Here is a 42,922-nt window from a genome sequence, read left to right as displayed (position 1 = left end):
AACTAACATTATCACCAAAATGAACACCATCCAAACTAGAAGTATTAGTAATATTCAAAATAAAATGATTAAAAGTATCAACACCCAAAATCATACCAGTAATATCATTAACACCCCACCAATTACGATCAAAAATACTATTATCATTATGACCAGTAACATTAACACCAAAAGAAGCAATAATACGATTATACTCAACAGTAACATTAACCAATGAACCAGCACTTAAACCAGTAAAATTCAAACCAGCATTAGTAGCAAAAATAGTATTACCACTAACAACAAAATCAGTCACATTAGTAACACCACCACTAGTATAGAAATAAAAACCATCACCACTAGTAGCATTAATAGTATTATTCAAGAAATTAACACCCTTAACATTACCATTAGACAAATAAACATAAACACCATAACTAACACCAGTAATATTGTTGTTAGCGAAGGTTATATTGGTGTTGTTGCTGCTGTATGCAGACAGAGCAACACCAGGGCCGGATGTTCCTGTGATGTTGTTGTTGGCGAAGGTTATATTGGTGTTGTTGCTGCTGTATGCAGACAGATAAACACCATATGTTCCTGTGATGTTGTTGTTGGCGAAGGTTATATTGGTGTTGTTGCTGCTGTATGCATCCAGATAAACACCATTTGATGTTCCTGTGATGTTGTTGTTTTCAAAAACCAAATTAGCAGACGAAACAGGACTATTATAACTACCATCACCTAAATATACACCAGAATAAACACCAGTTATATTATTACCACTAAATAAAACATCAAAAACAGTCTTATCAGCAGATTTACCGAATAAAGAAACAGCACCACGATAACTAGCAGATATACTGGATTTAATAATATTATCCTTAATAACAACACCTGTTATAGGATTAGCACTACCACTACTACTTAAATTAATACTAACACCAGAAGTAGTAATATTATTATCACTAACAGTCAAATCACTACAATTAGATTTTATAGCTGTAGCATAACCACTAATAGTTAAATTAATAATCTTTACATTAGTAGCATTAATATTAAACAAAGTATCAACACTAGATGTTGTGAATTTAGCACCACCACGGTTTTTACCAACAATAGTAGCATTACGACTAATATTAAGCTGACCCCAATCAACATAATCACCATTAGCAAAACTAATCACCAAATCATTATCATTATCATTATTAATAACACTTTGAAACTGTTCAGTAGTATTAGCTGTAGTAAAATTATGATTAGCTGCACTAGCACTAGATAAAGCTAAAAAGATAAATAAAACACACATAACAAAAATAATTGGCTTAAAAAGTCTATTTATTGTAAACATTTTCGTTTTTTCACCTCCTGATCCAATCAATCAGTGTATATAAAAAATACATAGCACAATGAGAACACTCACTACGCTACAATAATATAATATAAAAAAACTACTATAAAAAACTTCCTACCCAAAAAAAATAAAAAACAATAGCTGCCCCCTGCCTTTAAATTAAAATTAAATGATTATTAGAAGTAATTAAAAAAATAGAAAAAATAGAATAATAATGAAAAAAGATAAAAACACAAAAACCCTTTCAAATAAAACGATTAATAAAAAAAGAAGCAAAAAATAATATAAGAAGTGAGATTCAATAGAAAATAAATTCCTATTGAATCTCTAGCTCATAAACATTACAAAATATTGTAATTAATTGTATATAAATTTTTCTATTTTTAATACTAATTATAAAAAAAGTAATATTTAAATATTTATTATTACATATTAGTATTATGGTATTACTAACCCTAAAGCTGTTGAAAAACATATAAAGAAGAAGCCTATACACAAAATCAGCTTCTTCTTACAAAAAAAAAGTAAGGAGGTGATACTATGAAAGATAATTTAAAAATATCAATACTAAACACAATAACAATTATCTTAATTAGTATTACAAAACTCCTTATTCTGATCTATAAATAAAGATTAAAAACGGGTTAGTATACCATACTATTCTCATATATCAACTCTTAAGATATAGAAAAAATCAATTAAAGCCAAATAAAAACTGATAAAAACTGGTAAAAAACTGATAAAAATATTGTTTTGCTTAAAAAAGAATATATTGCAAAAATCAGATATTAATTAAAAGCAAAAAGAATTATAATATAAGAAGTGAAATTCAATAGAAAATAAATTCCTATTGAATCTCTAGCTCATGTACAATATAATATATAATAATTAATTTTATATAAATTTTTCTATTTTTAATACTAGTTATAAAAAAAGTAATATTTAAATATTTATTATTACATATTAGTATTATGGTATTACTAACCCTAAAGCTGTTGAAAAACATATAATGAAGAAGCTCATGTACAATATCAGCTTCTTCTTACAAAAAAAAGGTAAGGAGGTGATATTATGAAAGATAATTTAAAAATATCAATACTAAAAACAATGACAATTATCTTAATTAGTATTACAAAACTCCTTATTCTGATCTATAAGTAAGGAGTAAAAACGGGTTAGTATACCATATTCTCCTACAAGCATGAAACTATAATATATAAAAAACCAATACCACTAAAAAACACTAATAAATTAAAACTTAACAAAAAAAAGAATATATTACAAAAAAAAGTATAATATAAGAAGCGAGATTCAATGGAAAGTAAATTCCTATTGAATCTCTAGCCTATACACAATATATTATATAATAATTAATTTTATATAAATTTTTCTATTTTTAATACTAATTATAAAAAAAGTAATATTTAAATATTTATTATTATATAACGAAAAATATCGTAAGATAAACTATAAACGTAAGAAAACACTAATAGTAAGAAAAATATAATATTATAATAAAAAAACATGAGGTAGTTTAATTATGATAAAAGCTGAAACAAATATTTATGACAAATTTCAAACCGTAATACCTAAAAAAATAAGAGAAAAATTAGGATTAACAAAAGATCATGTTATTGAATGGATTGCCGATGAAAATGGAAAAGTAGAGCTAAAATTTAGAAAAAAATTAACTGATGATGATGTAAAAGGCATGATATCTTTAAAAGAAAAAACAAATGCAGTTAAATTAGTAGACGATATCTATAAAAAAGGAGATAAAAAAATATGATATTCATAGATACTAATTTTTTTATTGGTTTTTTTATTAAAACTGATTTCTGGTTTGAAAGAGCAAGCGAAATAATAAAAGAGATACCCACTAAAGAAAGAATAATCTGTCAAGCTGTTTTAAACGAAATAATAACATTAATAGGTATGAAATCAGATGTAAAAAATTGCAAAAAAGTATACAACTATTTAAAAGATACCTGTACAATCTTTAATGAAAATTCTATCCCCAATATCAATGATAAAATAATTGAAACTTACATAAATTTTAATGGTGATTTATCATTTACAGATAGTACAATCATTGAATCCATGAAAGAATTAGGAATAACAAAAATAATAAGTTTTGATAAAGACTTTGACAAAGTGAATGGAATTCAAAGGATTTATTAATCTTTAAAAAAATTAAAATATATAAGAATCAAATTTCTCGTTTTCTTTCTACTCTGTATTCATTAATAACATTTAAAAGATCGTTTTGAGCTTTTTTAATAGTCTTCTGTTTTGAACTTTCTTTCCACTTATCAATCACACTATTTAAAGCATTGGTATCAGCAACTGCATAATCATCAAAGAATTTAATATCTAAATCAGTTTCATTAATAATAGGAACTTCATTTTTTTCAAACACTTCTTTTGCCTGTGGAGACATTGTTTCATTATCTTTACTAGTGATAATGGCTTTTACACCAATATCTACAATATATTTAGCTGTTTGTGAACCTCCTCCCTTTGAAGATGAAAAATACAAAACATCCCCTCTTTTGAATTTAAACAAATTATTAGCTTGTTTCAAGCCATTTTTTGTAAAGGAATCAATTATTTTAATAGGTGTAAACATAGATAACTCATTAAAATCATCAAATTTAAGTCTTTTGTTTAGCTTTTCTTCAAGAGATTCTCTAAGTTTTTTTTCCTCATTATACTTTAATTGAATTGTTTTTAGAAGTTTAATCTTCGAAGCTACTTCTTTATCCTTTAAAACAGCTTTAGACTCTTTTAATTTAAGTATCTTTAAATCTTTCTCAATTTTAGATATCCTATCATTTTTCTCAATTAATTCATTAGCTAATGAATTATTTTTACTCTTAAGATTTTTAATAATATTATCCTGATTCTTAATTTGTTTTTCTTGAGATTTATTAATATTTTTAAGATTATAGAATTTTTCTTCTAAATCCTTAATACTAATAACATTATCTTCAAGATCAGCCAATTCTTCTTCATTAGAATCTATATCTTCTTCATTATCAATAAGATCATATATTTCAAATGCCTTAGAAATAGACTCGATTATAGGTTTATCATTTATTAAAAAAGATTTCGCCTGATTTAGTATTTCATAGTAATTTTCATTAACAACATCTTCTTTATCGATTGAGTTTAGATTAATTTTAGCTTCTAAAAACTTCCTTTCAAGCTGGTTTAACTTATTTTCATAATTTTTATATGCTAAAATAGCTGCAGAAAGTGAATCTCTCTTATGAGCATCCATAGACACATTACTAATATTTTCAGTATTTTCTGATAAAAAATCACCATTACTCTTTAAAAAGTTATTTACAAGTTCATTTTTATATGATACAGGAATATCATTTTTTGGAGCAAATATTTTTGAATTTAAAGTAGTAGCTAATTTTTTAACAGCTTTTGGAGAATTTTCAACATCAGTAGCTATTAATATAGCTCTTCCAAACTTCATTATTATATTTATAATCTCAGACTTAGTTATTTCCTTAAAACTACCTAAAAAAAGTAAATTACCATTAAGATCTAATATAGCTAAGCCAACTGTTAATCCAGGATCAAATCCCACAATTATTGGTGTTTTAAAACTATTTGAAGTTTTATCTTTTTTATCCTGTTTAATTTGAATGTTATTCAGACTATCCCTCATTAATTGTAACAAATCTTTATTATAATTTTATTATAATACTCATTTTTACACTATTTTTTATAATATTTTTTTATAATTATAAAAATTTTTTATTTTTATAAAATTAAGAAATCTTTGATTTTTTAATAATTATAATATTTCAAATATTATTCAATTATAAAATATTTAATATATAATATATCAATTGTTTTATAATAATATATTTCTTCTTTTTATAATATTTTTAGTATAATTAAAAAATAAAAAATAAAAATAGAATAATAAAAATAAAAAATAAAAATAAAAAATAAGATAATAATATTAAATTAAAAAATTAAATAAATTAAAAATTAGTATTAAAAATAGAAAAATCTAAATTTTAAAGAATTATGAAAATAAATAGAGCATTTTTAAAAATTATTTCTTCTAATAAGTATTACTTCTTTTTTCTTTATATTTTATTAAAATTTAATCAAAAGAAATAAAATAGTGCATTTACCTTATTCCTCTATATACTCATAAAGAGTGTAGACACACTAAAGGCATCAAGAGAAATAAGGACTTACTAAATACACATATAATCATAGATCATTTTCCATATATATTTTACTATTAATTACACACTAAAAAATTATAAAGAAATTAACTACAAAGTTATATGAGTGATAATATTGAACATATAATTAATATATATATATATATACGTTTAATATTAAAAAAATATGTTCTATCCTATTTTAAACTTTCTAAGCTGTTTAAAAGGCTGTTTTCTAATGATATTTTCATTTTATAATCAAAAAGATTTCTTACTAATACTCTTTTAAATCCTTCTAAAGCATAATCATCGTATTGGAATTTTATGTTATTATAATCTATATCCATTAATATAAGATTTTCAGGGTTAAGAGGTTTTATATTATATTCTTTAGTTGGATCAAGCATATCTTTTACTTCTTCTACTTCCATTTCTTCTTTACCAACAAATAAAAAGATTCTCATCATTTTCCTAATCATGTTCCAAAGAAAGCTTTCTCCATAAATATCAATAAAAACTGGTTCATAGCTAGACTTGTTAAAATTAACATTCTGAAAATTCTCATTAAATCTCCCAATAGCTTTTAATTCACCTATATAATGAGATTCAATAAAATCTCCAGATTCTTTTAAGTCAGAAATATATTTTGGAGAATTTTTCAAATAATTAGGGTTTTCTAATTTTTGAGAATATTCTTTATCAAAATTATAAGTATCTAATGATTCTGTATCAATGTCAAGATTATTAATATTATTATTAGTAGTATTAGTAGTATTAGTAGTATTATTATAATTACTATTAATATTATTATTAATATCAGCATTATTAGTATTAATATTAGTATTATTATTCATAATCTCAATTTTGTTTATAGTTCTTACAGTAGTTTTTTGACTATTATTTCTCTTAGAAAAATTAGTAAAATCATGCTTTCCTTCAAATAGACTAGCTAATTCATTCATACGGGAGATGTTAAGGTTTTCTTCAAAAAATACATACCTATAATGCTTAGACTCAGCATACCTCGGCTTAAATCCATATCTAACTGGAGCTTTAGCTATTATTTGAATATCTTCTGGAAGTTTATGATTAATCTGGTTAACTATCACTTCTCTATCACTCATGAAACTAATAACATTTCCAAGACTATGAACTCCCCTATCAGTACGACCAGCTATTCCAAATTTAGAAGAACTCAAATCATCAATATAACCTAATTTTTTTAAGGTGTAAATGAGTTCCCCTTCAACAGTTCTATGGTTTGGTTGGCGTTGAAATCCATGGAAATTAGTTCCAATATAAGCAATTTTTAAAGCAACCTTCTTCATAAAAATCAAATCAATAAATCATTCATTAAGCCTAATTTAAACATTAATGAACTTAAAAATAATTCAATAGTATCTTAAAATAACTTCTTAAAACAATTTTTATAATAATTCTTTATAATAAATTCTTTTTCTTTATAATAATAATTATTTATAATAATTTTTATTAATTTTTATTAGTTTTATTAATTTTACTAATTCTATTATTTTTTTATTTTTATCTTTTATCTTTATTAATAATATTTTTATATCCATAACTTGAATTATTAAATTTATAAAATAAATTATAAAATAATATAAAATAGATTATAAAATAAATTAATATATATTATATAAATTTTATTATGCTATATAAATTGACTTATATATTACATATTATATAATTAATTATATATAATACGAAAAAATAAACGATTAATTGAATATTATATAAAAAATAAACGATTATTTAAATACTAATTAAAATATTAGGTGCTTATATGTCCTTTAAAGAGGAAAAAATGTTAATAATGCCTGCAGTTGATATAAAAAATGGAAAATGTGTTCAATTAGTTCAAGGAAAACCTGGAACTGAGCAAGTTATAATAGATAATCCTGAAAAGGTAGCTAAAAAATGGGAAGATGAAGGTGCCGAGATAATTCATGTGATTGATCTTGATGGGGCCTTAGAAACTAAAGATAACCTCAATACAATAAAAAAAATTCTAAAAGAAGTTAATATTCCAATTCAATTAGGAGGAGGAATTAGGAGCATTGAATATGCTGAAAAACTTTTGAATTTAGATATAGAAAGACTTATTATTGGGACAATGGCTATTGAAAAACCTAATACAATAAAAAAACTATCTGAAGACTTTGGATCTGAAAGGATAATGGTATCTCTTGATAGTAAAGATTCTAAAGTAGTGATTAAAGGTTGGAAAGAGAAAATTGATAAAAAAGCTACAGATATTAGTAGAGAGTTTCAAGAAGCTGGAGCAGGAAGTATTTTATTTACTAATGTAGATGTAGAAGGATTATTAAGTGGTTTTGATATTCAGCCAGCGATTGATTTAGTAAATTCTGTTGATATTCCAATTGTTTATTCTGGAGGAATAACAACTTTAGAAGATTTAAAAAAAATTACTACTACTGGAGTTAAAGGAGTAGTTATTGGATCAGCATTGTATAAAAATAAAATAAACTTAATCGATGCATTAAAATTACAGTCCAAATAAAAAACATGCAAATAAAATACTAAATAAAAAATATTGAATAAAAAACTAACAACTAGTAATTATACTAATAATAGGAACAATACTAGAAATAATAATACATATTATTACTAATAATAGTATTAATAAAAATAATAAGAATAAATAGCAATAATAATGATATGAATAATAAAGATACGAATAATAAGAATACGAATAATAAAGATACGAATAATAAAGATACGAATAATAAGGATACGAATAATATATATGAATAATAAGAATATTATTAATAATAATACTAATAAGAACAATGAAACTATTATTAAATAAGAAGGTAGTAAATAAGAAGGTGGAAAAATGAAAACTGTTATGGCAACTGGAACATTCGATCTTTTACATCCTGGACATGGATTATACCTCCAAAAAGCTAAAGAATTAGGAGGCAAAGATGCTAAATTAGTTGTTGTTGTAGCTAGAGATTCAACAGTCCGTAGAAAGAAGAGAATTCCGATAATAGGAGAATTTCAAAGATTAGAAATGATACGGATGTTGAAACCTGTGGATGAAGCTTATTTAGGCCACCCTACAGATATGTTCAAGATAGTCAGAGATATTCGCCCAGATATTATCGCAATAGGTTCAGATCAAAGCTACAAAATAGAGGACTTGAAAAAAGACCTTGAAAACCAAAAAATAGATTGTGAAGTTGAAAGAGTAAGTAATTATAGAAAAGCTGAATTAGACAGCACTTGCAAAATAATAAAAAAAATAAAGAATTCTGACTTTACAGAAAAAAGTTTAAAAGATTGTTAATCCTGAAAAATTAATAAAATTTCCTAAAAAATCAATAAAATTCATTTTCTAAGTTTAATGATTAACAAACATTTAAATAAATTAAAATTATCCAGATATATTATTTCTATCAAATATATTATGTACTAAAAATTATGTACTAAAAAATATATTAAAAAATATTAAAAAATATATTTATACTAAAAAAATCATATCTATTTATGTATAAAATATTTAACAAAAATATCAAATTTTAATAAAAATTATTATATTTAATAAAAATATTATATTTGATAAAAAGTATGTAATTATTAAAATTTTATTTGTAATATAAGTCTTATTTATAATATACTAAGATATAATCTAATAAAATAAACAATCAAGGTGTTTAAATGACAGAAGTGACTATTGTTGGTGGAAGTGGATATACTGGTGGAGAATTAATTAGATTATTACAAAAACACCCAAATGTTGAAATAAAAAATATTACATCTAGACAATATGATAAAACACCTGTAAACAAAATACACCCTCATATACAAGGATCAGAACTAGTTTTTAAAGATATTAATACAGATAAAATTGATAGTGACATTATATTTACAGCAACACCTCATGGAGCATCAATGAATATTGTTCCAGAGCTATTAGAAACTGGTGGTAAAGTTATAGATTTAAGTGGAGATTACAGATTTAGAGATATATCCACTTATGAAAAATGGTATGGAATAGAGCATGTTTCACCTATGGATGCTGTTTATGGTCTTCCTGAAATTTATAGGGAAGAAATTAAAAAAGCAGATCTAGTAGCTAATCCTGGTTGCTTTCCAACTGGAGCAATACTTGCAAATCTTCCATTATCCCAAAATAACTTAGTTGATAATATAATAATAGACTCTAAAACAGGTGTGAGTGGAGGGGGAGTAAATACTAATCAAGTATTCCATTACCCCAATTGTGCAGATAATGTAATTGCTTATAAAATTATAAGTCATAGACATGGTCCTGAAATTCAACAAGAATTAGGAGAATATTCAAATGTTAAAGTATCATTCACCCCCCATTTAGTTCCAGTTATTAGGGGAATATTTACTACTAGTCATAGTTTCTTAAATAATTTAGTAGATGAAAATATTGATTATACTAAAGATATCGATGCTACTAAAAACATTGATTATAGTAAAAATATTGATGATGCTAAAAATGATATAATTAACCTTTATAAAAAACAATACAAAAATGAGCAATTTGTTAAAATACTCGATGATGGAGAAACTCCTAATTTAAATTCTGTGAGAGGTTCAAATTTTGCCCATATTGGAGGATTTGAAATAGATGAAAATGGTAGGTTAGTTGTTATATCCGTTATAGATAACCTAGTTAAAGGTGCCTCTGGACAAGCTATCCAAAATATGAATATAATGTGTGGTTTCAAAGAAAAAACAGCCATAGATAGTTATGGAATAAGACCCTAAAAATTAATATTATATAAAAATAATATTTATATCAAAAATAAACTAATTGTATATTAAATAATAAAACCAAAAATAAAACTAATTTTATAATAAAAATAATTAATACTAATAAAAATAATTAATAATACTCTAATCAAAAAAAGATTATAAATAATAAAAACTTCGTTTTTAAACTTATAAAATCAGAGATTTTATAAATAATAAAAATATATAATACTAAATTAAAAATTATATTAAAATTTTAATAAAATTTTATTTAAGTTTTTATATAAATTTTTATGTTAAAATAATTAATTAGTTAAATTACTTAGTTAAATAATTACTTATAATTAATAATAATTAATTACTAATAATATTACTTATAATTACTAATAATTATTTAATAATTAAAAATAATATTAAAGATAATAATTAGAAAGGAGTTAATAAATAATATCTTTTAAATAGGGGATAAAATGAAAACAATGATAATTTACTTTTCAGAAAGTGGAAACACAAGAATTGTTTCTAAAACACTTTCTGAAAATTTAAATACTGATTTAATAGAAATAAAAGATTTAAAAAAAAGAAGTGGATTCTTTGGTAAAGTATTTTCTTCAGTAGACGCTTTTAGAGAAAATAAGACTGAAATTAGTCCTTCAAACATAGACTTGAGTGAGTATGGATTAATTTATTTTGGTACTCCAACTTGGGCAGGTAATGCTTCTCCTGCAATAATAACCTTAATTGATAAATGTGATTTGCGTGGAAAAGATATTGTACTATTTGCAACCATGAATGGTTCTGGAGGACGTTCTGCTATTGAAAGAATGAGTGAAAAAGTCCAAGCTCGTGGAGCAAGAGTAGTTGAATCTTTTACTATTAAAACTAAAAATAAAAGTATTGAAAAAATCGAAGAAGATAGTCTAAATATAGCAAAATTATTAGATTTAAGTTTATATAATTATTAAAAATATGGTGCTTTAATGTTAAAAAAATTAATGGATTCTTATAAGCTATTAATTATTATACCTGTGATAATAACAATTATATCTTTAGGATTAATAGCTTTTAATGGAATAGATGAAGGGATAGATTTAAAAGGAGGTTCAGTGGCAGTTTTAGATATGAATCAACCTACAAGTTCTTCTTCTTTAGAAAGTCAGTTGAAAGACTCTTTAAATAATCAAGGGTTAGGTGTTGAAGAAGTAGATGTTTTAAGTAATATAGGTACAGATATAACTGTTCAAATAGGGAGTGAAGTGAATTCAACGGCATTTAACCAGGCATTGAATGGAACCGGAACCGTTGTAAGTTATAATGCAATAGGTCCTATTTTGAGTGAAGAAGCTATGACTCAAGTTTATTGGGCAATGGCATTTGCATTCTTATTTATGTCTATAACAGTCTTTATAATATTTAGAGAACCAGTTCCATCAATAGCTGTTATATTAGCTGCAGCTTCAGATATTATTATTTCGATGGGAGGAATGTCTTTATTCAATATTCCTTTGTCAATAGCTTCTGTTGGAGCTCTTCTTATGTTAATTGGTTATAGTGTTGATACAGATATCCTTCTTACAACCAGATTATTGAAGAGAAAAGAAGGAACTCTTGTTGAAAGAGCAAGAGAAGCTATGAAAACTGGTATGACTATGTCAATTACAGCTATTGCTTCAATGGTAGTTCTTTATTTAGTTACAATTTTCTTAATCCCTGAAGCAACAACCTTAACCAATATTGCAGCAGTTTTAATGATTGGATTAATTGCAGATATACTAACAACATGGTTTATGAACCTTGGAATTCTTAGATGGTATGTAGAGGTGAAAAAATGAAGAAAAGACATTTAAAAGAATTTTTCAAGGATAAAAGAGTTATATTATTAATAATATTAATCCTAGCAAGCGCAATTAGTATTTCAACTCTTGGAATTCAGCAAGGTCTTGATCTAAAAGGAGGATCATTGATACAACTTCAACTTGAAAAACCTGTTGATAAAGAAACAATGGATGTTGTAACTACTGTCTTAGATAAGCGTCTTAATTTATTTGGAGTTCAAGATGTAAAAGTCAGATCAAGTGGTGATCAACTAGTTATAATTGAGATGGCTGGTGTTTCGCCAGAAGAAGTTGAAAAACTGATAGGATCTCCAGGTAAATTTGAAGCCAAAATAGGTAATGAAAGTGCTCCAGTAGCACTTACTGGTGCAGACATTACATCGGTTGATATGTATGAGATAACCGACACGCAATGGATGGTTCCATTTAAAGTATCCACAAGCGGAGCTCAAAAATTTGCAGATTTAGCTGAAGGAAAAGGTGGAGAAAAAGTTTACATGTATTTGGATGGTAAATTAATTGATGAAAACCCTCCAGAACTTGCTCCAGAGTTAGCTAATGGAAAAGCAGCTACAGAATTAAGTGTTACAGGTGGAGCTTCCACTCCTGAAGAAGCAAGAACACAAGCTCAAAATGTTTACACTGTTTTAAAAACAGGTTCACTTCCGGTTCAAATTAAAGTTGTTGGTGCAAGCACAGTATCAGCCGAACTAGGAGAACAATTCTTAAATGGAGCAATAATTGCAGGATTGTTAGCTATACTGGTTATCTCAAGTATTATATTCATTAGATATAGAAATCCTCTTTTAGTTATACCTATAATAATAACAAGTATATCTGAGGTACTTATCGTTATGGGAATAGCTTCGATTATTCATTGGAATATAGACTTATCAGCGATTGCAGGGCTAATCGCAGCAGTTGGAACTGGTGTTGATGATCAGATTATTATTACCGATGAAGTTCTAGGTAGACAGTCTAAAAGTGAAACAAATAAAAAACGAAGAAGAACTAGAACTAGAATGAGTGTTAAAAATGCATTATTCATTGTATTTGCATCAGCAGGAACTTTAATTGCAGCTATGTTACCTCTTGCATATGTTGGATTTGCAAGGGGAAGTAGTGGAATAGGAACATTAGCTGGTTTTGCATTTACAACCATTTTAGGAGTTTTAGTAGGAGTATTTATTACTAGACCAGTTTATGCAAAATTCGTTGAAATATTTTTAAAGTAAAAAGTTTTTAATTTTAAAGTTTTTTTTAAAATTATACTTTAAATTAAATTTTTTAAGTATTTCTACTTTAAAATTAATTCTCTTTTAAAGTATTTTTACTTTAATTATTTTTTAATTAATCATTAATATTTTATTTTTTAATTGTTCTTAATTCTTTTTTATAAATATATCATTATAAAACACTAATCAGTTTCATATCCTTTATTTTTAAAAGTTTCTCCAAGTAATTCAATAGCTTTTTTTTCTTCACTACTTCCCACTTTATTAACAACTCTTTTTGATTCATTAAATCTATCTAAAAAATAATCTTTTTTCTCACTATCAACTATATCAAACCTAGTAAAATTCACTAAAGATTCAATTAAACAATAAAAACCTCTATTAGCAGCTTTTGCGCATTTATTATTTAAGATTATATCTTCAACATTTGCAATTATAACCTTTGCTTCTGATTTTTTTATAGGGTCACTTTTTTTAAAGGCATTTTTTATATCAATTACTTTACATATTAAATAAGCATCAACATCATTTAAAACAGGCAAATTTTTATAAGTACTTTTTTTATCCCTATATTTATCCCTATATTCTTTATTATTATTTTTATCCCTATTTTCAATATTAGAATCTATAAAAAAATCTTCAGGAATATTTCCAATTGTTGCAAGTGTAAATAAAATAGGGTTTAAAGTTATATTAACAATAAATTCATTGTTTAAGATAATATTATCAAGTGTTTTACTACCTTTAAATATTCGACACATAACTTTATATTTATCTTTACAAATAACACCAATTGGAGCTCCATTTTTTTTACCTTCACTATCCATAGTTGTTATTATAGTTTCATATTGTTGTCCTTTTTTCATTCCAACAGAACTTAAATCAATACTCATGAACTTATTTTATATCTATCAACTATTTAATTTTAATTATTAAATAGAAAATTAAAAATAGAAATAAAAAATAAAAAATTTCCACAATTATTAATAAAATTACTTTAATAAAATGAATTTATAAATTTAAAATAATTTATAATACTTTTATAATTGACTTATAAATATTAATAAATGCGATAATTATCTTAAAGTTTAAATAGGATAATCAATAAAACTATTTAAGATAAAAAACTTAAAAACATCAAATCAGTTGGAGATACAAATGAAATACAAAATGTATAGTGAACTATTCGAACAACCTGATTCAATTAGAAAAACATTCGAAACAGAATTAAAAAATATGGAAAAAATAGCTAATAAGTTATCTAAAGTTGATCGTATTTATTTAGTTGGTTGTGGAAGTTCTTTATCAACAGCTTATACAGCAAAAGATGCTCTTGAAATGGTAACTAACTTAAATATCGATGTTTTTACAGGATATGAATTTTATTATAATAAAAAAATAGATGGGGAAAATTCAGCAGCTATATTTACATCTCAGTCTGGTGAAACAGCAGATACACTAGCCGCTCTTAGAAGAGCTAATGAATTAGGACTCCATACAATAGCCATATCTAATGAAAAAGATAGTTCAATGATAAAAGAAGCAAAATATTCAGTAGTTACACAGTGTGGAAGAGAAGAAGCTATTTTAGGGACCAAAACTTATGTTACTCAATTATCTACATTATATTACATATTATTTTCAGCTTCAGACTATGAAAAAACTGATGAACTTCTAAAAGAACTTAAATCAATCCCAGATCTAATGGAAAAGATTATTGAAGATACTGAAGAAGAAAATAAAAAATTAGCATATAAACTTAAAGATGAAGAAATATTCTATGCACTAGGTAGTGGTCCGAATTTTGGATTAGCTTATAAATTAGCTATGACAATGTTAATGGAAGGTGCTTTAAAACATTCTTGCCCATTATATTCATCAGAATTTAGACATGGATTAATAGAAAGGGCTGAAAAAGATGTTCCAATTATTATATTAGATTCACAATATCCATCAGATGAAATAACTCAAAAAGCAATTGATTTTTGTGAAAAAATAGGAGTTAAAACTTTAGTTTATAGAATGCAAGATTATTCTAATATAAATAATCTATTATCCCCATTTATACTCGTAATACCTCTTGAATGGTTTGTCTTTTACTTAGCACATTATAATGGTGAGGATCCTGGAAGTACTAGACATATAGGTAAAGTAAGATATGAATAATAAATATTAAAATAATTATAAAAAATAAAAATAAGAAATTAAAAAGAATATAACTATTTAATATCCATTTTTAACTTTTTAACTTCAACTTTTGGAAGTTCTAAGAAAAGAACGCCATTGCTAAATTCTGCTTTTGAATCATCCATTTTTACCTTATTTGGTAAAGAAATAGTTCTTCTGGCTGGACCATAAGTTCTTCCTTTAATTAAAAATTGACAATCTCCATCACAAGCTTCTTCAGATTTGTCTCCGAAGAAAGCAGTTATAGTTAAATCTTTATCAACAATTTCTACATCAATCTCGTCTTTTTCTACTCCAGGAAGATTTACTTTCACATAAAAAGTATCTGCAGAATCTATTAAATCAAGGTCTATTTTGCTTGGAACAGTTTCTTTATATTCACTTATTTTACTATCAAAGTCTTTTTGAAAGGATTTGAGATTTACAAGAATATCATCCATTGTTTTTCCAAAATCATTAGCCATTCTTCCAGCAACATTTTTTCCTTTCTCTACATGTTTGTCTACTTTTCCTGCAATTTCATCATACTTCTCTTTATCAAGTTTAGGTTTTTCAGACATATTTAATCTCCTAATAAGCTTAAATTATAAATTTTTCATAATATATAAATCAATAGCTTATTTCTATTATTGTAGTATGTTTAGTCTAAGTCATTATTATAACTTTTGGTTAGAAAAAAATTTAAAAAATAATATTTAATATAAAATAGAAAAGAGTTTAAAAATAATATTAATATAAAAAATAGATCAATAGAATTCCATATCTTCATTTTTATTTCTTTCTATTTTTCTTACACTAGACAATTTAGAAATTATATCTTCAATACCTTTACCTTCATAAGCAGAGATAAACAAATAATCATCAGTTTCCTCTAAATAACTACTTAAATAGCTAATATCTGACTCAGATTCATCTGACTCAAATTTGGATTTATCATTAGTATCTTTATTCACATCAGCAATATCTATCTTATTAAAAAGATAAACCATTGGAACATCAAAAATCCTTTTAATTTCATAAGAAAGATTAAATTGACTTTCTATAGAGAAACCACAAGTTTCTGAAACATCAATAATAAAGAAAATAGCATCAGCTAAATGTTCAAGAGCCACCATAGCATTTAGTTCAATTTCATTCATATCTAAAATTGGTCTATCAAGAAGCCCTGGAGTATCAATAATCTGAATTTTTTTCCAATTTCTTTCAAGATGTCCTATTTGGATCCCTTTAGTTGTGAAAGGGTAGTTAGCTACCTCTGGAGTAGCATCAGTAATTTGACGAAGTAAAGTAGATTTTCCTACATTCGGAAACCCAGCTATTACAATTGTAGTAGCTTCAAAGTCTATGGTAGGCATGTTTCTAAGATTAGCTTTGGCAAAATCTAAAAAATCAAGATCTTTTTTAATTTTATTAACAACAGAAGCAATTCTTCCATATGCTTGTTTTTGAAGTGTTGAAGCTTTTTCAGGAGAAGATCTACGAATTCTACTGGAATAATCTTTTTCAAGTTGAGTTATAATACCATAAGACCAATTTAAAGCACCAAGTGCCTTTTTCATATCATCCACACCAACAGTAATATCAATATAATCTTGATAAAATTCAGGAAGTGTTTCAATATTAGGAACCCTATCTAAAATCATCTTAATTCTATCTTTAATTACTTGACAAGCTGTAATAACTCTTGTTTCCTCAATTCTTTTAGATTTCAAATGTCTTGGAATTTTTGAAGTCCTAGCTAAATCTGCTGCTTTTTTTCCTCTTCTAAATCCTTTATCTAAAAGTTCATCAGGAGTAGGAATAGTTGGAATCATCATAATATTAACCTAAATATATAAATTGTAAATAATAAAAATTCTTTCATAAAAATTCTTTTTTAATTTTATTAATAAAAATTATTGATAAAAACAGAATAATATTTAATAAAGTATTAATTATCTTTATTTAACTACCTTAATAAAGATTTTCTATAATATTAAAAATATTTTTAATATAATAATAAAATAAATAATAAAATTAATAAAATAATTAATAATAAAATTAATAAGATAATTAATAAAGTCAATAAAATAAATAACAAACTAATATGATGAATAATGAAATTAATAAAATAATTAATAAGATGATTAATAAAATTAATAAATTAAATAATAAATTTAATAAAATAATTTGTAAAATAATTAGTAGAATATTAATAACATACTAAATTATTGATTATTCCTTGAAGATTTGCCCCTGAAAAGTGTAAACTTTTGTTTCCTTTGAATTCCAACAATCTGAAGATAAACCTGCTTTGATACATGTATTAGCTAAAAAAGTCTCACTATCCATATTGTATTCAGTTGCAACTTGTGGTAAAAGTAAACCTTTATTAAAGCCTTTTTCAATTATTAATCCATCTCGACCAATGAGTATCTCATTAGAATAATTAAAAGGATCAGATACCTCTAAAAGCTCTGGTTTTGTTAAAACAGTTACTTCTAATTCTATATATTTCAATTCCTCACTAGTTAATTTAGGAAATCTTGGATCATTTACAGCTGCAGAAATAGCTACATCAATTGTTGCATCTATAAGAGGAGCTATTGGTTCAGGATATCCAATACATCCTCGAAGTTCTTTATTTCTATTTAAAGTTACAAAGACCCCTAATTTTTCTTTTAAATGTTCAGGACAATCTTCCGGAACATTAATTTTCTTTCCATTTTCTAAATAATTTTCAATAGCTAATTTAGCTATTTTTATTAAATATTTTCCATCATCATCACTTAACATATATACAACCCCCTCATAAAAATCTAATAATGAAATTAGAATTAAATTAGGATTAAATAAGATTAAATAGGGTTAAATAAGGTTAAATTAGAATTAAATTAAAGTTATATTAGGATTATATTAGAATTAAATTAGAATATCAGCTACTGCCTCCAACTGTAGCATTTAAAATTTTTGTATGAGGACCACCATCACCAACTGGAGCAACTTGTCCAGATTTTCCACAAAATCCAATTCCTAGTTTAAAATCACTACCAATTGCATCAACATTTTTTAAAGTTTCCAATACATTACCTGAAAGTGAAACATCTCTAAGAGGGTCAGTAATTTCACCATTTTCAATTTTAAAGGATTCAGCAGCATTGAATTGGAAAATTCCTTTTCCAGTATCAACTTGTCCTCCTCTTGAACCTTTAAGATATATTCCATCAGAAATATCTTCAGTTAACTCTTCAAAACTCATATCTCCAGGTTCTAAATAAGTATTGCTCATTCTTACTATAGGTTGTTCACTGATTATTGATCTTGCATTTCCAGATGATTTCATATCTAACTTTGATGCTGATTCTCTTGAACTAAGTAAAGATACTAGTTCACCATTTTTTACAAGCTGATTCTTCTTAGTTTTAATCCCTTCTCCATCATAAGCATAATAACCAAAACCACTCATATCACTTGCATCATCAATAATGTTTACAATATCTGAACCAATTTTCTGATTCAATTTACCTTTTAATATAGAATCATTTTGAAGAATTAAATCAGCTTCAACTGCATGACCTAATGCTTCATGTATAAAAACTCCAGTTAATTCATTATCAGCCACTATAGAAAAATTACCAGAAGGAGGAGTATTAGCCTTTAAAAGCCTATTTGCTTTTTCACCTATGTTTCTACCAAATTTTTCAATATCTTGATCCTTTAAAGCTTCAAATCCTTTTGCACCACCAATACTACCATGGCCAAATTGAATAATATCTCCAGAAGATGCAGCTGCATTCAAAAATAATCCTACACGAGTTTCATCCATTGAAATAGAACTACCTTCACTATTAACAAATACAGACTTTGATTCACTATCAGAATAGCTAACAGTAGTACTTGATACATTGCCTAAAGTTGCAGCTTTACTTGCATCAGTTATTATTTCTTTTTTATCTTCAATAGTGACATCACTAAATGGAATTTTCCTAGGAGTTTTAACATTATCTTCAACAATTTCAGCTTCAGCTAATTCTACATCTCCATTGAGAACATTTGATAATTTGATTGCAGTTTTAGCTATTTCATCTAATTTATTCAAATCATTGGTAAATGCAAAACCCCATGCTCCATTTTTTAAAACTCTGATTCTAGCCCCAATATCAATTCCAGTATTAACTTCCTGAATTTTATTATCTTTCATAATAATGTTAGTATTATTTCCTTTAGAAGCTTTTATATCAACATAATCAGCTTTTAAAGTAATATTATCAATAGTTTTTATAAAATAATCTAAATTTTCTTCCATATTTTCCACCTTGGATAAATAATTCCATTAAATGATTTCTAACTATATAATGATTAGTTAACTTAATACACTTTTTTATTTTAAATTTTAAATTTTAATCATATAATATTTTAAATTTTTAATATTAAATTTGTGATACTTATATTTGTGATATTTAAATTTGTAATACTTAAATTTGTAATATTTCTTATAATATTTTAACATATCTATAAATAAATGATATATTTATAATAATAATTAGGTATATTTTAATAATAAGTAATATCCTTAATATAATCAGATACAATATTATTTCCAATTCAAAACATAAGAAATTTTCTATAAATTCTGTAATTATAAAATAAAAAAACTACAATAAAATAAAAAACTATGATTAAAAAGTTAAATTATATTTTCTTTTATTATTTTTAATATACTATTTTAAAGTTAATTTTATTTTAAAATTAATTCTATTCTGAAATTACGATTTATTCTATATACAATCTATTCTACACCATTTATTCCATAACATTTATTCTACACCTATTCCATAAAATCTATTCTATGCCATTTATTTTATAATTAAATTCTATTCTAAAACTGAATTTTATTTTAAAACTATAAATTATTCTAAAAGTATTTTAAAATTATATTTTACTCGAGAGCAATACTTTATTTTTAAAATTTATTATAATATAATATTTTTGTGAATTTTTAAAATTAAATAATATTGCCCATAACAATAAACAAAACCTAAAGTATAAGTTATAAGTTAAATTAAGGAATTATTAGAGTTTTTAGAGGAACATTTAAATATCATGTTTTATAATTAAAAATAAGTAAACGAAAATATGAGCTTAAATGAATAATTAAAGATAAGTTATAACTTATTATAATATATTAAACAAGGAAAATGTTTTTTTAAAAATTTTTCAAAATTATGATATTATATATCCAAATTAATTAAAATAATAATCAAATTTATTTAAAATAAAGAGATTTGTTGAATAAAATAGAAAAAAACAAAAAAATAGATTAAAATACTTAAAAAATAATATTTATCTATTATTGTCATGATGGAGGCGATATTATGACAAAATTAATAAAAATCGTGGCAGAACCTGGTTTAAAAATCACAGAAGAATTTAAACTAAACCAAAAATAAAAAATCCAGAAAAAATTGAGAAATAAATATTAAAATTATTTTTTAATTTGATTGGTAGATGAATAATAATGTTAAAAATAGCTCCTAATAAATTATATACTTTTTAGAAGTTAAAAACAATTTTTTAAAAAGATATGATAAAAAATAGAATAAAAAATAGAACAAAAAGATATAATCAAGATAATTAGGAATATATCATTTAAAAATGATTTAATTAGAAATAATTAAATTAAAACTAATTTAATCAGATATGATTTAATTAGAAAATAGAACTGATCTAATTAGAAATAGTTTAATTAAAACTAATTTAATTAGATATGATTTAATTAATAAACAATTTTAAAATAAACAATTTAACTCAAGATTCAATTTACAAAATACTAAAAAGGAGTATAAAACTTTGAAGATTACTAATAAAAAATTCTTTATAGGAATTTCCTTAATAATTATAATGTCATTACTTTCCATATCATCCGTGGCAGCAGATACAATTACAGTAACTGCAAAACCAAGTGCAAAAAATAGTTTGCCATACAAAGATTATACAATAACATGGGAAAATCATTGCCCCCTGTGTGGACATGATGGAACACTAGTATTTAATCCTAAAGGAACCTATGAAGGAGAATTAACCTGTTCACATTGTGGAGCAGATTATTGTGCAGTTACAGGAAAAGATAAAAATTGGAATGGACCTAGAGCCTATTTGAAAGTTTTTAAAGAAACAACCAACCAAAATAATTCTGAACTGAATAATTCTGAACTAAATAAAACTGATCTAAATAATTCTGAAAGTTATGATGCAAATGAAAGCTATTATAATTCCTATCCAAATTTGATTTTTAGAAGCTTTATAATGAGTGTTATAAACTTTACATCATATTCACAGAATACAATGTTTAGTGAATATAATTGATTAAGAATTCCACAAAAGTAAAATTCAGAATATGATATTTATCAGACTTAGTAATTATAATTTAATGATTGTTATTTAATGATTGATATTTAATAATTTCAGTATTCAATAAGATTAATATTAAACTGATATCTGAATAAAATATAGTATTATTATTTTAGATAAGTATAATTATTCTAGGTTAACTTTTAGATTAATTCGTGAAAATACAAAAAATATTTATATTAATAATAACTTAAAAAAAGATGTAAGTGTTGATTTTAGTACATTTATAAAATTCTTAAAATCTTATAAAATTAACACAAAATTTAACACAAGAGGTGAAAAAATGCAAATTGAACTCGATTTACAACATTTCTGTTGTGGTCCAAAAGGCTGCGAAATCGAAATCACCTATGGTGAAATGATGGACGCAGAATAAGTTTTTAATTATCCAATATAGTATATTAAATTATGTAATATAGCTAATTAATATTATTTACATTTAATATATTTTATATAAATATAATTATACTTGCATTTACATATCATTTATTTAGTAGATAAAAATCTACTTTTATTTTTATATTATTTAAAAAATATTCTAAAATAAAAATATAATAGAAAATATAATAGAATATTTACTTATAAAGAACTATATAAAATATTTATAACTATACAAAATCATAGTAATACTATTAATTATAAATGTATTAAAAAGAGTATTACTTATAAAAATATTATTTATAAAATTATAGCTATTTTTCAGATATTTTTAGAAATAATTAATATAATTAGTATAATTTAGATAATTATAATTTTAGATAATCAATATAATTTAATATAATTTCATTTTAATTTTAATATAGATTTAAATCTTAATATAGTAAATTTTAATATAAATCTAATTTATTCATGGTTATATTTGATAAATTTAATATAATCTTAAATTAAATTACATTAATATAAGATATCCGCTAAGATAAGGATAAAATAAAATAAGTATAAATTATATATTATTAAAATCATTGAAAAAATAAATACACTTAAAAATATTTACAAAATATATTATAAAATTATTATAAAATCATTATAAAATAAAACAGGGAATTATAAAATGGTTGTTATTATTGGATCTGGAGCAGGTGGTGGAATACTAGCTATGGAACTATCGAAAAATGATATTCCAGTGACGATAATCGAAAAAGGTCCCAGCATAAATTTAAATGATGCTTTTAGATATTATGATCCTTCTGATAACAAAGTTGATATTTTAAAAACAAGCTGTACAGGAGGAACAACAACAGTTTCTGCAGGAAATGGTGTTAGGGTTCTTGAAAAAGAATTAGAAGATATGGGAATTTCAATATATGAAGAATTAAATGAGGTAGAAACATTATTATCAGTTCATGAAATGGATGATGATCATTTTGGAATAGGTAATAGGAAATTTATTGAAACATCAAAAAAACTTAATCTAAACCCTATAAAAATGCCGAAATTTATTAAAGATGAAAAATGCATACCTTGTGGTAAATGTGCATTTGGTTGCCCTAGAGATGCAAAATGGACATCAATAGAATTTATAAATCAGGCAATTGAAAATGGTGCTGTTTTTCTAGATAATACTGAGGTTATAGAAATAATTGTAGAAGATAATAAAGTCAAAGGAGTTATTGTTAAAAATAAAAAAAATGAAGAAGAATTAATCTTCTCAGATATAGTCATATCATCTGCTGGAGCTATAAATACAGCTAAATTACTTCAAAAATTAGGTTTACCTGCTGGGAAAAAATTATTTGTGGATCCTTTTGTAACGATAGGAGGGATAATTAAAGATATTGGATTTAATAAAGAAGTTCAGATGAATAGCCTCATAAAAGGAGAAAATTACATTCTTGCACCACATTATGCAAGTTTTATTGCAAATGAACTTAAAAAGAAAGACGTTGAAGAGTCTGATATTTTTAGTATTATGGTTAAAATCCCTGATGATAGTTTTGGGCAGATAAAGGATGGTAAAGTGATTAAAGAAAACTCTGAAAAAGATGTTAGATTTATAGCTGAAGGTTCAGCTGTTGCAGGGGCTATTTTAATAAATTCAGGAGTTGATCCTAAATCTATCATTTCAACAAATCTTAGAGGAGCTCATCCAGGAGGAACAGCAGCTATTGGAGAAATCGTTGATTTGAATCTTGAAACAAAGATTAAAGGATTATATGTTAGTGATGCCAGTGTTTTACCAAAAGCACCAGGAGCACCACCAATTTTAACTATATTAGCATTATCAAAAAAGCTTTCTAAACATTTAATATCAAAATTAAAGCATTAAAAATAGTAATAATAACAATAATAAAGATAAAAATAATAGTGATAGAAATAATAATGATAGAAATTATAAAGATAAAAATTATGATAAAAAATAATGATAGAAATTATAAAAATTATAATAAAAAATTTTAATAAAGATAATATAATAACAGAAAAAATAATAAAAATAAAAAACAAATAATAATATTTCTAGTAAAAATCACTATAATGGATAACTATAACATAATTATAAAAGATAACTTAAAATAATTATAAAAGATAGCTATAAAAAATAAATATAAAAAATTTAAAAAACACGGGGGAGGAAAAATTATAATAAATAACATGAAAAATATTAAAATTAATAATAATTTTAAAAGGATATTTATAGTATTAATAATATTATCAATTTTTTTAATTGGAATACAGGCAGCATCAGCAGCTACACCTACAGTTACAGTTGAAAAATGGGGTACTGGAGGAGATGTTACAAAAAACAGCTTAATAAAAAAGAATATTCCAAAATCAGAGATTACAACAAAAGTTATTAAAGCTGCAAAAAAAGGAACACCAGTAGTTAAATTTGGAAATGGCAAAGGTAAAAAAACGCTTATTGTTTCAGGAGTTCATGGAAGTGAACTTTCATCACAGGTTGCGTCAATGAAGCTTATAAATTATCTAAGTAAAAAGAAAAATATAAAAGGTACAATATATGTTATACCATTCGTAGCTCCAAAAGCAACTGCCAAAAATCAAAGGTTCTACAATGGTAAAAATTTAAACTCTATAGCTAATAAAAAGGGTAGTATAACTAATAAGATAATGTTATTTGCAAAGAAAAATAAGATAGATGCTGTAGGAGATTTTCATTGTACAATGCCTGGAGGAAACCCTGGTAAAAATATAATAATGGGCACAAAAGTTCCAACATTGAAAAGTGCTAGAATGGCAATTGGAATTTCAAGATTAATAAAACAGCCTTATAGAAACTATCTTATAGCGGGTAAAGAATATCCAGGAGCTCTTGAAGATGTTTTAAATTTAAGAGGTATTCCCGCTGTTACTTGTGAGGTTAAAACTCCACATGGAAAAATAGCTTCAGGAAGTATAACTGCTTCCCTAAGACAGATGCTTGGATTTTTAAGGTATAATAAAATTATAACCTAATTCTATAAAATTATAATCTAATTTTTGTCTAATTATAATTTAAATAATTTAACTATAATTTCTAATTTAATTCTAATTATGTAATTAATCATTATCTCATAAATTAATTATATAAAATTATTAAATTACTTATATAAAATATTATAATTAGTTATATAAAATAATAATTAATTATATAAAGCTATAAGATTAATATCATAGCCAAAAATATTAAAGATACAATTATTAAAACTGTTTATCTATTTCTTCAGCATCGATCAATCGTTCACAATAATGACATCTTAAAAGTATTGGTGAAGTTTTTATCAAATGAAATCTAGATTCAATTGGCTCATTAGCATTTGTAATACAATTAGGATTGTTGCATCGAATGATTGATTTTAATTCTTTCATAAAACGGACTTTATCCTTTTCAACCACTTTGTAATCCCTTATTATATTTATGGTAGCTTCAGGAGCAAGTAAAGCAATTTGATCAAGTTCTGAAGAATCAAGTTCTCTTTTTTCTATTTTTACTATATCTTTTCTTCCAGCTTTACCAGAAGAAACATTCATAGCTACTGTAACATTAATATCCTCATTAGGAAGCCCTAAAATTTTCAAAACATGGAGAGATTTATTAGCTGTAATATGATCAATAACAGTCCCATTTTTAATTGGCTCTACTTTCATTTCAGGTTTTTTCATGAAAATATATTTGAATTAAATTTTATTTATAATTTTTTATTTAAAATTACTTAATAAATATTACTAAAATATTTATTAAAGATATGTATTTATTAAAAAATGTGTATTAAAAATGTGTATTGAAAATGTGTATTGAAAATGTTTGTTGAAAATTATTTATAACAAATTAATTTAGAAATATTAATCTAATATACAAATATAAAAATAAAACCAATAAAATAAAAACCAGTTTAATCTTTTAATTATTAGTCAAATCAACAAAAGAAAATTCATCCACATCAAATAAGCCTTTATCACTTAATCTTAAGCTAGGAATAACCAAAAGAGATACAAAAGATAATGTCATAAAAGGAGATTCTAGTGTACAGCCTAAATTTTTAATTGTTTCATTAATTTCATTAAGCTCTTTTGAAACAGATCCAATGTCTTCATCACTCATAAGACCAGCTATTGGAAGTTTTAATATTTTTTCAACATCATCATAAACAATAGCTAAACCTCCTTTATTTTTAGAAATTAAATTTACAGCCTTTGCCATATATTTAGATTCTGTTCCTAAAACAACAATATTATGAGAATCATGAGCAACGCTTGAAGCTATAGCCCCATTTTTCAGATTAAATCCTTTAATAAATGCATTCGATAGATTATTATTCCCATATCTTTCAACAACAGCTAATTTTAGAATATCTTCTTCAATATTTCCTTTAATAATTCCTTTTTCAACTTTGAGGTCTTTATCAATTTTTTTAGTGATAATTTCACCATCAATAACCTCAATTACTTTTGTGTTAATATAGAAGATAGAATTATTAGAATTAAGCTTTACATTAACATTAAAATCATTAGGATTCTTCTCACTTAATACAAAAGTATTTTTGAAAGATGGGTTTTGAGATTTTATAAAAGAAACTCCCTCTTCAGCTACAATTTCTCCATTAATAATTGTTTTTTTAATATTGAAATCATCAAAATTATTGATTAAACAAAAATTAGCTTTTCTTCCAACTTCAATTGCGCCTGAATTAAGATTATAATGTTTAGCAGGATTAATTGTCACCATTTTAATAGCTTCTATAGGATCAATTCCAAAAGAAATTGCTTTTTTTATAAGAACATTTAAATGTCCTTCTTTTAAGTCATTTGGCTCCTTATCATCAGTAACTAAAAAATCAAAGATTGGGTTTTTCAAAATTTCCCCAAAATCATCAACTGAAACTGCTCCAAAAAAATCTTGATTTGAACAAAGACCAATTCTATCTTTTATATTAAAAAGAGCTTCCATATTTTTAGCAGAGGAACCTTCTCTTACCATAATTTTCATACCAAGTTTCTTTTTCTCAATAGCTTCATCAAAACTTATAGATTCATGATCAGTCTGGGGACCCATAATTAGATTTTTATTATCAAAATCATCATCTAAATAAACATTAACATATTTCTCTAAATCAGCTCCAGACAATAAAGGAGCATGACCATCAACAGGTTTATTATACTTTTTGGCAACCTTCAATTTATCAATAACATTTTTATCATTATTAATAACTCCAACAAAGTTCATAACTTCCCCTAAAGATACAACCCCCTCCATTTTTAAAAGTTCTTCAATAGCTAAACTATCTAAACAAGCCCCATTAGTTTCAAAGCTAGTAGCTGGAACACAAGAAGGAGCTGAAAAATAAAAATCAAAAGGAACTTTAGATGCATCATCAATCATAAATTCAACACCTTCAATTCCAGAAACATTAGCTATTTCATGAGGATCAGCTATAACCGAAGTAGTTCCAAAAGGAACAACTGCTTTTGCAAAATTAGATGGTGTTAAAAGAGAACTTTCAATATGAATATGAGCATCAATGAAACCTGGAACTAAAATTCCATCAAAATCAAGTTTTACATCATCATTTTCAATATTAGAAATAGGATCAACACTAACAATATAGCCATCTTCTATAGATATTTCACTAGTATAAATTTCATTTGTGAAAACATCTAAAATGTTTGCTTTTATTGAATTAAATCTTTTAGGATTCATAATATCAAAGATGAGAAATAATAATTATTCAAAAATAAAAATATTAATAATAATAAATTTAATTAATAATACTTATTTAAAATGATTATAATTGTTCAAAATTATGATGATAATTATTCAAAATTGTCATAATAGTTATAATATGAAAAAATCTTTAAAAATGCTTTAATAATATAAAGAAATATAGATAGAGATCATTATTTTTCTAATTCATTATATAAAGTTGGTAAAAAAGCACCGATATCAGTTACAACACTTAAAACTTGAGCACTTCCCCTATCAGCTAATTTTGTAACGGTTGCAGGGTTAATATCAACACAGACACTTTTTACTCTTGAAGGCAGAATATTTCCAGTGGCAATAGAATGTAACATAGTAGCTATCATAATAACCATATCAACATCCTTTGAATATTCCCTCATCATCTCTTGAGCTTCAAGTACATCTGTTATAACATCTGGAAGTGGACCATCATCACGTATAGATCCTGCTAAAACAAATGGAACATTATTTTTAATACATTCATACATTATTCCATTTTTTAAAGTTCCATCAACAACAGCTTCTTTAATAGATCCAGAACCATTGATAGTATTAATAGCCCTCATATGATGAGTATGACCACGACTAACGACTTCCCCTGTTTTTACACATACTCCCAGAGATGTTCCATAAAGAGCGTTTTCAATATCATGAGTAGCTAATGCGTTTCCTGCAAAAACAACATCAATATATCCTTCTTTAATCATTTTAGCCATTAAATCAGCAGATCCCGTATGAACAATAGCTGGGCCTCCAACTATAGCTATTTTTCCACCTCTTGATTTAATTTCTTTAATCTCTGAAGCTATATTTTCAATAATACTCATCAAAGGCTTTTCTGAAGAAACTTCACTATTCATAAATTCAAAAACACCTTGTTTACCTCTTGGACGTTCGGGAGGAGTTACACGTATCCCTTCTCTTCCTACAACAATTAAATCTCCTTTTTTTATCCTTCCAATTGGTTTACAATAAGCTTTAGTATTATTGTTTTCATCAATGTCAATAACAATCATACAGTCCATTTCAATATTTTCAACAAGTAACCAGTTCCCATTATGTAAAATATGAGTAACATGATTGGTGGTTGAATAAAAATTATCTGGAGCAACTTTATCATTAGGAGAAGCAACTAATTCAACTTCTTCTATTGCTGAAATTGTAGCTCCTATTTCACTAAGTTCATCTAATATTTGATTTAAAAGAGAGGGAGAATCTGCTGAAACTATAATTTTAGCTCTACTTACATCAGACTTTCTTTTTCCAACATTTAAATCGATTATTTTAAAATCTCCTCCTTGATCCATAATAATATCAAGGGTTTTTGGAAGAATTAAAGAATCTATAATATGTCCAAACAGTTCTATTTCTCTTTGATTCATGCATAAATCTCCTTATTGAATTATATAATCGAATAATCATAGTATGATTAATCATTAGTTAATAAACTTAGTTTTAATAAACTAAATCTAGAATATTCATGAATATATCTCATCCATATCCTACACATATCCAGTATATCCTATATTTATATTCTACAAATATTATTTATATTCTACATATACTATTTATATTATATATTTATGTCCTATATCTTAAAATAGCTCCTATTCCACCAAATGCTTTGAATAACTGCATTCCTTCTTCTGTTTCGGTTGAAATTATTTCAACATCAGAGCCTAACTCTTCAGCCATTTCTACAAAATCATCAACAAGATCTTTAACTTCAGAAACCTTCATTTTTTCATTACATTTTTCACATACAAGTTCTTCATCAGTTTTAGGGTCTTTGTAAGTTATCTGAACTTTGTTTCCACAATTTAAACATTCCATAGTTGACCTTGTTTTAATAAGATCTTCAGAAAGGATTAATGTATCAACAGCTCCCATTTGAAGATTTTTTCTCACATCATCTTCACCATAAGAAGCTAAACCACGTTCATCAATCAATTCTTTAAGAAATTTCTGAACAAGCTGTTTTTCTTGCATAACATCCATTTCTTCTAGAATATCCATAGATTTATCAATAACTTCCCTTATCCCAAATTCACCAGTATAAGAAGTATCAATAGTAGCTATAACTTTATTTTTAAGTTCATATTGAAGGTAATCCCCTTTAAGAAACTCTTCTTTTGTATGACCAGGACCTCCTAAAATAATTCCTTTAAGGTCTTCAATACCCAAAAACGCATCATTCATATGATCCCCAATACGTTTTTTAAATTCGTGTGCAGCTAAATCAATCAAACGATCAAATCTTCTTTGAGATTGACCTCCTGCTTTATGTTTCCCCGGAACACCACTAGTTAAATGTTTTAAGATATCAACCCTTTTTCCTTTAAGAGTAGCTATAGTAGCTTCTTTTCTATCAATGACAGCTAAACCATAAACTTCTTTAACATCCATCATATGTTTTAATGGTTCTAAAAAGAATTCTGAGTCACAGTGATAAGTATAAGTTTGAATAGGTTCTGGAGGTTCAAAAATAAAAGTTTCCATCTTCTCGGTACCTGGGCCTCCCTTAGGTATCATTCCAACAAAGAGAACTAAACCTTTTTCAGGAGGTTTAGGGAATAATCTAAGTCTTTGAACAATGACTTCAATAGCAGACTGAACATTTTTCTTTGTTTGTTTACTTTTGATGTTAGCACTTTGACTTAATTCTTCACGCATATGTTTAGTAACATCACTAATTTGACGATCTGGAGGTATATAAACTGATACTAACTCAGTACCTCTCCCTTTTTTTTCTGATAATTCTTTAAGAGTTCTTTTAAATTCATATAATTCTTTTGAAGATACTTCTGACAATATATTCACTCCATAATAAAAAGTACAATAATACTATGATTAAAATGATATTATAATCGTGATTATAACTATTTATGATTATAGCTATTAAAATCATAAAAGGATGTAATGATTAGAAAAAGATTCATTTTTCATAACTTTTTCATAACTTTAAAAAATACATTTAAAAAAATATTTTTATAATTTATTTTTATAATTTATTTTTATAAATCATTTTTATATTTTTATAGATTATTTTTATAAATTATTTTGAATAATATTATAATATTAATAAAATCATTAGTATTATAAGATTTTATTAGTATTATAGATTTAATAATAAATTTATACTTTTATTAGATTTGTAAAAACTCCAATATATAATTTAATATTATAATTTAAAAATTTTTAAAAATATTATTAAAATTTTAAAAATATCATTAGAATCATAGAATATTATATATTATAGAATATTATTATAATAAAATATTATTATATTTTAAAAATTATATATTTTAAAACAAATTATTATATTTTAAAATATTATCAATATTATTTTATTTTCAATAATTAATAAAAAAATTAATAATAAAAAATTAAAAGTTAAAAAAATAAAGACTAAAAACTAAAAAAATAAAAAAATAAAAAAATAAAAAAAAATCAGAGATATAAAATAAATTAATATTATATAAAATTAATCTGTTTTTAAAAAATAAATTGTTTTTAAACAATCAACCTAATCTATTAACTTTTATTAAAGATTCTACAGGAACTCCTTCAATTTCTGAAATTCCAACTTTATCAATTAATACAGTTACAGCTATAGGTTCTGCTCCTTGAGCAATCAATGCATTGATAACTTCTTTTACAGTCCTACCACTAGTTATAACATCATCGACAATTATAACTTTTTTACCTTTAACTTGAGCAAAATTTTGACTAATTGCTCCTTCTTGATCCTTATCTTTATCTTTTCTATGTTTTATAGGGTGAAATACAGATAAAGAAGTTTCAAAACCTTCTTCTATCTCTAAAAAATCAGCCATCATTGTTGCAAAAGGTATTCCACTTATAGCTATACCTACAATAATATCTGCCTGACCATAGTTTAAAGTCATGTCACTTAATGCTGCAGAAACATACCTAAGCCTACGTGAACTTCCACCTAAACTATTCCAATTAATAGCAAAGTCAATAGGAGTATCCTCTGGTTTTTCTTTTTCATTAAGTTTTTGCATGGATAACCATCGAGCTGTGTCCATTGAAACATTTAGCTCATCAGCTATTTCTCCAACCGTAAAACCACGCCTTCTAAGTTCATGAGATTTTTTTACTAAATCTTGTTTCATTTTTACACCAATTGAAAATAGTTCTAAATTAAATAAGTAAACCATAATACTTAAAAATAAAGTTAATTTAAGTAATATAACTAATTTAATTATTTTGTTATTTCGTTTATAATATATTTAATTAATTTAATACATTAAATAATTTAGCATATATTAGCATATATTAGATAATTTAGTATAATAATTAAATTAATTAATATAATTAAATGTAATTAAAATTAATGTTAATTAAAATATTATTATAAATAATTAATATTATAATAATTAAAATATACAAAAATAAAATTAAAAATAATAATTCAATATGATATTAATAATTTAATATAGGAATTAATAATAATGTAATATGGAAATTAATAATAATTTATTGAATTAATAATAATCTAATATTTAATTGATTATCAAGTGGTTAATTTAAGTAGTTAATCTCCTAGGGAGAAAACCTAATTATCAAATAGTTATAGATCAACTAATCATTAAGTTCATCTAATTTAATAGGTAATTGTTCTTTTGAAGACATGTTTGCAGCTAAAACCATTTTAAGAGCATTTAAACCATCTTCACCAGTAATCTCCATATCTTTATTATTCATAATTGAATTTAAGAAAGAGGTTATTTCATATTTTAATGGTTCTTCCCTTTGAATATCTACCTTTTGTGCAAATTTTCCAGCTACATCTACACTTTGATCCATATAATCAATGGATATTATCCCATCAGTTCCTGTAATCTCTAATGCACGTCTTTTATAAGGAGTTAACCAATTAACTTCTAAAATACCAGTAATTCCATTAGCAAATTTTGTCATAATTTCAGCATGATCTTCATATTCACATTTTTCAAGAATACTACCCATAGTTGCATAAACTTGAGTTACATCATCATCAAATAAGTAATACATAACATCTAAATCATGAATAGCAAGATCAATAGCTACACCAACATCTTTAATCCTTGGAGGAAATGGACCAACTCTCTTAGCAGATGCAGAAACCACATCACCAATAATATCCATTTCAATAAGTTCTTTTGCTTTTTGAACTGCAGGGTTGAATCTTTCAACATGCCCAGTACTTAGTTTAACACCTTTTTCTTTAGCAGCTTCTATCATCCCTTCAGCTTCATTTAATGTAAATGCAATAGGTTTTTCTACTAAAACATGCTTTCCATGATCTATTGCAGCCATTACAACATTATAATGGTGAGTAGTAGGGACACAAACACTTACAGCTTCAATTTCGGGATTTTTTAATAAATCTATATAATCATTATAACCTTTAGTATCATATTTTTTACATACTTTAGACAAAGTAGATTCACTTACATCAGAAACCCCAATAAGATTTGCATTTTCCAACCTATAATAAACACGAGCATGGTTATAACCCATTGCTCCAACCCCAATAACTCCGACATTAACACTATTCACAACTAGTCCTCCCTATTGAAAATAATATAATTATTAACCTGAATTTTTTCATGAAAATGATATTTTTCATGCTAAATTATAGTATATAACAATTTTAACAATTTTTACAAAAACTAAAACATTTAAATTAATCCTTTTAAATTAAACATTTTTAGTCAATATTTTACAATATTTGTTTTCTAATTTACCAATATTTCTTTACTGATATTTATTTACCAATATTTTTAGTAGACATTTATAAAATATTAGCAAATATTTGTAAATCATACCACTAATAAACTAATAAACTATAAATATTGAAAATTATTATATATAACTAATAAAAAACCATTATAATAAATAATACATTGATATATACAAATAATAGGATAAATTAAAGTATAACAAACGTATAATTAATAACAGCAATAAAATAACAATATTAAATCCAAAATTAATAAAAAAATAGAAATTAATATAAGAAATATTAATTTATATTAAAATAATATTAATTTCTAGACCATACTGTATTTATAATAATTTAAATATTATAATTATAACTTATACTTGATGACATATAAACTTAATCTTAAATAAATTCTTTCATATCATTAGCAAGCTTTTTACCTAAATCCTCAGCTTCACCAATAGGAGATTTAAGCTTAGCTTTATGAAGTATTTCTCCTTTTTGAGTCAATAATATAGAATAAAGACTTAATTCATTTCCATTTACTCTAGCTATTGATCCTAAAGGCCATTGACATCCAATACCTAATTCTTTAAGAACGGTTTTTTCTGCTAAAACTTCTTGTTCTGATTCATGATGATTCAATTTTCGTATAGTGTTTTTAGCCAGAGAATCTTTCCTAGTTATTATGGCTAAAGCACCTTGACCAGCAGGAGGAGTTAAATAATCAAGAGAAAATCTATTTTTAATACATTTTGTAAGACCTAATCTATTTAAACCAGCTTCTGCCATTATAGTAGCATCAACTTCACCATCTAAAACTTTTTCAACACGAGTTCCAATGTTTCCCCTAATAGGTTTCAATTCAAGCCCTTTTTCATACATATTACAAAAAGCTTCTCTCCTTAAACTACTAGTCCCTAAAGTTGAACCCTTTTTAAGATCCTCCCAAGAATAATTTGAGACTAAAACCTCATTTGGAGACTCTCTTATTGGAACTGCAGCTATTTCAAGATCTTCATTAAGTTCAGTTGGAACATCTTTTAAACTATGAACTGCAAAATCTACTTCTTCCTCTAAAACAGCCCTATCTAACTCTTTTGTAAAAAGTCCTTTAGAATCCATATTATAGAGTTGAGAAGTGGTTATTTTATCACCAGTAGTCTTTATGATTTTAGTTTCAACCTCATTATTTGTCAAATCAAACAAACGATTTCTAATATAATTTGTCTGTGTTAAAGCAAGTTCACTACCTCTAGTTCCAACAATCAATAAATCATCCCCAATTCAAAAAAGAATTGTAATTAAAATAAATAATAATCCGATAAACACAAATAAAAAAAATTTATAAATAATAAAAACTTCATTTTTAAACTTATAAAAATAAAAAATTTTTATAAATAATAAAAACTTCGTCTTTAGCTTTATAAAATCAGATATTTTATAAATAATATATTTTTATGTTGATATAAATTTTTTCATTAAAATAATAATTAACTGAAATAATAATTTTTTAATAAATATCCTCAAATGTCCTTCAATAACATTGCATTAATAGCAACTAAAATTGTACTTAAAGACATTAATACAGCTCCAATAAGTGGATTAAGCATAAAACCAAAAGGAGCTAAAATTCCTGCAGCCAATGGTAATGCAATTACATTGTATCCAGCACCCCAAACAAGATTTTCATTCATCTTTCTTGTTGTTTTACCTCCTAAATCTAAAAATTTAATAATATCCAAAGGATTACTTTTTACCAATATAACATCAGCAGAATCAATAGCTACATCAGTTCCTGAACCTATAGCCACTCCAATATCTGCTGCTACCAAACTTGGTGCATCATTTACACCATCACCAATCATCATTACAGTAAATCCAGATTTCTGATACTTTTTAACTATCTTTTCTTTATCTTCTGGAAGAAGCTTCCCAAAAACATTTTGAATTTCTAATTTTTTAGCAACTAAATTTGCAGTTTCTTCATTATCCCCTGTAAGCATAACAGGTATAATATTACGTTTTTTAAGAGAATCAATCATTATTTTAGATTCTGATTTAATTTCATCACCTTGAGAAATAAAACCCAAAAGATCATTATTCTTATTTAAAAGATAGCTAATAGAATTACCACTTTCTGCAAGCTTTTTAAATTTTGATTTATCATAAGATATACTTTTTTTATCTAAATAGGTTACAGATACTATTTTAAATTCTTCACCACTAATCTCACCAGTTAAGCCAATTCCAGTTTTTTGATAAGTATTATGTGCTCTTTCATAATTTAATTCTTTTTCTTTTGCTTTAGATAATATGCCTATAGCTAATGGATGATTAGATCCATCTTCTAATCCAGCAGCTATTTCCAAAATAGTTTCATCAGCAATATCATCTTTTAAACTTCCATAATTAGTTACTTTAAAGTTCCCTTCAGTCAATGTACCTGTTTTATCCATCAAAGCATATTTTAACTTTTTAACTTGTTCAAACGAAGTCCTATTTCTAAATAAAAGTCCATTGTTAGCTCCAATAGAAGTACTCCTAGCTACTACAAGAGGTATAGCTAATCCTAATGCATGTGGACAAGCGATAACAAGAACAGTGACAGCTACAGAAAATGCAACACTAATGTTTTCTACAAAATACCAAGAAGTAAAAGAAATTATCCCTAAGATAATAGCTACATAAAATAATGTTCTTGCAATAATATCTGCCATTGTTTCTCTTTTTGATTGTTCTTTTTGAGCTTCAGAAACCAATTTTTGTACTTGAGCTAGATAACTTGTTTCCCCAGTACCGGTTATTTTAATTTGTACATTTCCTTCTCCATTAACCGAACCTCCAATAACTTTACTATTAACATCTTTCGTTATTTGTTTAGACTCACCAGTTACCATAGACTCATTAATACTTGTATTACCCCTAATAACAATTCCATCTGCAGGAATCTTCTCTCCAGCCCTCGCTTCAACTACATCATTTTCTTTTAATTTATCGACATCAACATCGATAATTTTCCCATTTTCAAGTTTATGAGCCTTTTTAGGAAGCAATTTAGCTAATTTATTAAGTGCAGAACCTGCACTCATTATTGAATTCATCTCTATTATATGTCCAAGTAACATTATATCTATTAAAGTAGCTAATTCCCAGAAAAAATCATGAACCATAGGATGCACATGAAATATATTATTTGCGAAAACAGAATAAAGACTATAAAAATAAGCTACTGTAATTCCCATAAATATTAAAGTCATCATTGCAGGTTTTTTATTTCTTAGTTCTTCCTTTGAACCAGTGAAAAAAGGTTGACCTCCATAAAAATATATTATAGACCCTACAACCAAAACAAGCCAATATGAACCTGGAAAGCTAATTTGAAAAGGCATTTCCATTCCCATCATTGGAGATAATAATATGGTTGGAATTGTTAAAATTAAAGAAACCCAAAACTTTTTCTTAAGGTCTTCCATATCCATCATACCCATTCCAGCATGATCCATATGTTCATGACCCATATCACCACTATCACCATGATCCATATGCTCATGATCCATATCACCACTATCACCATGATCCATATGCTCATGATCCATATTATCCATATCACCATGGTTCATATGCTCATGATTCATATGTTCATGGTTTTCATCCATATTCTTATGATGCATATTTTCATGATCCATATTCTCTTTGGACATAGTGTTTCTATTATGGTTGTCTTTCTCATCCATAAAAATACCTCATTTAAGAACCTATTTAAGAATTATTTTTTAATTTAAGGAAAAATTATCAGCTTATCTATCATTATTATAAAATGGCTAATTTTAATTTATTACTCTATTATATGTATTTAGAATTTAATATATTTTTCATAATTTTTAAATAATAAATAATAAGTAACTAAGGAATAGATGAGATATTATGAAATACAATTATATAAAAATAAATAAAAAATAAAAGTATCATAATGAGGGCATTATAATAAGAGTATTAAATAAAAGTATTATAATAAGAGTATTATAACAAAAAAATTAAAAAATTATCTTTTGTTTATTTGAGAATAATTAGAACGATAAATAAAAAGAATATTCTTATTATTAGATATAACTTTTTTTTGAGCTTCAATAGGATTTTTAATAACTTCAACATTATTCGACATCTTTTTTTCTATTTCAATCCCTAAATCATCAGTTAATATTAAATCAAACCAGCTATCTGTATCTTTACATATTTCAGCTTCATTCATCTCATCTTTATTCATTTTAGATTGAGTTATTTTAGATTCATCCCTTTTATCTTTATTCATTTCAATTTTACTTATTTCATTTTTATTCATGATCTTTGATTTATCTAAAAAATTATCTAGGAGAGTAGCTACACTATTTTCATCAATTTCTTCACAAGTAACACCATATTTGCCTCCTAAAATAATAGTATAATCACTTAAATCACTAATCATTTTGATAGAGCTTTCAATAGCTTTTGTGTTAATTCCAGGATTAATTTCCTCAATAATAATAGATCCATTTTCTTTTTTTAGTGAAGTTCTTCCTTTAATACCATTAAAATTAGCTAAACCATTTTTAATATCATTCGTACTAAGACCTAATGATAAAGAAACAGTAACAGCACATAAAACGTTTGAAACATGGTGTTTTCCTGGAGCAAAAGTATCGATAGACAATGATCCTGAGATATTCTCACCAGAAACAGTCTTTATATTTTTATAAGATATCTCAATAAAAGTATTATTTAATCCATAATCAACAGTATCAACATTTACATTAGAAGAATCATTGTATAAACTGAAAGTATTAGATTTAGATAGAACATTTTTAAATTTATAATCATTTCCATCATGTTCAAATCCAATGTAATAATCATCTAATGTTTCTTTTTCAATAACAACTATATCACAATCAAAAACTTGTTTTTTTGCATTTCTTGCATTTGAAGTATTTTTAGCTATAGGATAATTTTCTACAAGGTTAGTTAATACACCAACATCACCTAATCCAGTAACTCCCAATGAACTTTCAAAAATACAAGCACCATATCCCATATCATTGCAAAAATCAGTGCTTAAATTATTAGTTTTAGTTAAATCATCAATTTTTACACAATCAGAATTATCAACTGTTTTAGCCATGTTTATGGTTTCTAATATGCTTGCAGGAGTTATACTAATGTTCTTTTTTAAAGTTATTTTTTTACCATTTTTATAAAAACAAGACCCAAGACTGCTTAAAAAAAGAGGATTCTTGTTAAGTAAAATCTCTTTAAGCATAGCTACAACACTAGTTTTACCTTTAACACCAGTAACTTCAACAACAGGAATATTTTTAGTAGCTATATCTCTTTTCCACTCATTTAAAATTAATTCAACTGCTTTATGATGAGTTATCTCATTTACAGAAATACCAACAGAATCATTATAATTATGATTATAATTATCATGAATATTATGAATATCAATATTATTAATACTATTATTGAGATTATTATTAACACTACTATTAATATTATTAATATTACTTTTAATATTATTTTTTATATTATTGTTAATAATATTGTTGATATTATTATTGATATTATTGTTAATATTATTATTGATATCATTAGTATTGTTATTAATAGTATTATTCTTAAAATTATTAATATCAGGAACTTTAAAAGGAGAATGAATAGGATTAACTATTAATATATCAGTATTATTTGAATTACTAATGTTTAAACTATTAAAGTAATCAATAATATCATTTTGATTATTTATAATATTTATATTATGAAACTCAAGCAAATTCGTCTCTTCCTCTTTTAAAGTATTGTAAATATCATAAGCAGTAATATTATTAAATAGTCCTAATTTTTTAATACCAATTGCAATTTTAACTCCACCATGAGTTAAATCAATAATCAATACATCCATGTTTAACAAAACCAAAAATAATCTATAAAAATATACAATAACATAACCAATTAAACTATAATCAATTAAACATAGCTAATTAAAACACAGCTAATTAAACACAGCTAATTAAACACAGCTAATTAAACATAGCTAATTAAAACACAGCTAATTAATCCAACTATTGAAACTAAAAACAAACTCTATCTGAACCTGACCCACCTTCAGTTAACTTTTCTTTAACTTTTTGATAAAAGTATTTATCAGTTGTTCTAATAAAACAAACATCATTTTCAGATCTTACAAATCTTAATTCTTCAGAATCGTCAATTTCTTGGCTAACTTGACCATCCATAACAAGAACAGCTTTTTTACCTTTTTTAAGAAGCTTAACTTTGATTTCGCTTTTATCAGAAACAACGAATGGCCTTAAACCTAATTTATATGGACATATTGGAATTATAATAAAAGCCCCAACTTTTGGATCTACAATAGGGCCTCCTGCAGACATAGAATAAGCAGTTGAACCACTAGGAGTAGATAATATAAGTCCATCGGCCCTAAATTCCTCTACAATCTCACCATCCACTCTAACTTCAAAATTCAACATTTTTGCTGGTTTTTCAGTCATTATCACAACTTCGTTTAATGCTGTAAAAAGTTCTTTTCCATGAGAAACTTTCAGTTGAGTTCTTTTTTCCTTAAAATATTCACCTTTAAGAATAGTATCAATCTTTTTAAAAGAATTTTCAATATCTAATTCTGTTAAAAATCCAACAGTCCCTAGATTAATCCCCAAAATAGGAATTTCACTATTACTTAGCTTGGTTTGACCTCTTAAAAGAGTTCCATCACCACCAAGTGTTATTACCATGTCAACATCAAATTCTTTAATATTTGTTGCATACCTATAATAATCATCTTTAAAAGTTAAACCATGCAATTCATTAGCTATACCTTCACTATATTTAGAAATTTTAGCTATATTCTCATCAAGAGTAGATTCATCCATATTGAGCTCGGATAATTTTTTAGCTAGTGAATTTTCAATTGATATATCTATATTATGACTATCTAAAAATTGTATAAGTTTAGCTGAGAATAAAACAGCTTCAATCTTATCTAATCGACTTACAATTCCAACTCTTTTAATATCAAATGATTTATTATTGTTTATAGTGTTTATTATCTTTTTATGTAGTTTAGAATTGCTTGAACCAATGACAATAGCTTTTTCAGAGATACTTAATCTCTTTTTTAATTTATTTCCATTTTCATCAGTGATAACCGCACCAGATTCGCTAGCTATCAGCATCGAAGCAGCAATATCTATTATCCTACTTCCTCTCATATCAATAAACACATCATATTTACCATTAGCTATATAAGCTAATTCTAGAACAACAGAACCTAAAATTCTCATTCTTCTTACTTTTTTTATTAGATTAAAAACTCCATAGCTATTGTTTTTAACAAAAGCCCCTATGGATAAATTATTGATATTAGTTTCAGAATTAGGGGTCATCTTTTTATTGTTTAGCCAAGCCCCTTTTCCTTTAACTGCATGATAATAATCTCCACTAGCAAAATTTTTAATAAAACCTAGCTCAATATCATCGAGAGAAACATATTCCTTATTAACCAGAGCAACAGCTATAGAGATTCCATAAGCAGATATATTTTTTATAGCATTACTTGTTCCATCAAGTGGATCAACAAGAAATATAAATCTAGGATTATCTAAATCAAAGTTATTTAAACTTGATTCATTTAAATCTGAATTAATTAAACATGATTTATTTAAATCTAAGTTATTTAAACTTGATTCATTTAAATCTGAATTAATTAAGCCTGATTTATTTTTAGAATTATAAACTCTTTTTAATTCATCAGATACATTAATATTCTTTACACTACCATCACCAATTTTTAATTCCCCTATTTCTTCACTGATCAAAATAGAAGTAAAATTAGTGTTTTTTAATACTTTTATAACCTCTTTTTCAGCAATTAAATCAATAAAAGAAGTAGGTGTTCCATCAGCACCCATTTTAACAAATTCACCAGATTTATTATTTCCAACATGCTCCTTAATCTTTTTTTCAACATTTTCAATTATCTTATTGGAAATATTTTCACATAAATCAATGTCTTTTTTATTCATTTTATTGCACCATAAATCCTTTTTAAAAGAAATTCTTCTTAAAATCCTTTTAAAAATGTTTTAATTAATAATTATTCTTTATAATACTTAATATTATTTATAATAATGTTATTTATAATATTAAATGTTATTTACAGTACTAATTCTTATTTATAATAATAAATTGTTAGTTATTTAAATATTAACTATTATTTACAATGATAAATTTATTATTTGTATGGATAAATTTATTATTTATATTAATATATTTATTATTTGTATTAATATTAATTTTTATTTATAATAATTATTATTTATATAAAATATTAAATATAAATCCATTGATTTTAATTATTATCAATAATTTCATCGTTTAAATAAACAACTGAAGCAACAACAGTACCTAATTCCTCAACAGTATGATTAATTTCTTCTATAATTAATTCATTGATTGTTTCATTACGAATATCCATCATATAAGTAACCATTTCTTTAGCTTCTTTAATAATCTCTTCAGGAGATTTATTAATCCCTGAATTTTCAACAACACAACCAAGATTATCTCCAATAGCTATAGCTATAGCAGAAGAAATTAAATCTCCTTTTTTATCTGAGCTTATTGTAGCTAATACACAATTAACCATAGCTCCTGCTTTTAATTTTGGAAGTAAACATACTTTAGTTTCTTTTTCTAACATACTAGAAACTTTAATTAAATTAACATCACCTATACCTGCTTCAATTAACGCATTATCAAATGAATTGAGTTTAGTTGGACCTTCTGCCTTTCCAGATACAATAGCAACCTTCATTTTATCACATAGTAAGCTTTAATAAATTATTATATTTAATATTATTCTATTAAACAGTATTCCATTAATAATATTCCATTAAATAGTATTCCATTAAATAATATTATATCAAGTATTATTTTACTTAAAATAACATTAAAATAAAATAATATTAGTAAATAATAATTATTAAAATAATTATTAATACTTTTA

At 24.9% G+C, this 42,922-nt stretch carries 31 protein-coding genes; 12 read left to right on the top strand and 19 right to left on the bottom strand.

Annotation, left to right across the window (positions count from 1 at the left end):
• A partial coding sequence (locus MBBAR_RS07285; protein WP_143746163.1) for a right-handed parallel beta-helix repeat-containing protein occupies positions 1-1,330 on the bottom strand: 1,330 nt, incomplete at its 3' end.
• 1,543 nt (positions 1,331-2,873) lie between these two features.
• Here MBBAR_RS07285 and MBBAR_RS07280 point away from each other — a divergent pair.
• Together MBBAR_RS07280 and MBBAR_RS07275 are read left to right on the top strand one after the other, a co-directional pair.
• Positions 2,874-3,122: an AbrB/MazE/SpoVT family DNA-binding domain-containing protein gene (locus tag MBBAR_RS07280; protein ID WP_080460643.1), complete on the top strand. Its 249-nt coding sequence runs from the start codon at positions 2,874-2,876 to the stop codon at positions 3,120-3,122.
• A complete protein-coding gene (locus MBBAR_RS07275; RefSeq protein WP_080460642.1) occupies positions 3,119-3,514 on the top strand; it encodes a type II toxin-antitoxin system VapC family toxin in 396 nt (131 codons plus the stop codon). The genes MBBAR_RS07280 and MBBAR_RS07275 overlap by 4 nt, the downstream gene beginning before the upstream one ends.
• Before the next feature lie 28 nt (positions 3,515-3,542).
• Here MBBAR_RS07275 and MBBAR_RS07270 read toward each other — a convergent pair whose 3' ends face one another.
• Together MBBAR_RS07270 and truA are read right to left on the bottom strand one after the other, a co-directional pair.
• Positions 3,543-5,018: a DUF460 domain-containing protein gene (locus MBBAR_RS07270; protein WP_080460641.1), complete on the bottom strand. Its 1,476-nt coding sequence runs from the start codon at positions 5,016-5,018 to the stop codon at positions 3,543-3,545.
• Positions 5,019-5,729: 711 nt separating this feature from the next.
• Positions 5,730-6,860, bottom strand: a complete 1,131-nt coding sequence (gene truA, locus MBBAR_RS07265) for a tRNA pseudouridine(38-40) synthase TruA (RefSeq protein ID WP_080460640.1) — start codon at positions 6,858-6,860, stop codon at positions 5,730-5,732.
• A 476-nt stretch (positions 6,861-7,336) separates the two neighbouring features.
• Here truA and hisA point away from each other — a divergent pair, with 476 nt between their 5' ends.
• The 6 genes from hisA (at position 7,337) to MBBAR_RS07235 (ending at position 13,375) form a co-directional block, all read left to right on the top strand.
• Positions 7,337-8,074 carry a 1-(5-phosphoribosyl)-5-[(5-phosphoribosylamino)methylideneamino]imidazole-4-carboxamide isomerase gene (gene hisA, locus MBBAR_RS07260; protein ID WP_080460639.1) on the top strand — a complete coding sequence of 246 codons (738 nt, stop codon included), beginning with the start codon at positions 7,337-7,339 and terminating at the stop codon, positions 8,072-8,074.
• A gap of 336 nt (positions 8,075-8,410) precedes the next feature.
• The gene (locus MBBAR_RS07255) at positions 8,411-8,866 is read left to right on the top strand and encodes an adenylyltransferase/cytidyltransferase family protein (RefSeq protein ID WP_211272922.1); all 456 of its coding nucleotides are present in this window, start codon (positions 8,411-8,413) and stop codon (positions 8,864-8,866) included.
• A 371-nt stretch (positions 8,867-9,237) separates the two neighbouring features.
• Entirely contained in the window at positions 9,238-10,320 is a 1,083-nt protein-coding gene (argC, locus tag MBBAR_RS07250; protein WP_080460638.1) for an N-acetyl-gamma-glutamyl-phosphate reductase, read from the top strand.
• Positions 10,321-10,775: 455 nt separating this feature from the next.
• A complete protein-coding gene (locus MBBAR_RS07245; RefSeq protein WP_080460637.1) occupies positions 10,776-11,270 on the top strand; it encodes a flavodoxin family protein in 495 nt (164 codons plus the stop codon).
• Between the two features lie 15 nt (positions 11,271-11,285).
• Complete coding sequence (locus MBBAR_RS07240; protein ID WP_080460636.1) at positions 11,286-12,137, top strand: protein translocase subunit SecF; 852 nt, start codon at positions 11,286-11,288, stop codon at positions 12,135-12,137.
• The gene (locus MBBAR_RS07235) at positions 12,134-13,375 is read left to right on the top strand and encodes a preprotein translocase subunit SecD (protein WP_080460635.1); all 1,242 of its coding nucleotides are present in this window, start codon (positions 12,134-12,136) and stop codon (positions 13,373-13,375) included. Before MBBAR_RS07240 ends, MBBAR_RS07235 begins: the two co-directional genes overlap by 4 nt.
• Positions 13,376-13,557: 182 nt before the next feature.
• On the opposite strand, the gene MBBAR_RS07230 is transcribed toward MBBAR_RS07235, so the two are convergent.
• On the bottom strand, positions 13,558-14,268 hold the full coding sequence (locus MBBAR_RS07230; protein WP_080460634.1) for a DUF447 domain-containing protein: 711 nt from the start codon (positions 14,266-14,268) through the stop codon (positions 13,558-13,560).
• A gap of 265 nt (positions 14,269-14,533) precedes the next feature.
• On the opposite strand from MBBAR_RS07230, the gene MBBAR_RS07225 reads away from it, so the two are divergent.
• A complete protein-coding gene (locus MBBAR_RS07225; RefSeq protein WP_080460633.1) occupies positions 14,534-15,541 on the top strand; it encodes an SIS domain-containing protein in 1,008 nt (335 codons plus the stop codon).
• A 53-nt stretch (positions 15,542-15,594) separates the two neighbouring features.
• Here MBBAR_RS07225 and MBBAR_RS07220 read toward each other — a convergent pair whose 3' ends face one another.
• The 4 genes from MBBAR_RS07220 to MBBAR_RS07205 form a co-directional block, all read right to left on the bottom strand.
• Positions 15,595-16,122: an Hsp20/alpha crystallin family protein gene (locus tag MBBAR_RS07220; protein ID WP_080460632.1), complete on the bottom strand. Its 528-nt coding sequence runs from the start codon at positions 16,120-16,122 to the stop codon at positions 15,595-15,597.
• Between the two features lie 186 nt (positions 16,123-16,308).
• Positions 16,309-17,379 (bottom strand): NOG1 family protein, encoded by a 1,071-nt coding sequence (locus MBBAR_RS07215; protein WP_080460631.1) that lies wholly within the window; start codon positions 17,377-17,379, stop codon positions 16,309-16,311.
• A gap of 397 nt (positions 17,380-17,776) precedes the next feature.
• Positions 17,777-18,337, bottom strand: a complete 561-nt coding sequence (locus tag MBBAR_RS07210; RefSeq protein WP_080460630.1) for a TIGR00296 family protein — start codon at positions 18,335-18,337, stop codon at positions 17,777-17,779.
• 139 nt (positions 18,338-18,476) lie between these two features.
• Complete coding sequence (locus MBBAR_RS07205; protein ID WP_080460629.1) at positions 18,477-19,847, bottom strand: TldD/PmbA family protein; 1,371 nt, start codon at positions 19,845-19,847, stop codon at positions 18,477-18,479.
• Between the two features lie 1,544 nt (positions 19,848-21,391).
• Between MBBAR_RS07205 and MBBAR_RS07200 the strand changes: the two genes are divergently transcribed.
• From MBBAR_RS07200 to MBBAR_RS07190, 3 genes are all read left to right on the top strand, one after another.
• Positions 21,392-21,907, top strand: a complete 516-nt coding sequence (locus MBBAR_RS07200; RefSeq protein WP_080460628.1) for a hypothetical protein — start codon at positions 21,392-21,394, stop codon at positions 21,905-21,907.
• A gap of 1,096 nt (positions 21,908-23,003) precedes the next feature.
• Positions 23,004-24,218 carry a GMC family oxidoreductase N-terminal domain-containing protein gene (locus MBBAR_RS07195; protein ID WP_080460627.1) on the top strand — a complete coding sequence of 405 codons (1,215 nt, stop codon included), beginning with the start codon at positions 23,004-23,006 and terminating at the stop codon, positions 24,216-24,218.
• Positions 24,219-24,541: 323 nt separating this feature from the next.
• The gene (locus MBBAR_RS07190; protein ID WP_080460626.1) at positions 24,542-25,363 is read left to right on the top strand and encodes a succinylglutamate desuccinylase/aspartoacylase domain-containing protein; all 822 of its coding nucleotides are present in this window, start codon (positions 24,542-24,544) and stop codon (positions 25,361-25,363) included.
• 225 nt (positions 25,364-25,588) lie between these two features.
• Here the strand turns inward: MBBAR_RS07190 and pyrI are convergent, their stop codons facing one another.
• From pyrI to MBBAR_RS07135, 11 genes are all read right to left on the bottom strand, one after another.
• Positions 25,589-26,050: an aspartate carbamoyltransferase regulatory subunit gene (pyrI, locus tag MBBAR_RS07185; protein ID WP_080460625.1), complete on the bottom strand. Its 462-nt coding sequence runs from the start codon at positions 26,048-26,050 to the stop codon at positions 25,589-25,591.
• A gap of 238 nt (positions 26,051-26,288) precedes the next feature.
• Positions 26,289-28,085, bottom strand: a complete 1,797-nt coding sequence (ade, locus tag MBBAR_RS07180) for an adenine deaminase (RefSeq protein WP_080460624.1) — start codon at positions 28,083-28,085, stop codon at positions 26,289-26,291.
• Between the two features lie 197 nt (positions 28,086-28,282).
• The gene (locus tag MBBAR_RS07175) at positions 28,283-29,509 is read right to left on the bottom strand and encodes an ornithine cyclodeaminase (RefSeq protein WP_080460623.1); all 1,227 of its coding nucleotides are present in this window, start codon (positions 29,507-29,509) and stop codon (positions 28,283-28,285) included.
• Between the two features lie 199 nt (positions 29,510-29,708).
• A complete protein-coding gene (prf1, locus tag MBBAR_RS07170; RefSeq protein ID WP_080460622.1) occupies positions 29,709-30,938 on the bottom strand; it encodes a peptide chain release factor aRF-1 in 1,230 nt (409 codons plus the stop codon).
• 710 nt (positions 30,939-31,648) lie between these two features.
• Positions 31,649-32,266, bottom strand: coding sequence for an orotate phosphoribosyltransferase-like protein (locus tag MBBAR_RS07165; protein WP_080460621.1), 618 nt, complete (start codon positions 32,264-32,266; stop codon positions 31,649-31,651).
• 469 nt (positions 32,267-32,735) lie between these two features.
• Complete coding sequence (locus tag MBBAR_RS07160; protein WP_080460620.1) at positions 32,736-33,695, bottom strand: Gfo/Idh/MocA family protein; 960 nt, start codon at positions 33,693-33,695, stop codon at positions 32,736-32,738.
• A 568-nt stretch (positions 33,696-34,263) separates the two neighbouring features.
• Positions 34,264-35,133 carry a hydroxymethylbilane synthase gene (gene hemC, locus MBBAR_RS07155; RefSeq protein WP_080460619.1) on the bottom strand — a complete coding sequence of 290 codons (870 nt, stop codon included), beginning with the start codon at positions 35,131-35,133 and terminating at the stop codon, positions 34,264-34,266.
• A 254-nt stretch (positions 35,134-35,387) separates the two neighbouring features.
• A complete protein-coding gene (locus MBBAR_RS07150) occupies positions 35,388-37,598 on the bottom strand; it encodes a heavy metal translocating P-type ATPase (RefSeq protein ID WP_080460618.1) in 2,211 nt (736 codons plus the stop codon).
• 308 nt (positions 37,599-37,906) lie between these two features.
• Positions 37,907-39,796, bottom strand: coding sequence for a coenzyme F430 synthase (gene cfbE, locus MBBAR_RS07145; protein WP_080460617.1), 1,890 nt, complete (start codon positions 39,794-39,796; stop codon positions 37,907-37,909).
• A gap of 169 nt (positions 39,797-39,965) precedes the next feature.
• The gene (locus MBBAR_RS07140; RefSeq protein ID WP_080460616.1) at positions 39,966-41,939 is read right to left on the bottom strand and encodes a bifunctional NADP phosphatase/NAD kinase; all 1,974 of its coding nucleotides are present in this window, start codon (positions 41,937-41,939) and stop codon (positions 39,966-39,968) included.
• Positions 41,940-42,265: 326 nt separating this feature from the next.
• Positions 42,266-42,730 carry a pyruvoyl-dependent arginine decarboxylase gene (locus tag MBBAR_RS07135; RefSeq protein ID WP_080460615.1) on the bottom strand — a complete coding sequence of 155 codons (465 nt, stop codon included), beginning with the start codon at positions 42,728-42,730 and terminating at the stop codon, positions 42,266-42,268.
• Positions 42,731-42,922: the final 192 nt, after the last annotated feature.

The sequence above is a fragment of the Methanobrevibacter arboriphilus JCM 13429 = DSM 1125 genome, from assembly GCF_002072215.1.
In the GTDB taxonomy this organism is placed as follows: Archaea; Methanobacteriota; Methanobacteria; order Methanobacteriales; family Methanobacteriaceae; genus Methanobinarius; species Methanobinarius arboriphilicus.
This window is presented reverse-complemented; position numbering and strand designations above follow the sequence as displayed.

Coding starts and splice junctions, on each gene's coding strand:
- MBBAR_RS07280 (WP_080460643.1), top strand. CDS start 2,874: ATGATAAAAGCTGAAACAAATATTTATGACAAATTTCAAACCGTAATA.
- MBBAR_RS07275 (WP_080460642.1), top strand. CDS start 3,119: ATGATATTCATAGATACTAATTTTTTTATTGGTTTTTTTATTAAAACT.
- MBBAR_RS07270 (WP_080460641.1), bottom strand. CDS start 5,018: ATGAGGGATAGTCTGAATAACATTCAAATTAAACAGGATAAAAAAGAT.
- truA (WP_080460640.1), bottom strand. CDS start 6,860: ATGAAGAAGGTTGCTTTAAAAATTGCTTATATTGGAACTAATTTCCAT.
- hisA (WP_080460639.1), top strand. CDS start 7,337: ATGTCCTTTAAAGAGGAAAAAATGTTAATAATGCCTGCAGTTGATATA.
- MBBAR_RS07255 (WP_211272922.1), top strand. CDS start 8,411: ATGAAAACTGTTATGGCAACTGGAACATTCGATCTTTTACATCCTGGA.
- argC (WP_080460638.1), top strand. CDS start 9,238: ATGACAGAAGTGACTATTGTTGGTGGAAGTGGATATACTGGTGGAGAA.
- MBBAR_RS07245 (WP_080460637.1), top strand. CDS start 10,776: ATGAAAACAATGATAATTTACTTTTCAGAAAGTGGAAACACAAGAATT.
- MBBAR_RS07240 (WP_080460636.1), top strand. CDS start 11,286: ATGTTAAAAAAATTAATGGATTCTTATAAGCTATTAATTATTATACCT.
- MBBAR_RS07235 (WP_080460635.1), top strand. CDS start 12,134: ATGAAGAAAAGACATTTAAAAGAATTTTTCAAGGATAAAAGAGTTATA.
- MBBAR_RS07230 (WP_080460634.1), bottom strand. CDS start 14,268: ATGAGTATTGATTTAAGTTCTGTTGGAATGAAAAAAGGACAACAATAT.
- MBBAR_RS07225 (WP_080460633.1), top strand. CDS start 14,534: ATGAAATACAAAATGTATAGTGAACTATTCGAACAACCTGATTCAATT.
- MBBAR_RS07220 (WP_080460632.1), bottom strand. CDS start 16,122: ATGTCTGAAAAACCTAAACTTGATAAAGAGAAGTATGATGAAATTGCA.
- MBBAR_RS07215 (WP_080460631.1), bottom strand. CDS start 17,379: ATGATGATTCCAACTATTCCTACTCCTGATGAACTTTTAGATAAAGGA.
- MBBAR_RS07210 (WP_080460630.1), bottom strand. CDS start 18,337: ATGTTAAGTGATGATGATGGAAAATATTTAATAAAAATAGCTAAATTA.
- MBBAR_RS07205 (WP_080460629.1), bottom strand. CDS start 19,847: ATGGAAGAAAATTTAGATTATTTTATAAAAACTATTGATAATATTACT.
- MBBAR_RS07195 (WP_080460627.1), top strand. CDS start 23,004: ATGGTTGTTATTATTGGATCTGGAGCAGGTGGTGGAATACTAGCTATG.
- MBBAR_RS07190 (WP_080460626.1), top strand. CDS start 24,542: ATGAAAAATATTAAAATTAATAATAATTTTAAAAGGATATTTATAGTA.
- pyrI (WP_080460625.1), bottom strand. CDS start 26,050: ATGAAAAAACCTGAAATGAAAGTAGAGCCAATTAAAAATGGGACTGTT.
- ade (WP_080460624.1), bottom strand. CDS start 28,085: ATGAATCCTAAAAGATTTAATTCAATAAAAGCAAACATTTTAGATGTT.
- MBBAR_RS07175 (WP_080460623.1), bottom strand. CDS start 29,509: ATGAATCAAAGAGAAATAGAACTGTTTGGACATATTATAGATTCTTTA.
- MBBAR_RS07165 (WP_080460621.1), bottom strand. CDS start 32,266: ATGAAACAAGATTTAGTAAAAAAATCTCATGAACTTAGAAGGCGTGGT.
- MBBAR_RS07150 (WP_080460618.1), bottom strand. CDS start 37,598: ATGGATGAGAAAGACAACCATAATAGAAACACTATGTCCAAAGAGAAT.
- cfbE (WP_080460617.1), bottom strand. CDS start 39,796: ATGGATGTATTGATTATTGATTTAACTCATGGTGGAGTTAAAATTGCA.
- MBBAR_RS07140 (WP_080460616.1), bottom strand. CDS start 41,939: ATGAATAAAAAAGACATTGATTTATGTGAAAATATTTCCAATAAGATA.
- MBBAR_RS07135 (WP_080460615.1), bottom strand. CDS start 42,730: ATGAAGGTTGCTATTGTATCTGGAAAGGCAGAAGGTCCAACTAAACTC.